The 56,441-nt window shown below is 60.9% G+C and carries 59 protein-coding genes (2 of these 59 cut by a window edge); 20 read left to right on the plus strand and 39 right to left on the minus strand.

Going from position 1 to position 56,441, the window contains the following annotated elements; all coding sequences use genetic code 11:
- The 7 genes from RA29_RS15770 to RA29_RS15800 form a co-directional block, all read right to left on the minus strand.
- A protein-coding gene (locus tag RA29_RS15770) for an MFS transporter (RefSeq protein ID WP_039687471.1) crosses the window boundary here: on the minus strand, nt 1-670 show its 5' portion. Its footprint begins 482 nt before the window's first position; only the first 670 of its 1,152 coding nucleotides appear in the window; its start codon is at nt 668-670; its stop codon lies beyond the left edge, outside the window.
- Nucleotides 671-763: 93 nt separating this feature from the next.
- Nucleotides 764-1,111: a hypothetical protein gene (locus RA29_RS15775; protein WP_039687473.1), complete on the minus strand. Its 348-nt coding sequence runs from the start codon at nt 1,109-1,111 to the stop codon at nt 764-766.
- Between the two features lie 127 nt (nt 1,112-1,238).
- The gene (gene lpdA / locus RA29_RS15780) at nt 1,239-2,636 is read right to left on the minus strand and encodes a dihydrolipoyl dehydrogenase (protein WP_039687916.1); all 1,398 of its coding nucleotides are present in this window, start codon (nt 2,634-2,636) and stop codon (nt 1,239-1,241) included.
- Nucleotides 2,637-2,798: 162 nt separating this feature from the next.
- A complete protein-coding gene (locus RA29_RS15785) occupies nt 2,799-3,377 on the minus strand; it encodes a DUF924 family protein (RefSeq protein ID WP_039687475.1) in 579 nt (192 codons plus the stop codon).
- Between the two features lie 90 nt (nt 3,378-3,467).
- Nucleotides 3,468-4,736, minus strand: a complete 1,269-nt coding sequence (locus RA29_RS15790) for an MFS transporter (RefSeq protein WP_039687477.1) — start codon at nt 4,734-4,736, stop codon at nt 3,468-3,470.
- Nucleotides 4,737-4,831: 95 nt separating this feature from the next.
- Complete coding sequence (gene queA, locus RA29_RS15795) at nt 4,832-5,884, minus strand: tRNA preQ1(34) S-adenosylmethionine ribosyltransferase-isomerase QueA (protein ID WP_039687479.1); 1,053 nt, start codon at nt 5,882-5,884, stop codon at nt 4,832-4,834.
- A 21-nt stretch (nt 5,885-5,905) separates the two neighbouring features.
- Nucleotides 5,906-9,319 (minus strand): hypothetical protein, encoded by a 3,414-nt coding sequence (locus tag RA29_RS15800; RefSeq protein ID WP_152613032.1) that lies wholly within the window; start codon nt 9,317-9,319, stop codon nt 5,906-5,908.
- 72 nt (nt 9,320-9,391) lie between these two features.
- On the opposite strand from RA29_RS15800, the gene bcp reads away from it, so the two are divergent.
- Nucleotides 9,392-9,853 carry a thioredoxin-dependent thiol peroxidase gene (gene bcp / locus RA29_RS15805; protein WP_039687481.1) on the plus strand — a complete coding sequence of 154 codons (462 nt, stop codon included), beginning with the start codon at nt 9,392-9,394 and terminating at the stop codon, nt 9,851-9,853.
- Nucleotides 9,854-10,350: 497 nt separating this feature from the next.
- Here the strand turns inward: bcp and RA29_RS15810 are convergent, their stop codons facing one another.
- Nucleotides 10,351-10,824 carry a YHS domain-containing (seleno)protein gene (locus tag RA29_RS15810; protein WP_039687483.1) on the minus strand — a complete coding sequence of 158 codons (474 nt, stop codon included), beginning with the start codon at nt 10,822-10,824 and terminating at the stop codon, nt 10,351-10,353.
- Nucleotides 10,825-11,357: 533 nt separating this feature from the next.
- On the opposite strand from RA29_RS15810, the gene RA29_RS23270 reads away from it, so the two are divergent.
- The 5 genes from RA29_RS23270 (at nt 11,358) to RA29_RS15830 (ending at nt 15,797) form a co-directional block, all read left to right on the plus strand.
- Nucleotides 11,358-11,501, plus strand: a complete 144-nt coding sequence (locus RA29_RS23270; RefSeq protein WP_193743542.1) for a hypothetical protein — start codon at nt 11,358-11,360, stop codon at nt 11,499-11,501.
- Nucleotides 11,498-12,307 carry a ferritin-like domain-containing protein gene (locus RA29_RS15815; RefSeq protein WP_039687485.1) on the plus strand — a complete coding sequence of 270 codons (810 nt, stop codon included), beginning with the start codon at nt 11,498-11,500 and terminating at the stop codon, nt 12,305-12,307. The genes RA29_RS23270 and RA29_RS15815 overlap by 4 nt, the downstream gene beginning before the upstream one ends.
- A gap of 183 nt (nt 12,308-12,490) precedes the next feature.
- The gene (locus RA29_RS15820) at nt 12,491-13,822 is read left to right on the plus strand and encodes a M23 family metallopeptidase (RefSeq protein ID WP_039687487.1); all 1,332 of its coding nucleotides are present in this window, start codon (nt 12,491-12,493) and stop codon (nt 13,820-13,822) included.
- Nucleotides 13,812-14,321: a polymer-forming cytoskeletal protein gene (locus tag RA29_RS15825; protein ID WP_039687489.1), complete on the plus strand. Its 510-nt coding sequence runs from the start codon at nt 13,812-13,814 to the stop codon at nt 14,319-14,321. Before RA29_RS15820 ends, RA29_RS15825 begins: the two co-directional genes overlap by 11 nt.
- Nucleotides 14,322-14,330: 9 nt before the next feature.
- Nucleotides 14,331-15,797 (plus strand): MFS transporter, encoded by a 1,467-nt coding sequence (locus RA29_RS15830; RefSeq protein ID WP_039687491.1) that lies wholly within the window; start codon nt 14,331-14,333, stop codon nt 15,795-15,797.
- 113 nt (nt 15,798-15,910) lie between these two features.
- On the opposite strand, the gene RA29_RS15835 is transcribed toward RA29_RS15830, so the two are convergent.
- Both RA29_RS15835 and RA29_RS15840 read right to left on the minus strand, forming a co-directional pair.
- Nucleotides 15,911-16,471: a peptidylprolyl isomerase gene (locus RA29_RS15835; protein WP_039687493.1), complete on the minus strand. Its 561-nt coding sequence runs from the start codon at nt 16,469-16,471 to the stop codon at nt 15,911-15,913.
- Nucleotides 16,461-16,970: a peptidylprolyl isomerase gene (locus RA29_RS15840; protein WP_039687495.1), complete on the minus strand. Its 510-nt coding sequence runs from the start codon at nt 16,968-16,970 to the stop codon at nt 16,461-16,463. The genes RA29_RS15835 and RA29_RS15840 overlap by 11 nt, the downstream gene beginning before the upstream one ends.
- Before the next feature lie 129 nt (nt 16,971-17,099).
- Between RA29_RS15840 and RA29_RS15845 the strand changes: the two genes are divergently transcribed.
- The 6 genes from RA29_RS15845 to RA29_RS15870 all read left to right on the plus strand — a co-directional run bounded on the left by RA29_RS15845 (nt 17,100) and on the right by RA29_RS15870 (nt 23,411).
- Nucleotides 17,100-18,287 carry a phosphoglycerate kinase gene (locus RA29_RS15845; RefSeq protein WP_039687919.1) on the plus strand — a complete coding sequence of 396 codons (1,188 nt, stop codon included), beginning with the start codon at nt 17,100-17,102 and terminating at the stop codon, nt 18,285-18,287.
- A 78-nt stretch (nt 18,288-18,365) separates the two neighbouring features.
- A complete protein-coding gene (locus tag RA29_RS15850; RefSeq protein ID WP_039687497.1) occupies nt 18,366-19,139 on the plus strand; it encodes an SDR family oxidoreductase in 774 nt (257 codons plus the stop codon).
- 154 nt (nt 19,140-19,293) lie between these two features.
- Nucleotides 19,294-19,593 (plus strand): septum formation initiator family protein, encoded by a 300-nt coding sequence (locus RA29_RS15855; RefSeq protein WP_039687499.1) that lies wholly within the window; start codon nt 19,294-19,296, stop codon nt 19,591-19,593.
- Nucleotides 19,594-19,719: 126 nt separating this feature from the next.
- Nucleotides 19,720-20,730: a pyruvate dehydrogenase (acetyl-transferring) E1 component subunit alpha gene (gene pdhA, locus RA29_RS15860; protein ID WP_039687501.1), complete on the plus strand. Its 1,011-nt coding sequence runs from the start codon at nt 19,720-19,722 to the stop codon at nt 20,728-20,730.
- 14 nt (nt 20,731-20,744) lie between these two features.
- The gene (locus RA29_RS15865) at nt 20,745-22,109 is read left to right on the plus strand and encodes a pyruvate dehydrogenase complex E1 component subunit beta (RefSeq protein WP_039687502.1); all 1,365 of its coding nucleotides are present in this window, start codon (nt 20,745-20,747) and stop codon (nt 22,107-22,109) included.
- Between the two features lie 12 nt (nt 22,110-22,121).
- On the plus strand, nt 22,122-23,411 hold the full coding sequence (locus RA29_RS15870) for a pyruvate dehydrogenase complex dihydrolipoamide acetyltransferase (protein WP_039687504.1): 1,290 nt from the start codon (nt 22,122-22,124) through the stop codon (nt 23,409-23,411).
- 53 nt (nt 23,412-23,464) lie between these two features.
- Here RA29_RS15870 and cysE read toward each other — a convergent pair whose 3' ends face one another.
- From cysE to fabD, 25 genes are all read right to left on the minus strand, one after another.
- Nucleotides 23,465-24,274: a serine O-acetyltransferase gene (gene cysE, locus RA29_RS15875; RefSeq protein WP_039687921.1), complete on the minus strand. Its 810-nt coding sequence runs from the start codon at nt 24,272-24,274 to the stop codon at nt 23,465-23,467.
- Between the two features lie 119 nt (nt 24,275-24,393).
- Nucleotides 24,394-28,350 (minus strand): glycoside hydrolase/phage tail family protein, encoded by a 3,957-nt coding sequence (locus RA29_RS15880; protein ID WP_039687506.1) that lies wholly within the window; start codon nt 28,348-28,350, stop codon nt 24,394-24,396.
- Nucleotides 28,350-28,799: an NlpC/P60 family protein gene (locus RA29_RS15885; RefSeq protein WP_039687508.1), complete on the minus strand. Its 450-nt coding sequence runs from the start codon at nt 28,797-28,799 to the stop codon at nt 28,350-28,352. The genes RA29_RS15880 and RA29_RS15885 overlap by 1 nt, the downstream gene beginning before the upstream one ends.
- Nucleotides 28,796-29,683, minus strand: a complete 888-nt coding sequence (locus tag RA29_RS15890) for a DUF2163 domain-containing protein (RefSeq protein ID WP_039687510.1) — start codon at nt 29,681-29,683, stop codon at nt 28,796-28,798. The genes RA29_RS15885 and RA29_RS15890 overlap by 4 nt, the downstream gene beginning before the upstream one ends.
- Entirely contained in the window at nt 29,683-30,315 is a 633-nt protein-coding gene (locus RA29_RS15895; protein WP_039687512.1) for a DUF2460 domain-containing protein, read from the minus strand. The genes RA29_RS15890 and RA29_RS15895 overlap by 1 nt, the downstream gene beginning before the upstream one ends.
- Nucleotides 30,316-30,338: 23 nt before the next feature.
- The gene (locus RA29_RS15900) at nt 30,339-31,007 is read right to left on the minus strand and encodes a phage tail tape measure protein (protein WP_039687514.1); all 669 of its coding nucleotides are present in this window, start codon (nt 31,005-31,007) and stop codon (nt 30,339-30,341) included.
- Nucleotides 31,004-31,210 carry a rcc01693 family protein gene (locus RA29_RS15905; RefSeq protein WP_039687516.1) on the minus strand — a complete coding sequence of 69 codons (207 nt, stop codon included), beginning with the start codon at nt 31,208-31,210 and terminating at the stop codon, nt 31,004-31,006. Before RA29_RS15905 ends, RA29_RS15900 begins: the two co-directional genes overlap by 4 nt.
- Entirely contained in the window at nt 31,207-31,524 is a 318-nt protein-coding gene (locus tag RA29_RS15910) for a gene transfer agent family protein (protein ID WP_039687518.1), read from the minus strand. Before RA29_RS15910 ends, RA29_RS15905 begins: the two co-directional genes overlap by 4 nt.
- Entirely contained in the window at nt 31,524-31,943 is a 420-nt protein-coding gene (locus RA29_RS15915; RefSeq protein ID WP_039687520.1) for a phage major tail protein, TP901-1 family, read from the minus strand. Before RA29_RS15915 ends, RA29_RS15910 begins: the two co-directional genes overlap by 1 nt.
- Nucleotides 31,944-31,970: 27 nt before the next feature.
- The gene (locus RA29_RS15920; protein WP_039687522.1) at nt 31,971-32,381 is read right to left on the minus strand and encodes a DUF3168 domain-containing protein; all 411 of its coding nucleotides are present in this window, start codon (nt 32,379-32,381) and stop codon (nt 31,971-31,973) included.
- Nucleotides 32,378-32,716, minus strand: a complete 339-nt coding sequence (locus tag RA29_RS15925) for a phage head closure protein (protein ID WP_039687524.1) — start codon at nt 32,714-32,716, stop codon at nt 32,378-32,380. Before RA29_RS15925 ends, RA29_RS15920 begins: the two co-directional genes overlap by 4 nt.
- On the minus strand, nt 32,713-33,309 hold the full coding sequence (locus tag RA29_RS15930; protein ID WP_039687526.1) for a head-tail connector protein: 597 nt from the start codon (nt 33,307-33,309) through the stop codon (nt 32,713-32,715). Before RA29_RS15930 ends, RA29_RS15925 begins: the two co-directional genes overlap by 4 nt.
- 165 nt (nt 33,310-33,474) lie before the next feature.
- The gene (locus RA29_RS15935) at nt 33,475-34,653 is read right to left on the minus strand and encodes a phage major capsid protein (protein WP_039687923.1); all 1,179 of its coding nucleotides are present in this window, start codon (nt 34,651-34,653) and stop codon (nt 33,475-33,477) included.
- Between the two features lie 42 nt (nt 34,654-34,695).
- Nucleotides 34,696-35,259 carry an HK97 family phage prohead protease gene (locus RA29_RS15940; protein ID WP_039687527.1) on the minus strand — a complete coding sequence of 188 codons (564 nt, stop codon included), beginning with the start codon at nt 35,257-35,259 and terminating at the stop codon, nt 34,696-34,698.
- A gap of 17 nt (nt 35,260-35,276) precedes the next feature.
- A complete protein-coding gene (locus RA29_RS15945) occupies nt 35,277-35,504 on the minus strand; it encodes a hypothetical protein (protein ID WP_039687529.1) in 228 nt (75 codons plus the stop codon).
- Entirely contained in the window at nt 35,497-36,681 is a 1,185-nt protein-coding gene (locus RA29_RS15950; protein ID WP_039687925.1) for a phage portal protein, read from the minus strand. Before RA29_RS15950 ends, RA29_RS15945 begins: the two co-directional genes overlap by 8 nt.
- Before the next feature lie 232 nt (nt 36,682-36,913).
- Nucleotides 36,914-38,140: a terminase family protein gene (locus RA29_RS15955; RefSeq protein ID WP_082029571.1), complete on the minus strand. Its 1,227-nt coding sequence runs from the start codon at nt 38,138-38,140 to the stop codon at nt 36,914-36,916.
- 52 nt (nt 38,141-38,192) lie between these two features.
- Nucleotides 38,193-38,537: a hypothetical protein gene (locus RA29_RS15960; protein WP_039687531.1), complete on the minus strand. Its 345-nt coding sequence runs from the start codon at nt 38,535-38,537 to the stop codon at nt 38,193-38,195.
- 357 nt (nt 38,538-38,894) lie between these two features.
- Nucleotides 38,895-40,061 (minus strand): endolytic transglycosylase MltG, encoded by a 1,167-nt coding sequence (gene mltG / locus RA29_RS15965; protein WP_039687533.1) that lies wholly within the window; start codon nt 40,059-40,061, stop codon nt 38,895-38,897.
- Entirely contained in the window at nt 40,061-41,320 is a 1,260-nt protein-coding gene (fabF, locus tag RA29_RS15970; protein ID WP_039687535.1) for a beta-ketoacyl-ACP synthase II, read from the minus strand. The genes mltG and fabF overlap by 1 nt, the downstream gene beginning before the upstream one ends.
- A 528-nt stretch (nt 41,321-41,848) precedes the next feature.
- Entirely contained in the window at nt 41,849-42,385 is a 537-nt protein-coding gene (locus tag RA29_RS15975; protein ID WP_039687537.1) for a GNAT family N-acetyltransferase, read from the minus strand.
- Between the two features lie 148 nt (nt 42,386-42,533).
- Nucleotides 42,534-42,767: an acyl carrier protein gene (locus RA29_RS15980; protein ID WP_039687539.1), complete on the minus strand. Its 234-nt coding sequence runs from the start codon at nt 42,765-42,767 to the stop codon at nt 42,534-42,536.
- A gap of 226 nt (nt 42,768-42,993) precedes the next feature.
- Nucleotides 42,994-43,731, minus strand: coding sequence for a 3-oxoacyl-[acyl-carrier-protein] reductase (gene fabG, locus RA29_RS15985; protein WP_039687541.1), 738 nt, complete (start codon nt 43,729-43,731; stop codon nt 42,994-42,996).
- A 14-nt stretch (nt 43,732-43,745) separates the two neighbouring features.
- Nucleotides 43,746-44,165, minus strand: coding sequence for a hypothetical protein (locus RA29_RS15990; protein ID WP_039687929.1), 420 nt, complete (start codon nt 44,163-44,165; stop codon nt 43,746-43,748).
- Nucleotides 44,166-44,253: 88 nt separating this feature from the next.
- On the minus strand, nt 44,254-45,183 hold the full coding sequence (fabD, locus tag RA29_RS15995) for an ACP S-malonyltransferase (RefSeq protein ID WP_039687543.1): 930 nt from the start codon (nt 45,181-45,183) through the stop codon (nt 44,254-44,256).
- Between the two features lie 175 nt (nt 45,184-45,358).
- On the opposite strand from fabD, the gene RA29_RS16000 reads away from it, so the two are divergent.
- Nucleotides 45,359-46,588, plus strand: coding sequence for a cytochrome b/b6 domain-containing protein (locus RA29_RS16000; RefSeq protein ID WP_039687545.1), 1,230 nt, complete (start codon nt 45,359-45,361; stop codon nt 46,586-46,588).
- A gap of 174 nt (nt 46,589-46,762) precedes the next feature.
- On the opposite strand, the gene RA29_RS16005 is transcribed toward RA29_RS16000, so the two are convergent.
- A complete protein-coding gene (locus tag RA29_RS16005) occupies nt 46,763-47,347 on the minus strand; it encodes a YceI family protein (protein WP_039687546.1) in 585 nt (194 codons plus the stop codon).
- A 133-nt stretch (nt 47,348-47,480) separates the two neighbouring features.
- Entirely contained in the window at nt 47,481-47,966 is a 486-nt protein-coding gene (locus RA29_RS16010; RefSeq protein WP_039687548.1) for a hypothetical protein, read from the minus strand.
- Nucleotides 47,967-48,206: 240 nt separating this feature from the next.
- Here RA29_RS16010 and rpsF point away from each other — a divergent pair, with 240 nt between their 5' ends.
- From rpsF to RA29_RS22020, 4 genes are all read left to right on the plus strand, one after another.
- Nucleotides 48,207-48,560 (plus strand): 30S ribosomal protein S6, encoded by a 354-nt coding sequence (rpsF, locus tag RA29_RS16015; protein WP_039687931.1) that lies wholly within the window; start codon nt 48,207-48,209, stop codon nt 48,558-48,560.
- A gap of 17 nt (nt 48,561-48,577) precedes the next feature.
- Complete coding sequence (gene rpsR, locus RA29_RS16020) at nt 48,578-48,805, plus strand: 30S ribosomal protein S18 (protein ID WP_005608650.1); 228 nt, start codon at nt 48,578-48,580, stop codon at nt 48,803-48,805.
- A gap of 12 nt (nt 48,806-48,817) precedes the next feature.
- Entirely contained in the window at nt 48,818-49,453 is a 636-nt protein-coding gene (gene rplI / locus RA29_RS16025) for a 50S ribosomal protein L9 (protein ID WP_039687554.1), read from the plus strand.
- A gap of 103 nt (nt 49,454-49,556) precedes the next feature.
- Nucleotides 49,557-50,120, plus strand: coding sequence for a DUF4329 domain-containing protein (locus RA29_RS22020; RefSeq protein ID WP_152613033.1), 564 nt, complete (start codon nt 49,557-49,559; stop codon nt 50,118-50,120).
- 1 nt (nt 50,121) lies between these two features.
- Here RA29_RS22020 and RA29_RS16035 read toward each other — a convergent pair whose 3' ends face one another.
- Both RA29_RS16035 and tig read right to left on the minus strand, forming a co-directional pair.
- The gene (locus tag RA29_RS16035; protein ID WP_039687934.1) at nt 50,122-50,541 is read right to left on the minus strand and encodes a RidA family protein; all 420 of its coding nucleotides are present in this window, start codon (nt 50,539-50,541) and stop codon (nt 50,122-50,124) included.
- Between the two features lie 173 nt (nt 50,542-50,714).
- Entirely contained in the window at nt 50,715-52,052 is a 1,338-nt protein-coding gene (tig, locus tag RA29_RS16040) for a trigger factor (protein WP_039687936.1), read from the minus strand.
- 264 nt (nt 52,053-52,316) lie between these two features.
- Between tig and RA29_RS16045 the strand changes: the two genes are divergently transcribed.
- The 3 genes in view from RA29_RS16045 to RA29_RS16055 are tightly spaced (at most 60 nt apart) and all read left to right on the plus strand, a layout consistent with a single transcriptional unit that may run on beyond the window.
- Nucleotides 52,317-52,700 (plus strand): response regulator, encoded by a 384-nt coding sequence (locus RA29_RS16045; RefSeq protein WP_039687556.1) that lies wholly within the window; start codon nt 52,317-52,319, stop codon nt 52,698-52,700.
- Nucleotides 52,701-52,750: 50 nt separating this feature from the next.
- Nucleotides 52,751-56,071: a chemotaxis protein CheB gene (locus RA29_RS16050; RefSeq protein WP_082029554.1), complete on the plus strand. Its 3,321-nt coding sequence runs from the start codon at nt 52,751-52,753 to the stop codon at nt 56,069-56,071.
- Between the two features lie 60 nt (nt 56,072-56,131).
- Nucleotides 56,132-56,441: the start of a PAS domain-containing sensor histidine kinase gene (locus RA29_RS16055; RefSeq protein ID WP_052249683.1), read on the plus strand. 926 nt of this gene lie beyond the right edge of the window; the window shows 310 of its 1,236 coding nt (coding positions 1-310); the start codon lies at nt 56,132-56,134; the stop codon falls past the right edge of the window.

Genomic DNA, 56,441 nt, shown 5'->3' on the forward strand with positions numbered 1-56,441 from the left:
ACGTGTAGAACATCCACCCTGCCCCCGGTGCGGCGATCCGGGGCGAGGCGTAGATCGCCCCATGATCTCGCAGAATCCCTCCAAGCGTCAGCCGCCCCTCAGGCGGAACCTCAAGCGGGCGCAGGAACAGGCCCAGGATCACTGCAAAAACCACCAGCCAAATGGCGTGCGCCACAAAGAGCGCTGGCAATCCCATCGCATCAACCAATGGCAGGCCCAGCACAACAAGCAGTGTAAAGGCCACGGAAAAGAACGTACTCCACAGCGTCAGCGTAAATCCGCGATGCCGCTCGGCGCTCAATTGCGCGATCAGCGTAGGCGCGGCAACCACCATCGCCAGATGTGACACGCCTTCAAGCGCGCGGCTCACCAACATCCACGGCAGGCTTGGCAACGTTGCCTGAAACAGCGACAGCGCGGCCCCAACCCACAGCGCCCAAAGCATCGCGCGGCGATAGCGGATGCGGGCCACAACCAGCCCCGCAACGACGCCCAGTACGATGCCAACGAACCCGACCAACGAAACGATGAACCCCAGCGCCGCACCCGCATCAGGATACACTGCGGGAAGCTGATCAAAAATCACGGAAATCTTGGCGTATTGCCCTGCCGCACCAAGCCCCGCGCCCCAAAGGGCAAAGACAAGCGGGAATGATGTGCGGTCGGTCATGGCCAACCCGCTACGCCCGTTCGCGGGGACCCGCAAGGGCCGGTTCTGTGCATTAGTGACCTCGGGATTGCGCGCGACGCAATGCCTTCTGCGTCAACCCGCTGCTTCGAAAATCTGCACGCTTGTCACCACGCCGTTCGCGCCTGTGACACGCACCAGCACATAGCCAATGTATTGGGACCGAATGCGCTGCACCGTGTGATAGCTTGGGTCGTACTGGCATCGCCCTGCAATCATCGCTCGGCGCTCTGGTGTGGTAAAGAACGGGTCGACATTGTCCGCCATATCGCGCAGCCCGAACTTGTGCACATTGGCCCTGTCCTGCTGAATGATCCCGCAAACATCGTTCACCGGCACACCACGCGAATTGTAGGTGTCATGCGGGCTGAGCATTGCGTAATACTCGAACTGGAACTGTTGCGCTGAAGCCGGCAAAACCATCAGCCAAACCCCGACTAAGCCAACACAAACACGCCTGAAACAAAGCATCCCGTCCCCCAGAATCAAAAAAACCGATGGCTGCAGAGTAGCAACCATCGGTTTGCGTCCATACGGAAAAGCGGACGGTCTACATATGGATCACGCGATCATAGGCGTCCAGCACACTTTCATGCATCATTTCCGACAACGTCGGATGCGGGAACACGGTGTGCATCAGGTCTTCTTCCGTCGTCTCCAGGGCTTGTCCCACGACATAGCCCTGGATCAGCTCGGTCACTTCCGCGCCGATCATATGCGCACCCAGCAACTCGCCCGTTTTCTCATCAAAGATCGTCTTGATCATGCCCTCGGGCTCACCCAAAGCGATGGCCTTGCCGTTGCCGATGAACGGGAACTTGCCCACCTTGATTTTATAGCCTGCTTCCTTGGCCTTCGCCTCTGTCAGACCAACGCTGGCCACCTGCGGATGGCAATAGGTGCATCCGGCAATCGAGTTCGGCTTGATCGGATGCACGTCGTTCTTGCCTGCGATCAGCTCGGCCACCATGACGCCCTCGTGGGACGCTTTGTGTGCCAGCCAAGGCGCGCCCGCGATATCACCGATGGCAAAGATGCCCTCGACCCCGGTGCGACAATACTCGTCCGTCACAACATGGGTCCGGTCCACCTTCACGCCCAGCTTCTCAAGGTTCAACCCCTCGACATTGCCAACGATGCCCACAGCGGAAATGACAGTATCGAAGTCATGCTTCTCGACCTTACCACCCACCTCAATATGAGCGGCAACTTTGCCCTTGGCGCGATCGAGCTGCTTCACCATCGCCTTCTGCATGATCTTCATGCCCTGCTTTTCAAAGGCTTTCTTGGCAAAGGCGCTGATCTCAGCATCCTCGACCGGCAGCACTCGGTCCATAACCTCAACCACGGTCGTGTCCGCGCCCAGCGTATTGTAGAAGCTGGCGAATTCGATACCGATGGCGCCCGATCCGATCACCAGCAGCTTTTTCGGCATCCGCTTCGGCGTCAGCGCCGCCTTGTAGGTCCAGACCAACTCGCCATCCGCCTCAAGCCCCGGCAATTCACGCGCCCGCGCGCCGGTGGCGAGGATGATGTTCTTGGCCATCAGCTCTTCGGTGCCTTTGTCGGTCTTCACCGACACCTTGCCCTTGGACGGGATCGTGCCCTCGCCCATGATAACGGTCACCTTGTTCTTCTTCAGCAGGTGCTGCACGCCGCCGGACAACTGCCCCGCCACCTTGCGCGAGCGATCCACGACAGCGTCCAGATCATAGTCGATGCCATCCGCCTTCAGGCCAAACTCCTTGGCCCGGTGCATCAGGTGGAACACTTCCGACGACCGCAGCATCGCCTTGGTCGGGATACAGCCCCAGTTCAGGCAAATCCCGCCCAGGTGCTCACGCTCCACAACGCAGGTGCTCAAGCCCAATTGCGCGGCCCGGATGGCGGCCACATAGCCCCCGGGGCCAGAGCCGATGATCACCACATCAAAGGATTTCGCTGCCATATCAAGCTCCTCGCCAAGCACTGCGTCAAAACTAGTTTACCGTTAAACTATTTCTGAGCAATAAACTATTTCTGAGCAAGCCACAACGAAAGCCGAGCGCGACAAATCGACTGACGCAGGGTAAAGCCCTGCGCCAGCAACGTTTCAACGCTCAGAAAATTATCAGGCTGCCTCGGCGGCCTGTAATCCGCGCACCACCGCGCCATAGCCGCCCGCATCCAGATGCGCTTTCTCCGCCGCAGTGGTGGCGCGCCCCAACATGACGTTCCGATGCGGAAAACGACCAAAGCGGCGGATCACCTCGCGATGCGCGCGCGCATGAAGCAGGAACTCAGCATCATTCATCCGCTCACAGATCAGCCGCACCGCGCGGTCCTGATCACAGGCATTCTCCGAATGCTCCAGCGGCATGTAGAAGAACTGGCGTGCCGGGGGATCGATGCGCATGTCCCAGCCCTTGGCGATGGCCGACTTGGCAGCGGCGAGCGCCGCCTTGTCGGTAGAAAATGATGCCGCATTATCGCGGAACATGTTGCGCGGGAACTGGTCGGTCAGGATGATATAGGCCAGCGCGCCAGACGGATAGGTCAGCCAAAGCGCGAACTTACCCTCGGTCGCCGCCTTCCAGGTCGGGCCAAAACGGTCCCGTATCTCCTGGTCAAATGCGGGATCGGATTTGAACCAATCCTCCGGACCGCACTCGTCCAGCCAGAACCTCAATATATCGTCCGGACCCACCATGGCTTTTCTCTCCCTGCCCATGTCCTGCCAAAAAAGCGTTACACAGTTTACGTTGGGTCCCAAATCACGAAATACAACAGGTGCGACATATTACGCGGCCCGGTTGTCGTCTTCGCCCTCCAGGTCCGTCTCGATGGCGTATTCTTGGGCAATCTCCATCGCCACCGGGGTGGTCGTGGCCTGCGACATGACCACATACGCGCCCGTCTCATCCACAGGCACAGTGGCCCGCTGCGTCGTCCGATAGGCGGCATAAGCCACAAGCGCGGCAAAGAGCACACCGGTGAACATGTAGAACCCTGACGGCCCCACACTCTCCATCAACGCGCCCACAATCAGCGGGCCAAAAACAGCACCCAACCCGTTAATAAATACCAACCCGCCCGAGGCCGCCGCCATATCGTCGTGATCCAGAAAGTCGTTCGTGTGCGCCAGCAGCAGCGAATAGAGCGGGTTCGACATGCCCCCCACCACAAAGGCCGACACAAGCAGCATCGCAAAGTTGCCGCCCAGGATCAGCCCAATCACCGACCCCACCCCGCCAACAGCAGCCACGATCAGGATCAGCACACGGCGGTCCATCCGATCCGAAATCCACCCGATGGGATATTGCAGCACCACCGCCCCGATAAAAAAGGTCGATACAAAGGCCGAGATTTGCGCCACACTCAGCCCCGCTGCCGTACCATAAACCGCCGCCATCCCAAACTGCGCGGCAAAGACACCACCCAGCAGGAACATGCCCACACAGCCCAGCGGCGAATAGCCGACCAGCTCGCGCAGCGTCATCGGCTTTGTCGTGTCAAAGGCGGGCACCGGGCTGATGGACAGCAGAATGGGCGTGATCGCCAGCGACACCAGCACTGAAGGAATAACAAACAGGATAAAGCCCGACGGATCAGCGGTCAGCAGCAGGTACTGGCTGATCACGATGCCCGTCGTCTGCACGATCATGTAAAGCGATAGCGCCTTGCCCCGGTTCGAGTTGTCAGCGGCATCGTTCAGCCAGCTCTCGGCCGTCACGTACACCGCAGAAAAGCAAAACCCGATCACGACCCGCCCCACGGTCCAGGCCCAAGGATCGGCAAAGGTTGGGTACAGGATCATCACGGCCGAGATCAACGAAGCCAAGGCCGCAAACACCCGCACATGCCCCACCCGCTGGATCATCCGCGGTGCCATGCGGCTGCCGCCAAGAAAGCCAAGGAAATAGGCCGACATCACAATCGACATCTCGGCGGTCGAGAACCCCTCAATTTCGCCCCGGATGCCCAGCAGCGTGCCCTGCATCCCGTTGCCAACCATCAACAGACCCATGCCAAACAAAAGCGCCCATGCGCTTGTCAGTACCTGGAACATCTCGCCAAACTCCTCGGAGGGGTGGGTTCATAATTCGCCCGTCTCAGGGGCCCCTGTCGCAGATATGTGCGACGTTCAAATGTCGGTTTCCGGTGTCACGTTTGCGGCAACAAAAGCGACGCATCACCGTAAGAGAAAAAGCGGTACTGGGATCGAACCGCGTGGTCGTAAATCGCCTTGATCCGGTCCTGCCCCATCAGCGCAGATACCAGCATCATCAGCGTCGACTTGGGTAGGTGAAAATTGGTCATCAGCCCGTCTGCCACGCGAAAGGTGAAACCGGGATAAATGAAAATGTCCGTCTCGCCCTCCCACGGGGCAATCCCGCCGTCGCGGGCCATCGTCTCGATCAGCCGCAGCGCGGTCGTCCCAACAGGAATCACCCGATTGCCGCGCGCCTTGGCCTCGGCAATATGCGTCGCTGCCTGTTCCGACACCTGCCCCCATTCGGCGTGCATCTTGTGCTGGGTGACATCATCGACCTTCACCGGCAAGAACGTCCCCGCCCCAACATGCAGGGTGACATAGGTGGTCTGAACACCCCGTTCCGCCAGCGCCGCCATCAGCGCCTCGTCAAAATGCAGCGACGCCGTAGGGGCAGCAACAGCACCCGAATTCCTGGCCCAGATCGTCTGGTAGTCGGTCTTGTCCTTGTCATCAGCGGCACGCTTTGCAGCGATATAGGGGGGCAGCGGCATCGCGCCCGCCTCGGCCAATGCGGCATCGAAATCATCGCCTGTCAGGTTGAACCGCAAATGCCCCTGCCCGTCAGCACTGCCCTCCAGCGTCGCTGACAAGTCATCGGAAAACCGCACAACCTCGCCCGGCTTCACCTTCTTCAAGGGCTTCACCAGCGCCGACCACGCGCCATCGGCGCGCGGCTCCAACAACGTTACCTCGATCCGGGCTTCGGTCAGACCCTGCGCACTTTCCCGCGCCCGTGTGCCGAACAGCCGCGCCGGGATCACCCGCGTGTCATTCAACACCAGCAGATCACCGGGGCGCAGCCAGGTCACAAGGTCCGTCACCCGCTGGTCATGGATCGCATCGCCGTCCGCCACCAACAGCCGTGCGGACGAGCGGGGCGAGGCTGGCCGCGTCGCGATCAGCGCTTCGGGCAGGTCGAAATCAAAGTCATCGAGTTTCATGCGCGCCCTCTATCCGCGCGCTCAGCGTTCATCAATACGTTGCTGACGTTCCTGCCGCCGCCGCTCTGCGTCACTTGGCCCGGGGTCCACGGGTGCAAAGGCTTCGGGCACGACCGGCGCAGGGGTTTCCCCCTCAACCCGTGGCAAATCGGGCGGTGGCGCTCGGAAAATCTCTCGAAACAGACCGGGCGTCAGCGCCGACAGCGGGTTCACCTGCACACGCGGATCTGCCGCCGGACCGCTCAGGGTATAGTTGAACCCGATCAGCCCCTCGCCTCTTCGGGTAAAGATGCTGCCGATCCCGTTGATCAGAAACAGGGGCGAGATCACGCCCTGCATGTTCAACCGCCCGCCCGCAACGTCATACACCCCGTCCATCGACAGCCCCATGGACGGCCCGGTGGCACTTGCCTGCGTCAGTGTCATGGTCGATGGGGTCAGGCGGAACGATGCGTTCACGTCGCGAAAATGGATGCCGCTGCCGCCCATCTGTTCCAGCAGTCCAACGACGCTCAACGCATTCAGAAGGGCCGCAATTGCCGGCGCATCCTGAACGCGGGTCTCCTGCACAGTCAATGTGCCGTCAAAGCCCGCCGCACCCACGGGCAACAGGGTCAGATCCAGCGTACCCCCGCGCGCTTGCCTGAGGATACGCGCCGACGCAGCAACACCGCCCGCATCGCTGGATGTGATGCGAATGGCGCTGCGCCCGTTCTGCGGCAGCACCTGCCCGCGAATGGGCGTGCCCCCGTTCACCCGCGCGGCAAAGGTGCCGTCCAGCCCGTTTGCCATGTTGAACTCACCCGACACGCCGATCAGCGCGATGGTGTCTGTGATCTGCAACCTGTCGAGGGTCAGGCTCAGCGGTCCGCCGCCCTGCTGCCCGCCGCTGCCCGCGCCCGAGCCACCAAAGTCGGCCTGGCGCAGATCAAGCGTCCCGCCCCGCACCACGACCGCAGGCGGCACGCCCCGGCCACGGCCTACCAGATCGACGGGGCCGTTCAGCCAGTTGCCCACGCGCACCGAACTGAAACTGGCGCGCTCCAGCCCCGCGCCCGGCGTTGCGGTAATGGCGCCCTCGGCCTGCAACCCTGGCGCATCCAGCACCAGCCGGTCCACGCGCGGCGCTGCGCCCAACGCGCCGGTCAGCGAAAGCGAGGCCGGTGTGCCCGCAGGCTTCGACCACCCCAACGGCGGCGACGACAGACGCACACCGCGCAGATTGGTGGACAACGCAAAGGACGGCACGCCACCACCCGCCGGCAACTCAATCTCGATATTCCCGCTGCCGCGTCCCGACACCAGACCCGCGGGCAGGCCCAGATCAAAGGCATCAATGGTGCGCTCGGACAGCTCAATCGTGCCACTGACGGTGCTTGGCTGCGGCCCCTGTCCCAAGGGCTGAGACCACGTCACGTCAAATGGCACACCATCCAAAGTGCCCGGCCCCGACACCGAAACCCCGCTTTGCGAGGCGACAACCTGCAACCGGTCCGACGCCAACCGCCGCCCCTCGATCAAGGCCGTGCTCAGCACATCGCGCGCCGTGCCAGTCGCGTCATATTGCACGTCGCGCGGCGTCAGCCCCTTTTTCATGGAAAAGGCCAGCGTCCCCTGCGCCGCCATCCGCCCGTCCGCAACAGTGGGCGACAGCCCCGCCCGCTCCATCACATTCAGGGGCGGCATGTCCAGCAGCGACAGCCCCGCCGTCACAGTCCCATCCGTTTCCAGCCGGACAATGGCGGGCACCTCCTCGCGCGCGCGGACGTCCGGAATGATAAAGGAAGACCCGCTGACATCAATCCGCCCCCCCTGCGGCGCTGGCACGTGCCCCTGATCGACCGACACCACGAACCGGCCATCCAACAGACTTGCACTGCCGCGGGCCTGCTCTACCGGGGGCAAGGTTTTAAGATACCGGACCTTCGCGTCCTCATAGGCAAAGCTCGTATAGGCCACGACAGGACCGCCGGGCGTGTCGCGCAGGGCCAGATCAAGGTCGCGCAACGCACCGTCCAGCAGGTTCTCCAGCACCCACGTGCGGGCCTTCGGCGCATAACGGTCCGGCCACAACTCCAGCAGACGCTCGGGCATCATGCCCGCCATCTGCGCGTCCAGCTCATAGCGCCACCCGTCCGGGTCCGCCATCAACGCGCCACGGGCGATCAGGTCCTGCCCCTTGTCCTGAAACAGCGCCTGCCCAATATCCAGCCGAAACGGATTCAGCCGCAGCCGGAAATCCGCCTGCGCCGCCTCCATCCGGATCGGCTCGGGATACAGATCATCGGGATTGGCGCTCAGGGACGTAGCGCGAAACTGGCCCACCAGATCATCCAGACCACCACGATCATCAATGCCCAGCACCGCCTGCCCGTCGATCTGCGCGGTGATCCAAGCGCTGTCGACGGACAACTCGTCAAACACGATGACGGTGCCCTCAGGATCATAGCTGAAATAGCTGCGGGCCGACCGGAAAGGCACAGGCCGGGTCGCATCAGTCGGCTGAATGACGCCCTCACCAATGTTCAAGGCCACATTGATCGGGGCCAGCGTGCCATCGACACCAAAGACACCGCGCACCGCGCCGGAAATGGGCGCGCGCAACACGTCCAACCACTCAAAGGCCGGAGCCAGAACGGCGATGTCACCGGCATCCACGTCATCGACCAACACACCAAATGTCGCGGCAGAGGCACCCACGCGGCTCTCGTAGTTCGCCTCCAGTGTGGCCACCCCCTGCCCGCCGCTCAACAAGGCCAGGTCAGAGGTCACGCGCACGACATCTCCAACACGGGTCAGACGCATCCGCCCGCCATCAACAGTCCACGCCCGTGCGGACCGCACGTCCTCCACCTCAAGGGTTAGGGCCTGCACATCGGCAACAGTCAGGGCGGCAAGACCCGGGATCGACACAAGGTCGTCGACACCCTCAATCAGCTTGGCAAAGGTGTCAGCCTGCCGCGACGGCGCGCCCAGATCCAGACCACCCGACAGGATGACAGACCCATCCACCTCGCGGCGCAGCTTGGCAAAAACGCCCGTCACACCAATCTCTGTCGGGCGAAACTTCCCCTGCACCAGATCGGTCAGGGACAAGCCGATCCGCATCTCGGAAAACCCGACAATCTCGACACCGGCGTCGTTCAAAACCTGCACATTGGTCATGCGCACGCGCGGCTTGGTGCTCTCCTCGACCACCAGATCCAGCGCATCAAAACGCAGGGACGCAGCCCCAAGCGCTTCGCCCGCGCGCAACTCGATCCGGTCGCGCAGCCAATCCGGAGCCACAACAGGCCGTCCGATCAACACATAAATCGCCGCCCCCATAACAGCCGCGAACATCAGGCTCAGCAACATGCTGCCGAACCCAAGGCGGCGCCACAGGCTCTTTTTCCGCTCGGATGGCGGATCGGTTGAGGGGTCGGCACTGCTCATGTCTTTATTCTTGTCCGCTCAGCCCTATCATGCCAGTCACATCTTTCCCATGAGTAACGAAAAGGCCAAAACATGCTCGACATCGCCTCGCCCGCTCCTGATTTCACGCTGCCCGACGCGGACGGCAATGACGTGACGCTCTCGGCGCTGCAAGGGGAACCGGTCGTGCTGTACTTCTATCCGCGCGACGACACGCCTGGCTGCACCAAGGAAGCCATCGCCTTCTCCGAAAACCTGGCCGAGTTCGAAGCGGCAGGCGCCAAGATCTTCGGCATCTCCAAGGACAGCGTCGCCAGCCACGCAAAGTTCGCCAAGAAACGTGACCTCACCGTGGGTCTTCTGTCCGACGAAAACGGGTCGGTCTGCGAAGACTACGGCGTGTGGAAGGAAAAGAACATGTACGGTAAGAAGTACATGGGCATCGAACGCACCACCTATTTGATCGATGCGGCAGGCAATGTCGCCATGACATGGCCCAAGGTCAAAGTGCCCGGCCATGCCGAGGCTGTGCTGGCGGCTGTGAAGGCGCTGTGATCCGAAGGGGGCCTGCCGATAGGTTCCTAAGTATCGGCAGGCCCTTTCGCGTAGAAGGGTGCTTTAGAACGTGGCGTATCAGCCGGACACCAAATGAGTACAGCGCTCGTCCTGAAACAAACGCGCCCTTATTGCAAACGCAAAGCCCCTCTTGTCACATACAGCCCGTGAAGGCAGGTTAACGGAAACCTAACACCGAATGGCGCGCCACGATTTTCGGGTTTTTTAAATGTCGGCAGTGCGGGACCAAGCTGCCTTTCGGTGACATTGGAACGTTAGCCAACGCCAACCACCCGATGCCGACCTTGGGTTTTCGGCTGACACTTCGGTTCAGTGGAGTTGCCGTAACTAAAGCTAACGTTGCTGCAATGGTTGTTTTCAGGACACATTCAACCTGAAAACGATACTGACCACTTTTCACTTATGTATTTGCCGTGCACCGCATTTTGCATGGGAGCGCAAATTATTCGCGCTCCCAAAAGGCTAAAACCGTATCGTTAAAGCTCCGCGGCAGGCTTGCTTTCAATTTTGGTCCATTTCGACTCTGCCGTGTCGATTGTGCCGACCTTGTCTTTCTTGAACAGTTTGTGGGCGCCGTCAGACGAATTCAGGTAAAGCGTTCCGTCGACGATCGCGAAGAGCTCGGGTTGGGTGGCGATTTTCTTGCCTTTGCTCGTACCCACGGTACACCAACCGCCAAATGCCGGCGCGAACTTTGCCGGTTCCGCTTTGAAGGCTTTCTTGTTTGCTTCTGACGAGAATTTGTAAACCGCACCTTCGTGCTCATACTTCCAGTCGGCACTGCCTTTCACCGGCTTCCCGTCTGTGTGGTAGGCCACGGGATCATACCCATTGATCGCAATCCCTTTGTCAGCGTCCGAGATAAACACTTCATCCGCTGCAAAGGCGCCGCTTGCCGCGAAAACGGTCGCGAAGAGTGCCGCAGGTCCCACTTTTTTCAGAAAAGTCATAGTCTTCCTCCAGTTGGTATCGGTCGGTTTGGTTCGGGTTGGCCCAATCAAAATGCAAATTGGTGATCTGACGGGCTCAATTCAAAATTGGGTTTTCGCAATCGTTCTCAAGTCTCTGCCAATCACGTCGACTTAACAGATTGAGCAGCTTTAGTTGATCAGTCCCGATGCGAAGCTGCTTTGATTTAAAAGAGAAATATGGAGCGCTCTCGCTGCCTCACGCGAGGTCTCCTGGACCTTTTCACTGCACATAAAAACTTCGTTTGTTTGCGTGACCAAGAATGTCTCAATCTTGGAAGGTTCCGCCTCAATCTAGGCGGCGGCATTGGCAAAAATGTGCTCCAACTCGCCATCCACTGGAAGCACGCCAGTGCAACACCAAACAACGCGCAGGCCCCATGGCGCAACCCGACAATGCTCACCGCCTCCCACACATTGGTCATCCAAGTTAACACAGCCCCAAAAATGGCATGCCAGAACCAGCCTGACCCGGACCGCAACGCGACGCCCCCCTTGTAGGGAACCGACGATCCATGGATACCTTTGATCCGTCGACGCACATCTCAAACGCGATGAGCGGCGCGCCGCTGACGGAATTGCCGGGATCAGGACATATGCCACACCGCGAATACACCTCCGCAAAGTCTCGGGCCAATCTGCCCATACTCGCCTCATGATACCCCTCGCCCAAATGGCCGAGGCGGTGCTGCGTACTGCTGACGGTCGGGAAAAGACGGCCCTCTCGCGCAAGCTCGCCGCCGAATGGAAAGCCGCCCGCGCCGACAGCCAGACGCCCGACATCGGCAGCGCAAACCCACCGCTCCACCCTGCGCGCCCCGCCAAGCCCGAACTGCTCAGCCCCCGCGACGTGCCACGCCGCCGCCCCGGCAGCCCCGAAGGGCGCATCGCCCTGCTGCACGCCGTCGCCCATATCGAACTGAACGCCGTCGACCTGCACTGGGACATCATCGCCCGCTTCACCCACGTGCCCATGCCCATGGGCTTCTACGACGACTGGGTCAAAGCGGCGGACGAAGAGTCGAAGCACTTCAACCTTATGTGCGACTGCCTCGAAGAGCTGGGCAGCCACTACGGTGCCCTGCCCGCCCACGCGGGCATGTGGCGCGCCGCCGAAGACACGGCAACCGATTTCATGGGCCGCCTCGCTGTCGTCCCCATGGTGCTCGAAGCGCGCGGGCTCGATGTCACCCCCGGCATGATCGAAGTGTTCCGCAAGGCCAAACTCGAAAGCGCCGTCGCTGCACTCGAAACAATCTACAGCGAAGAGGTCGCCCATGTCGCCTACGGCTCAAAATGGTTCCACTTCCTTTGCGGCCGCGACAACCTCGACCCCAAAGACGCTTTTCACGATCTGGTTCAACGCTACTTCCACAGCCCCCTCAAGCCCCCCTTTAACGAGGAGAAGCGTGCCGAGGCTGGGCTGCCTCCGGACTTCTACTGGCCCCTCGCCGTCGCCGACTGACCAGACACACCCGTATGTCATTATGGGCGGTTTTTCGCCAATCTGACACATTTCGGCACCGCTTTTTGCCGGATCGCGACGTCAGACTTGCCGCCAAAGCGGTGTGACTTTATGCACAGGCGTTAAGGTGTCGTGTTTGGGGATATTGACGCCGGGACTGGGATGGGACAAGGGACGAGGATTTTGCGGACACGCCTCGCGATCAAATGGCACGGCCTACTGGAACGTTATTTCCCGGAGCGGCGCGTGTTTCTGAAATCGGACAATGACACCCGATTCATCCGCCTCCGACCCGGCACCCAACTGATCGCATTTACGGGCAGCTCCTTCCTCGTGGCCTGGGCCATCATCGCCACCGCTATCCTGCTCATGGACAGCATCGGAGCGGGCAATTTCCGCGAACAGGCCAAGCGTGATCAACGTACATACCAGGCACGACTGAACGATCTTGCAGGCCAGCGCGACGCTCGCGCAGAGGAAGCGCTCGCCGCCCAAAACCGCTTTAACGCCGCCCTCGAACAGATCTCGGTCATGCAATCGGAACTCCTCGCATCCGAGACGCGCCGCCGCGAACTTGAGACCGGGATCGAAGTGATCCAGTCCACGCTGCGCGGCACGATGAAAGACCGCGAAGCCGCACGCACCCAGCTGGCAGAGCTTCAGGAACAGGTCGAAACCGGTGGGGCGGGCACGGCGCTGGCCGCAAATTCTGGTGGGGCACCCATAGATTTTGTAGCCCAGGCGCTCGCCAAAACCGCCGCCGAACGGGACCAGATCGAAAAGGACGCGCAGGACGCCCTGCTCGCCGCCGACGAGATGGCCACCGAGATTGCGCTCATGAAAGAGCAGAACGACCAGATCTTCCGCCAGCTCGAAGAGGCGATGACCGTCTCCGTCGCACCGCTGGACAAGATGTTCCGCGCCGCAGGCATGCCGACCGACCAGATCATCGAAGAGGTGCGGCGCGGCTACTCCGGCCAGGGTGGCCCGCTCACACCCCTGTCGTTCTCGACCCGCGGGGAAGAGCCCAGCCCCGACACACGCCGCGCCAACCGTCTGCTGAACCAGATGGACACGCTCAACCTCTACCGGATCGCTGCGGAAAAGGCGCCGTTTGCGACACCGGTCAAGGACTCCTTCCGCTTCACATCCGGCTTCGGCTTCCGCCGCGACCCCAAAACCGGCGGACGGCGGATGCACAACGGCGTCGATTTCGCCGCCGCGAACGGCACACCGCTTTACGCCACAGCCGACGGCGTCGTCACCCATGCAGGCTGGCAATCGGGCTACGGGCGACTTGTCAAAATTCAACATGAATTCGGGATTGAAACCCGCTACGCGCATCTCTCACGGCTTCGTGTGAAAGTTGGTCAAAAGGTCTCGCGCGGGGACCGGATAGGTGATATGGGAGCGTCCGGACGGGTCACTGGCGTGCATCTGCACTACGAAGTCCGCGTCGGCGGAAAAGCCGTCAACCCGATGATCTATATCAAGGCAGCCAACGATGTTTTCTAAGAGCAAAATCAACGAACCTGGCCCCAGTTCCGATGCGGCCAAACCCGCGGCACCGGCCGCCCCTGCCCCCGCAGCGCCCAAGCCGCAAAGCGAATTCAAGGCCAGCGCGCCCAAGGCGAAACCACCCGCCTCGCTGCTGTCGGCTGATCTGCACATCACCGGCAACATGAAAACCACCGGCGACATCCAGGTCGAAGGCACGGTCGAAGGCGACATTCGCGCCCACCTGCTGACCATCGGTGAAAGCGCCACGATCAAGGGCGAAGTCGTCGCAGACGATGTCGTGATCAACGGCCGCATCGTGGGCCGCGTGCGTGGCCTTAAAGTGCGCCTGACGTCGACAGCCCGTGTCGAAGGCGACATCATCCACAAGACCATCGCCATCGAGTCCGGTGCCCATTTCGAAGGCTCCGTGCAGCGTCAGGACGATCCGCTGAACGCCGGTGGCAACAAGCCCAAGCCGCAGCAACCGGCCCCCGCGCCTCAGCAAAACGGCTAAATTCTATACATGACAGATCAACGGGCGCCCCAGACCACTGCGGCGCCCGTTTTTCATGCGGGCTTCTGCGCGGAACGCAGCCGTCCCTACATCCTTGCCGCCGCTGTTCTCGCCACATCCATCGGATTGATAGACGGCCATGTTGTCGCCATCGCCTTGCCCGCCATGCGCGACAGTCTGGGCGCCGATCTGATGCAGGCGCAGTGGATTCACAACGCCTACATGCTCACCCTCTCGGCCGTTATCCTTGTGGGCGGGGCCATGGGCGACCGCTTCGGACTGGGCCGCGTCTTCGGCCTCGGCATCATACTCTTTGTCGTGGCCTCCATCTTCTGCGCCATTGCACCAAGCCCATGGTTCATGATCATCGCACGCGCGGTGCAGGGGATCGGGGCCGCCATCATGGTACCCGGTTCACTGGCGCTGATCGCCCGCGCCTACCCTAGGGACAGCCGGGGGCGCGCCATCGGTATCTGGGCCGCTGCCTCTGCGCTGACGACCGCAGCCGGACCCATTATCGGCGGGCTTGCCCTGACCATCGGCGGCCCCGAGATGTGGCGCTGGATTTTCGCGATCAACCTGCCGCTTGGCGGCGTCGCGCTCTACTTGCTCTGGCAGCATCTGGCCGAGGACCCGAAAAGGGACGAGGCCAACGTGGACATCAGCGGTGCCCTCACCGCCACCCTCGCCCTTCTCGCCATCGCCTGGGGCCTCACCTCGCTCGACCACGGCGGCAACGCCACACTCTGGCTCGCGGGTGGAGCCATGATGCTGCTGGTCTTCATCTGGACCCAAAGCCGCAGCACGCATCCCATGATGCCGCTCACGCTCTTTGCGTCCCGCCCATTCTCCGCTGCCAACGCGCTAAGCTTCACGCTCTATTCCGCGCTCTCGATCATGTTCTTCTTCATGCCCATGACCTTCATCACAGGCTGGGGCCTGAGCGAGATTGAAGCGTCCGCCGCCTTCGCACCGATGTCGATCTTCATATCTTTGCTCTCGGCCCGCGCGGGCAAACTCGCCGACCGCATCGGCCCCGCCCCACTGCTCATGGGCGGCTCGCTCGTCGTGGCCATGGGCTACGCCACCATGGCCCTCCTCGCGCCCGCGCAGAATTTCTGGGGCCACATCCTGCCTGCCATGTGCCTCGTCGGTCTCGGCATGGCCGCCGTTGCAGCACCGCTTTCTACCGCAGTAATGGCCGCCGTACATGAGACACAGTCCGGCATCGCGTCAGGCATCAACAACGCGGTAACCCGCATGGCCAGTCTGATCTCCGTCGCCGCCGTGGGCGGCATCATTGCGGCCCTCTATGCGGGCGCAGGCGGCACGGCGAGCTTCGGCGTAGCAAGCGATACGGCAGGCCACACCGCCGCCATGACAGCAGCCTTTTCGGGGCTCGCCTGGATCGCTACTACGCTCGCCCTGATCAGCGCCGCCTTGGGCTGGCTGACACGCAGCGTAACCAAACCTTAACCTTCGTAAATTTCCAGGTAAGGTGAGCGTCGTTGCGCAACCACCTGTCTTCGCAACAAAAAAGGGCGCGAAAATCCCGCGCCCCTCCAATTTGTCCCCGCGGGGACAGATTTTCACTCGGTCACAGTGACCTTCGTCATGACATCCGGCCGCCCTTCAATGGCACCAGATCGCGGATGCCCGCGCTTGATCTGATCCAGCACCTCAAGCCCCGATGTCACACGGCCAACCACGGTATATTGCCCGTCCAGAAACGGCCCCGGCTGGAACATGATAAAGAACTGGCTGTTGGCACTGTTCGGGCTCTGCGACCGCGCCATGCCGACGACGCCACGATCAAAAGTGATGTCCGAGAACTCCGCCGGAAGATCAGGTTGATCCGAACCACCGGTCCCCGCACGACGCCCGTTGTAGTCGGCGGTTGTATCGCCAAACTGCACGTCGCCCGTCTGCGCCATGAACCCGTCGATCACGCGGTGAAAGGCAACGCCATCATACTCGCCACCCTCGGCCAGCGCCATGATGCGCGCGACGTGTTGCGGCGCCGTATCCTCGAGCAGATCAATGGCGATGGTTCCATTAGCCTCCCCCGCCACTTCGATCTCAAGTCCCGACGCCAGGGCTGTCCCCGCGGGGACAGCGAGGGCTGCGGCAGCGATCAGGTTACGCCACATCAGCGGCCACCTTCACGCTGATCATGCGGTCGGGCTCGGCTGGCGGCTCGCCGCGGGTGATGGCATCCACGTGCTCCATCCCTTCGATGACCTGGCCGTAGACGGTGTATTGCCCGTTCAGGAAATCATTGTCCTTGAAGTTGATGAAGAACTGCGAGTTTGCGCTGTTCGGGTTCGCAGACCGGGCGGCACCCAGCGAGCCGCGGGCGTGCGGGATCTTGGAGAACTCGGCAGGCAGATCGGGTTTGTCCGAGCCACCGGTGCCCGCCATGCGGATGTTGAACCCGTCTTCCATGTCGCCGTGCTGCACGTCGCCCGTCTGCGCCATGAAGCCGTCGATCACGCGGTGGAACGCGACGTTGTCGTACTCGCCAGCGCGCGCCAGTTCCTTCATCCGTTCCACGTGCTGCGGGGCCACGTCGGGCAGCAGCTGTATGGTGACGGTGCCGCCCTTCAGCTCCATCAGGATCGTGTTTTCAGGGTCTTTGATCTCGGCCATGTCTGCCTCTTTCCATTCAGGTTGGGCACCTACCTAAGCCTGTGGACGCCGAGGGACAAGTCACCCGGTTGACCCAAGGGACATTTGCCGCGATGGAAGGGGCGACCGCTGAATGAAGGAGTGCGCGAGATGGGCTGGAAATCGCTGGATGACATGGACCTCAAGTCCAAGCGCGTGCTGACCCGTGTGGACATCAACGTCCCCATGGAGAACGGCCGCGTCACAGACGCCACAAGGATCGAACGGATCGTGCCCACCATCACCGACATCCGCGCCAAGGGCGGCAGCCCGGTGCTGCTCGCCCACTTCGGACGGCCAAAAGGCCAGCCCAATCCGGAGATGTCCTTGCAGCCGTTGGTGCCTGCACTGGAAGAGGCGTTTGGCTGCCCTGTCACCTTTGTCGAACGTCCCAGTCGGGACTGGATTGATCAGCAGTCAAGCGACGCGGTGATCCTTGTGGAGAACACCCGCTTCTCGGCAATGGAAGAGGCCAACGATCCGCAGATGGCGCAGTTCCTCGCGACGCTGGGCGATGTCTTTTGCAACGACGCCTTCTCGGCCGCGCACCGAGCGCATGCCTCAACCACCGGGGTTGCACATCTGTTGCCCAATTGCGCAGGTCGGTTGATGCAGACCGAGCTGGAGGCGCTGGAGGCTGCGCTGTCCACGCCCAAGCGCCCAGTGGGTGCCGTGGTTGGCGGGGCCAAGGTGTCGACCAAGCTGGACCTGCTGCAGAACCTTGTGAAGAAGATCGACGTGCTGATCATTGGCGGCGGCATGGCGAACACCTTCATTGCTGCGCAGGGCGCGGACCTTGGCGCGTCTCTGCAAGAAGCCGATCTGCATGACACCGCGCGGGACATCATGGCGGCTGCGAAAGAGGCCGGGTGCAAGGTGATCCTGCCCAGCGACGGGCGCGTCGCGCGGGAGTTCAAGGCGGGTGCGGCGCATGAAGTGATTGCCCTTGGGCAAGACACGGCGCTCGCTGACGATCAGATGGTGCTGGATGCAGGCGATGCGGCGGCAGAGGCCATCGCGCGGTGTTTTGACGATTTGGAAACCTTGATCTGGAACGGGCCGCTGGGCGCCTTTGAAATTGCGCCCTTCGACACGGCCACCATGGCGGCGGCCAAAGCGGCGGCAGAGCTGACCAAAGCGGGCAAGCTCGTCACCGTCGCGGGCGGCGGTGACACGGTTGCGGCTCTGAATCAGGCGGGTGTGGCCGAGGACTTTACGTACATCTCAACCGCCGGCGGCGCGTTTCTGGAATGGATGGAGGGCAAGGAGTTGCCCGGCGTCGCGGCATTGATGCAATAAGCGCGCATGCCGCTTGGCGGCGTGACACCCCGGCCCCATATGACCCCGTATTGAGGCAGTAAATACGGGGATCATCACATGGCCTGGACACTTATCACCGGCGCATCCGAGGGCTTGGGCGTGGAATTTGCGCGCATCGCGGCCAAAGAACAGCGCAACCTGATCCTGACGGCGCGGTCCGAGGACAAGCTGAACGCCGTTGCGGACGAGGTGCGCGCGCGGGGTGTCGAGGTGGTGGTCATCCCTGCCGATCTGTCGGACATGGACGAGGTTGAGCGGCTGTGGGCTGAGGCCACGGACGGGCGCGAGATTGACGTGCTCGTGAACAATGCGGGGCTTGGCTATAACGGGCCCTTTGACGAGGGTCAGGGATGGGCCCGCGAGTTGAACTCGATCAACGTGAACATGCTGGCGCTGACGCGGCTGATGAAGCTGGCGATCCCGCATATGAATGGGCTGCCCAAGGGGCGTATCCTGAACGTCGCGTCCGTGGCGAGCTTTACCCCCGGTCCGAACATGGCGGTGTATCATGCCACAAAGGCTTACGTCCTGTCGCTGTCCGAGGCGGTGGCCGAGGAATTGCGCGGCTCCAAGGTGACCGTCACAGCCCTTTGCCCCGGTGCGACCGCCACAAATTTCTTTGACGACGCGGATATGGACGGCGTGCGCCTGTTGAAGGTGACGAAGCCCATGAAAGCCAAGGATGTGGCCGAGCAAGGTTGGCTTCAGGCGCGGATTGGAAAGCGGATCGTGGTGCCGGGGGTGATGAACAAGGTCATGGCCTTTCTACCGCGTCTGAGCCCGCGCGGGATCAGCACCCGGATTGCGGCACAGGTGATGGGCAAACACTGACGGCCGGGGCGCATCAGGATGCGCCTTACGATAGTAAGGCGGACGTGTCGTCCGCCGATGACAGCCAATTGAAATAAAGGGGATTCACAGCGCGAATCACCTGTGTCATAGTGGTCAAAACCGCCCCGCAGAGGCGGATCAGAGGCAGAACAGTATGACCCGCACCGCACGTCCCGCTTTGGGCACATTTGTCTTTTTCTCGATCGCGTTTGCGCTTGGGACCTATTTTACCTTTGCCGCCGTGCAGGGTGATTTCGGTGTGTTCCGCCGGGCCGAGATCGAGGCCGAGGCGCGTGATCTGTCCCGCCAACTGGCCGAGGTGCAGGCGCAGGTGGCACAGATGGAAAACCTGACCAAGCGGCTGTCGGACGACTTTCTGGACCTGGATCTGCTGGATGAACAGGCGCGCAGCATCTTGGGAATGTTGCGCAGCGACGAGATCGTGATCCGCTGATCCCCCCGCAAAACATGGCTGTTATGCATCAGGTTGCCGTTGCGGCAAATTGACGGTCGCGCTTTGGAACCGAATCCTGTAGGGGATAGTTTAACGCTAAACTATTCTTTTCAGGGAGGTCGCCACATGGCTGCGCGCAAAGCCCAGACGAAACCGAATGTGTCCGCGGAGGAGCTCAAGGGCTATTACCGCGACATGCTGTTGATCCGCCGATTTGAGGAAAAGGCCGGTCAGCTGTATGGCATGGGTCTGATCGGCGGGTTCTGTCACCTGTATATCGGTCAGGAAGCGGTCGTTGTCGGGCTGGAGGCCGCCGCCGAGGACGGCGACAAGCGCATCACATCCTACCGCGATCACGGTCACATGCTGGCCTGTGGCATGGACCCCAACGGCGTGATGGCCGAGCTGACGGGCCGCGAGGGTGGCTATTCCAAGGGCAAGGGCGGCTCCATGCACATGTTCTCGAAAGAGAAGCATTTTTATGGCGGTCACGGGATTGTCGCGGCGCAGGTGCCGCTGGGTGCGGGCCTCGCTTTTGCCGACAAGTACAAGGACAACGGGCGCGTCACCTTTACCTATTTTGGCGATGGTGCTGCGAACCAGGGCCAGGTCTATGAGGCCTACAACATGGCCGAGCTGTGGGACCTGCCCGTCATTTTTGTCATTGAGAACAATCAGTACGCCATGGGCACATCGACCAAGCGGTCCACCAAGTCGCCCAGCTATTGGGAGCGTGGGGCCGCCTATGGCATTCCCGGTGAGGAAGTGGACGGCATGGATGTGCTGGCCGTGAAGGCCGCAGGCGAGAAGGCTGTCGCCCACTGCCGCTCGGGCAAGGGCCCGTATATCCTGGAGATCAAGACGTATCGCTATCGCGGCCACTCGATGTCCGACCCGGCCAAGTACCGGACCCGCGAGGAAGTGCAGAAGATGCGCGATGAGCGCGATCCAATTGAGGCCGTGCGCTCTATGCTGCTGACCGGCAAGCACGCCAGCGAAGATGACCTGAAGGCCATCGACAAAGAGATCAAGGAGATCGTGAACGCCTCTGCCGAGTTCGCGAAAGAAAGCCCCGAGCCTGCGCTCGAAGAGCTTTGGACTGACATCTACGCCGACGCGGCGCCGCAGAACGCCTGAAGGGAGACACTGACATGGCAACCGAAATTCTGATGCCCGCCCTGTCCCCCACGATGGAGGAAGGCACGCTGGCGAAGTGGCTGGTCAAGGAGGGGGATACCGTTTCCTCCGGCGACATCATGGCCGAGATTGAGACTGACAAGGCGACAATGGAGTTCGAGGCCGTCGATGAAGGCATCGTAGGCAAGATCCTGATCGCGGAAGGCACCGAAGGGGTGAAGGTGAACACCCCCATCGCTGTTCTCGTGGAAGAAGGCGAAGAGGTGGGTGACATGTCCACGGCCCCTGCCCCAGCAGCCGAAGCCCCCGCTGCAGAAGCCCCTGCGCCGACCGCTGCCGCCGCAGCGCCTGCCGCACCACAGGTTGAGCTGACGCCTGACTGGCCTGAAGGCGCGGCCATGAAGGAACAGACCGTCCGCGAGGCATTGCGCGACGCCATGGCCGAAGAGATGCGCGCCGACGACACCGTGTTCCTGATGGGTGAGGAAGTCGCCGAATACCAGGGCGCTTACAAAGTGTCCCAAGGTCTGCTGGACGAGTTCGGCGCCAAGCGCGTCATCGACACTCCGATCACCGAGCATGGCTTTGCCGGGATCGGTGTAGGTGCGGCGTTCGGCGGCCTGCGTCCCATCGTCGAGTTCATGACCTTCAACTTCGCCATGCAAGCGATCGACCAGATCATCAACTCTGCCGCCAAGACGCTGTATATGTCCGGCGGTCAGATGGGTGCGCCCATGGTCTTCCGCGGCCCCAATGGTGCAGCTGCCCGCGTGGGCGCCCAGCACTCGCAGGATTACGCGGCATGGTACATGCAGGTCCCGGGCCTCAAGGTGGTCATGCCATACTCGGCCTCCGACGCAAAAGGTCTGATGAAGACCGCCATACGCGACCCCAACCCGGTGATCTTCCTGGAAAACGAAATCCTCTATGGCCGCACCTTCGACGTGCCGGACATGGATGATTTCACCGTGCCCTTTGGAAAGGCCCGCGTTTGGCGCGAAGGCGAGGACGTCACGATTGTCTCTTTCGGCATCGGGATGCAATACGCGCTCGAAGCGGCAGACAAGCTGGCCGAAGACGGCATCAGCGCCGAGGTCATCGACCTGCGCACGCTGCGCCCGATGGACACTGGCACGATCCTCAACTCGGTCATGAAGACCAACCGCTGCGTGACCGTGGAAGAAGGCTGGCCCCAAGGGTCCGTCGGCAACTACATCAGTTCGGTCATCATGCAGCAGGCATTCGATTATCTGGATGCGCCAGTGATCAACTGCACAGGCAAGGATGTTCCGATGCCCTACGCCGCGAACCTCGAAAAGCACGCGCTCATCACCACGGCCGAGGTGATCGAAGCCGTTAAGCAAGTCACCTACCGTTAAGGAGCCGCAGACATGCCGACAGAAATTCTCATGCCCGCGCTGTCTCCGACGATGGAGGAAGGCACGCTTGCGAAGTGGCTTGTGAAAGAGGGAGATACGGTGTCGTCCGGCGATCTTCTGGCCGAAATCGAAACGGATAAGGCGACGATGGAGTTCGAAGCCGTCGATGAAGGCACCGTGGGCAAGATCCTGGTGCCCGAGGGGTCTGAAGGCGTCAAAGTAAACACGCCGATCGCCATGTTGCTGGAAGACGGTGAAAGCGCGGATGACATCGGCAGCGCACCAGCCGCGGCACCCGAACCCGAGGCGAAAGCCGACAGCGCACCTCCGCCATCCACCGAAACCACAGCACCGGCCCCAGCCGCCTCGTCCAAAGACGGCACCCGCATCTTCGCCTCTCCCCTGGCCCGCCGCATCGCCGCGCAAAAGGGTCTGGACCTGAGCGCGATCAAAGGCTCTGGCCCCCATGGTCGGATCGTCAAGGCAGATGTGGAAAAGGCCAAAGCAGCGCCTGCGAAAGCCGCAGAAGCAGCGGCGGCGTCCGCGCCGACACCCGCCGCCGCTCCGGCAGGTCCATCAGGCGACGCGATTGCCAAAATGTACGAAAGACGGGACTACGAAGAGATCAAGCTCGACGGAATGCGCAAGACCATTGCAGCGCGCCTGACAGAAGCCAAGCAAACCATTCCGCATTTCTACCTGCGTCGCGATATCAGGTTGGATGCCCTGCTTGAGTTCCGTGGGACCCTGAATGGTCAATTGGCGGAACGTGGCGTGAAACTTTCGGTGAACGACTTTATCATCAAAGCCTGTGCACTCGCTTTGCAACAAATTCCAGACGCAAACGCGGTCTGGGCGGGGGACAAAATCCTCAAACTGACCCCGTCGGATGTTGCCGTCGCCGTTGCGATCGAAGGAGGCCTGTTCACACCTGTCCTCCAGGACGCCCATCAGAAATCACTCTCTGCCCTGTCAGCCGAGATGAAGGATCTGGCGAGCCGTGCACGTGACCGGAAACTGGCGCCACACGAATATCAAGGCGGCAGTTTTGCGATTTCAAACCTTGGAATGTTCGGCATCGACAATTTCGACGCTGTCATCAACCCACCTCATGGCGCCATTCTTGCCGTTGGCGCTGGGGTGAAGAAACCAGTTGTTGGCAAAGATGGTGAACTTGAAGTTGCGACAGTGATGTCTGTCACTCTGTCTGTCGATCACCGCGTCATCGACGGCGCGCTCGGCGCTCAGCTACTGCAATCTATAGTGGAAAATCTGGAAAACCCGTTGGCCATGCTGGCCTAAAGCGGCATAAAAAGGCCGGAGCGACGCTCCGGCCTTTTTCTTACAGGTTTGATTTATTGATCTTTGCCCAACATGTGGTTCATTGAGACCGACGGTTGATCGCACCCTGCCTCACCCACAATACGGGCCGGAATACCAGCAACGGTTTTGCAGGGCGGTACCTCCTCCAGAACGACCGACCCCGCGGCAATTCTGCTGCAGTTGCCAACCTTGATGTTGCCAAGAACCTTTGCTCCCGCGCCGATCAGAACACCGTCGCCGATCTTGGGATGCCGATCTTCTTCCTCTTTACCGGTCCCGCCCAATGTCACCGAATGCAACATCGAAACATTGTCACCAACAACTGCCGTCTCGCCAATCACGATGGAGTGGGCATGGTCAATCATAATGCCTTTACCGATACGGGCGGCCGGGTGAATGTCGACACCAAAGATCTCCGAAACCCGCATCTGGAAGAAATAGGCAAGATCACGATGCCCTTCACTCCATAGGAAGTGACCAACACGATAGGCTTGCATCGCTTGATAGCCTTTGAAGTACAGGATCGGCTGCAGCAAACGGTGGCATGCAGGATCACGCTCGTAAACGGCCACAAGGTCTGCGCGGGCCGCCGCGACAAGGGCAGGCGATGTCTGATACGCTTCTTCGACGATCTCGCGGACGACCACCATCGACATCTCGTTTGATGCAAGTTTTGCGGCGATCCGGTACGACAGAGCCTTCTCTACCGACTTGTGATGCAAGATGCAGGCGTGCACAAAGCCGCCGATGAGAGGCTCATCAGAAACGGCCTGCCGCGCTTCTTCGGTGATCTGATCCCAAACGGGATCAATGGAAGAGACATTTGTTCGTAGGTCAGCCATGATGCGTCCTTTCATGCTCTCCCTAACCTACATAAGGGCAGTTCTCCAAACGCAAACCCGTGATGAGCGTCATTCCGGAATACGATTGATTGTGTATCCAGGACAACTTGGGCGACATGTCAGACGGTCGGCACCTCCCAGACAGCTGTTTTGAATGGCCCAGGCCCGAAGCGGGCTGAGTTTTGTGCGACCGCAATCGCAAATGAGCCGGACATACCATCCGCCTGTTGCATGGCCGTCGAATAGTACCAGTTCGGCGAGGGAACCACGGTTTCACGGACAACGGATTCCGCTTGGATTACCCGTACCGTGTAACTTTCCGTTTCCTCCGAAAGCGGCACATCAAACAGTTCCCAATCGTCGCCGTCAAGTCGCGTACGTCTGATCCACCTCGCATTCACACCGCCGGCATCATGCGACAATTTCAAGTGAACGGGCGAATAGGGGCGTAAGCCATTGCCGCTAAACGCATGCACCGTTTCGGTGTAAGACGGATCATCATAGCTGCGCCTCGACGGTCCGATACGGAATGTCTGCGATATGCGCCGCAGCACCCTCTGCAGTGTGATCTGCGACGGAACACCGTTCATCAAAACGAACCAAGAGCCGGTCGGCCACTCTTCGGGCATCAACGCATCGGTGCCAGCTTGCCCGCGTAACCTGTGTGACAACAGGTATTGGTTCGCGGCAATCAACTGAGCATCTCTAAACTGTATTAGCTCCCAATTATCTGGCGATCCATCTCCTATGGCTGCAAGGTTGCGACCGCTCAAGAATGCGGTGTCCGGAATGGACTGCAACGTACCGTGGATCATCTTCACCTCCAACGGCTCGCCATTGTCGATAAGGCCAGACCGTGCTCTCAGCAGCGGACTGTTGAGAAAACCGACACTTGCACGCGCGGCAATGATAGAATTCAGCTCAAAATCAGAGCCGTAGGATGATTGGTAGACTGCAACGCTGCCGGGCCACGGTGATCCGGTGACGGCAACATGCGGCGCATGTTCAACTTCATGACCGGTCAATAGCGGCAAGTCCATGAACACCGATGTAAGAGGCACGGGTGGAACGAATTCACGAACGCCCGCAAGCTCGTCAGAAAGCTCGGAAGGCGTGTAATTCTCAGGTTCGATGCGCACAGCTTCCAGCAACTGCATTTCGCTCTGTTCGACGCGGTCAACGCGGTAAAGCCCTGCACCTTCGGACTGGTCCGGAGCGACCTTGATCACATCTCCAGCACCGATCCCGATCAATGACGGTGGAAGTGCAAGCCTAACGCTCTCCCGCGCAATCCGCGCCTCTGTCAGCCAACGCTCTGCGACCTGCCGTCCCTCAGAGCGGGTAAGCGCCATCGGGATTTCACTCGTAGAAACCGCATGCGTCGCCTCGTCCGCAAGCACGGCTTCCTCGGAAAGCACGTGAAAGTCTCCGTCCGTTTGCACAAACCTCAACCTGACGCGCCCCGCCAAATCGGCTTCGGACTCGCGCGACTGTTCCAGACTTCCGTTCAGATCAGAGTTCAGAGCCAGCAAATCAGGCTCTAGAGCGATGGCATTCCGGCCAGTCCGTGTGATGAACTTTAAAATACCATCCCGCTCAACCGCATCGAATGCAAAGCGCAGCATCAAAGGCTGCAATGCACCACGCGCATCTGTGACGTCGCTGACAATGTAGCCGCGCACCAACCCATGTAACTCCGACGTGTCATAATGGGTTAGCCCGGATCTTTCGCAAATCTCGCTGACAACCGACGCAAGAGTGCGTCCAGAGGTGCGACCGTTGATCCAATGCCCGCGCGGATAGTTTTCACCATCGGACCATATCCGCAGTGAATTGGGAAAAAATGGATATGGACGTGCGTCCCACGCCCAGACAAAGGCACGTGACATATCAACCATTGGTCCGAAATACTCTTCCGACACAGGATTGTTTGCCGGCGCACGCCAGTGCGAATGCATCGCTCTCAGGTACTGTTTCTGGATAAGATCATCCCGCGCACCGTTCGAGTATTTCGGAAAACTGCTCTCGGACGATTTCTGGTCAAGGAACTTGTTTGGCTGGTTCGTCCCCTTGTCTATCGCGGCACAGCCAAGCTCTGTAAACCAGATCGGCTTTGATTGCGGCACCCAATCAGTCGAAGCTTCCGACCTTATCCCATTGACACGTTCATGGTGCTCATTGCTCCACCAGTTGCGCAAATCCTTGAACCGATAAACCCAAGGTTCATCATGTGCGCCATCCGTGATTGGAGTGCGGATCTGTGCAGCAGCGGCTGCGTCCGAGGCGTAGTACCAATCATATCCTTCACCGCCCTCGATATTGGCCCGCAAATAGTCGAGGTCGTATATGCTGCGCCACGCGGCATCCGCATGCTCGTCGCCATCACGCCAGTCAGAAATCGGCATGTAGTTGTCGATGCCAATGAAATCGATATTGTCATCAGCCCACAATGGATCAAGGTGGAAGTAACGGTCTCCGCTCCCATCCTGAGGCTGGTAGCCGAAGTATTCAGACCAGTCAGCAGCGTAACTGATCTTGATGCCAGGCCCAAGCAGCAACCGCACTTGCGCGGCAAGCGCTCTAAGCTTTTCAACAGCGTAAAACCGGTTCCCAGCCCCCCTTATCTGGGTGAGACCTCGCATCTCGGAGCTGATGCAAAATGCTTCGATGCCACCGGCGGCACGACATAGCGCTGCGTAATGCAGGATGAAACGTGACAGGGACCATTCCGCAGGGCCGGTATAGTGTATCTCGTTGTCGATGTAGAAATCACTGGCTTGAACGGTGCCAAAAAACGCATCAACTTCCGCCTCTGCACCCACGGTTCCGTCGGGCGAGCCGTCAACTCCGGGCGCGCGCGAAAGTGTTATCCGCCCACGCCACGGCAAATGCGGCTGATTTTCTTCTGGGTTGTACGGGTTCGGGAGCGGATTATCCTCGCGCTGATCCATCAAGATAAAGGGATAGAACATCACCTTCTTGCCAGCCGCGACGAGCGCATGAATGGCCTCGATCACAGATCTGTCCGATGGTGTACCACCATAAATCGGACGGCCATCGACTTGTGTGATCACATTGGCGGCGGTGCGCGGTACACCACTCACGGACCATGGCATGTTTTCGCCGTCAGCGCCCCAACTTTCAACCTTTGGCTGAATTTGGCATTGACCGCAGCGCAAGTCATTTCCGAACCACGACACAATCAGCGAAGCCGCTTCACAATTGGGCAGTTCATTTTGCAGCGCATCCATGGAAATGCGAAAATCTGTCAACCCCATCGGCGTGTTGATGTTTGCGCTCCACCGCCCGTTATTGGCATCCACATAGTTAACCGGGGTTGTCGCGAGTGCGTACTCACCTGTTCCAGGCATAAGCGCCACTGCCTCAATCGCGCGCGTCATTTCCTCGTCAGCGCCGTCCTGGTCGGCGGGCTCTGGTCGCACAACTTCAAAGGAAAACTGTGGAACACGATTTCCGAAGCGGCCCAGCTCAAGGCGTTCAATGACGACGTAGGCGGTGCCTCGGTACGCTGGAACCATACCTTGACCTTCGATCGCCTCGATCAACGGATCCGGTAGCTGATCAGCCGAGCCAGTGTAGAAACGCATGTTGAGGTCGTTCAGCGCGATCTCCTCACCATCTGCCCAAACACGTCCAATCCTGGTGATTTCGCCCTCACATAAAGCTATGGCCAAACTGATCGAGTATGAGTACTCGCGCCTTTCCGGCTCAGGCGGTGGTGCAGAAGGCGACCCTTTGCCGCCTCCCCCTCCACCACCACCAGTCACCGTGACCGTTTCCAGAAAATCCGAACTCCAGATAATCTGGCCACCCATCCGCATACGGCCATAGAGCTGAGACACCGGCATACCTTCGCCTGAGCCAGACAAGCGAAAACGGTCAACCTTGCCATGCTCAACAACTTCGGACCCCTGCCCCATAACCCTTTGGTCAATGATGCGCCCGAGGGTTGCGCCGACGGCACGTCCAATAGCTACCGAAGATAGGCCAAGAAAGGACCCGCCAATTGAGCCACCTATCGCCGCTCCAGCAGCAGAAAGTACAACGGTTGCCATCAGCCGGCCTCCACATCAGGAAATTGAAAGCGGGCCACGACCCGGCGCGCCCACGGGGCGCTCAGCGCGCTCTCGACGACGCCATGTCCGCTGTACGCATGGACAAAGCGGGGCGCGTCCCCCGCCTGCGACTGAATGCCAAGATGCTTCGCAACAGATCCATCTCTCATCCGAAACAGGATGACATCGCCCAAAGCCATATGGCCGACGTCTTTCGGCACCAAATGACGAAGTGCAGCATCCCAAAGCAGTTCCTGCCCTTGAGGTTCAGCCCAGTCCATGCTGTACGCAGGCGGCGCTTCAGGTTCCCGCCCGATCACCGAACGCCAAACACCTCGCACCAGCCCGAGACAATCCGTACCCGCACCACGCGCAGCCATCTGATGAATGTACGGCGTCCCAATCCAGCTGCGCGCTTCCTCAACGATCCGAAAGGCATCTACTCTCATCTCAAGCTCCCCCCGCCATTCACCCCACCAGAGGTCGGATAGGCCAGCATCCAGTCATCACTGGGAAGATCCGGGAAGCCTTGGAAGTTGATCAGATTGTTGAACTGCAGGCGACAGGTATCGAACCTCTTGTCACATCCCACAGTCAGGCGAACCTGATCCTCAGGCCCGATATCCGCGCGTATGGCTTCCCAAAGCTCAATCCGACGCACGCCACTTTCGAACACGTCACGCTTGATCATGCCCCACAAACCGGCTGCCGCGCCCGACAAGACGTCAAGGCGCCCGCGCATGAACCACTGCGGCTCAAAACCGGCTAGATCATCCCACTCAAACACCCTACCATTTATGACCCGATCCGCAGGGCCCTCGTGCCTGTACCCTGGCAAATCCAGGTTAAAGCGGCATGCACGGTCACCCAGCACAGCTGTACAGGGTTTTTGGTAAATACGACCCAAGGGCCGGTTGAGTGCTTCAGTCAGCCCCCGCAATTCGGCGTGAAAAGCGCCACCCGAGCGGCGAAGTTCACCGATGGTGCCGCGAAACTGCAACCAGCGCACATCAGGATCTGACCAGTTTACCAACCACGCCCGCACCTCGGCGTTGTCAAAGCGCCCGGCCTCAATTTCGTCCTCACGAACCGACGCATCCGTCAGCACGCCCAGCGCTTCCGTGTTGTCAACGCTCAGGCCCGTACTTTGCGCAAGTGCGGCCGCAGACAAGCCCGTGTCAGCCCGAAAAGTGACACCGTCAAAGGTCAATTCTGTATCGTGATCGGTGAAACCAAAGGTCTTGCCGTCCTTGCGCGAAATCGCCCAAGCACGGCACAGCGTTGTCACGCCCGTTGCCGCGTGCGCCAGAAATTCGTCGCTTTGCCCGCTCATCAGATACGCACCTCGATTATGGGAACATTGGGCACGGTACCGGCCTGGAAGCTGGCGACCGATGTCTGGATTTGGTCCGTGTCAAACCGCACCGGCACGTCAAACTCAAAACCCGCCGTGATCTCTTCATTCTCTTCGGGAGGGTGTTGGAAAGTGATCAGACCCGTGGTCAGATCAACCTCGTAGTCGACACCTTCCTGCATCTCATCACGCCCCAAACCGACGCGGACAGAACCAGCAACAGGTTTGGCAATGGGTCTTTCATAGGAAAATGACCCCGAGCGATATGTCTTGACCAACGGATAAACAGCGCGCACGCCATCTCCCGTTGCAATTGTCTGGTCCAGAAAATCTGGATCCGAGCTGGCGGCGCCCGACTTGAAGTCGGCCCAATCTTTCCAGCGGAACCCGTACATCTGCCCCATGCGCGCTTCAAAGAACGCAATCAGGGTTTCAACGTCATCCAGGGACCGCATACCAAGTCCGGCGTCATAGCGGCGCCGCGAATGGGCCCAGGGTGTGTTGCGCTCCTCATACCCGTTGGCAAGCGTTACAACCTCGGTCCGGCGTTCCGGCCCGCCGACGGACCCAAAGCTCAGAGAGGCGGGAAATCGTACCTCGTGGAAATTCATGGTGGTGGCTCCCCTTCAGTCTCTTAACGGTTGCGGTGCGCACGGCTGAGCGCGCGGTTCATCTGGGCGGCGATCTGGTTCTGCGATCGGGCAAAGCCCTGTACGTCGGGGGTGTTGATATTCATCACGACAGTTGGCCCGCCTTGCGCGGCACCTGCACCGCGCACACCAAGCTTGCCATCCGGCCCTCGAGCCAACGGCATGATGGCTTCCGGTCCCGCCTCTCCCATCACACCCATCCCGCCCCGCATTCCGAACGGGGTCGTGGAACTGACGACACCGCCAGATGCGAACGGCATCACCCGGCCCTGACTGAAGGGGGCACCATCCGCAAAGGGCAGAATGCTTCCGAAAACACTCTCGGCCCCGCGCGCAAGCAGTCCACCCACATGATCGGTGACCGGCTTCATCGCGGCATTGTACGTGGCGTTGATCATGGAGTTGGCCAAACCGTCCAACGCATCCGACAGGCTCATGCCGTCAAAGACCAACCCGTCAAACGCCTTTCGCAGCCCCCGCGACAAACCCTTTTCAAGCGTTGCCACATCCCTGTTGGTCGCGGCCAAACTCTCCCGCATCCGGCGCAACTCGCCGTCAAATCCGGTCACCATGTCCGCGGTGGCGCTCAGCGTGAATCGCAGGCTTTCGCTGCTTTCCTCAAGGTTCTCGATCTCGTCGTTGTACTCACTCATTCGGGATCCCCTTCCGACCTTTCATCCGGCCAGGCCGCCATCAACGCATCCAGGCCCTCGCTCAACAGCGGCGCGGCCTGGGCAGGTGTGCCCAGCATTATCTGCAATTCGGCAGGGGTCAGCGCCCAGAACGCCTCAGGCGTCAGGCGCAACCCCTGCATCCCGGCCCGCATCAAGGCGGGCCAGTCCAGGCTTCGGCTCATGCCTCCGGCACCACAAAGGCGCGGGCGATCAACTCAGCCGCAGCGCGTGCAGCACCCATCGGCCCTCCGGCAATCTCGGCATGATCCAGAGCATCCTCATCAAAGTCAGAGCCGCCACCCGTCAGACCAGCCTTGAGAACAGCAAGGACGTCGACACTGGAAAACCGGCCCTGTTCGAACCGCTCAACCAAAGCCACCAACGACGGCTCCGCTAGGGCAGCCTCAAGCCCTGCCAGCGCTCCAAGGGTCAGCCGCATGGTCTGCGGCTCGCCGTCAATGACCAGGGTGACCTCTCCCCTCCACGGATTGGTCATCAGGCCACAAGCGCCGTAAAGGCCAGCGCCCCGGCAGACGCCAGCGACACCTCGTAGGTGGCCTCGCCATTGTGGCTGCCGGAGTACTCCAGCGACGTCACCTGAAACGGCCCCTCGACGATGCCAAAGTCCGGAATGATCACTTGAAAATTCGGCGTCTCCCCGTCAAAGAAGATCTGGCGCGCACGTTCATCCGTGCCCTCGTCTTTGAACACCCCGGCACCGCTGATGCTGGCGGACCTTACCCCTGCACCGGCCAGCAACTCACGCCATCCACCCTGGCTCTCCAGGCTGGTGACATCCACCGTCTCGGCGTTGAAGCTGACGCGCGTGGCTCGCAGGCCCGCAATGGTTTCGAACTGCCCGTCCGAGGTCATGTCGACCTTCAGAAGCAGGTCCTTTCCGTTCTGAGCACCCATGGGTTTTCTCCGTTTGAATTGAACTGATTAGTTATCTTCGGTCCGCGCGCGGAACGTCAGGTCGATGCGGCGGCCGGTGCCCTTGTCGATCTTCACCGCACGGGCACGATCAAAGCGCAAGAACACTAGACGGCCGCGCGTCAGCGGCAGATCAGCATCATGCAGCACGTCACAGACAGCGCCCGCGACCTCCTTGGCTTTGAAGAACCCGGGCACCTCGGTCACCACCGACACGTCAAAACGGTGCTCGGCACCACTGCCGGTCTTGTCGTCTGCGGCCCGCACGGTCTCGGGACCGATGCTGACATAGATGCTGGGCAATGCCCCGCTGGGCAGCGCGTCATAAACGGCATCCCCCACCGCATCACTTACGGCAACATCGGCGGCGACTGCAGAAAACACCGCGCTCTGCAGCGCTGCGGAAACGGCATAGCTCATATCGCAATCTCCTCATCGGCCATGCAGATCAGATACCGGCCCTCCGGGTCGCGTTCCGCTACGCTGCGGATGTGAAACAGGCGATTGCCATCACGAAACCGCTGCTTCGCCATTGGCCGCTCCGGATGGCCTACGGGCGCACCGCGCACGACAATCGCGTAGGGCACGGCAGAGACTGCAGCACCAGTGGCAACGGTCTCGCGCCCCGTCCGCGCGGTCAGCTCCGCCCACAACACGCCAAGGGGCGACCAGCTTTCGGCAAAACCGCCCGCGCCGTCAGACACACGCGCCGGGCTCTCAAGGGTCAGGCGCCGGTTCAGGCGCGGCGTCTTCACCGGACACCCCCGCCCAAGCGGATGGGCCTATAACGCTCAATCAGGCTGGTCACGCCAAAGGGCATGCAGCCTTCGCTCAAGCTCGTCTCGTTCCGGAACTCATAGTAATGCGCGGCCAACAACATGACGGCCTGCGCCAGATCAGCGGGCACCTCGGACCAGACGGCCCCATAGCCTGCGGTGAAGGACACGCTCAACGCACCGGCTGCCGGAATGGTGGGCAAAGCTGCCCCCACAGATCGCAAGCTCGGACGATGCGCATCCCGTTCCAGCCATTGGGCATCGCCAGACACCGATGTCTCCACACCTGCCCGATCCACCAGCGCGACCGCGTTGACCGCAACAACCGGGGCCACGGGCAACGCCACCGCATCCGGCGCACTCAGGGACGTCACTGACAAAACAAAGTCACGGGCGATCAGCACCTTGCCCGTCCGCGCCTCGATCGCGGTCACAGCAGCCCGCAAAAAGCTGATCAGCACCGCGTCCTGCACGCTGTCATTGCCAAAGCCGCTGCCCAGACGCAGATGCGCCTTGAATTCTTCGACCGGCAGCGCGCCATCGGGCACCGTGGTCACCTCGTTCAACATCATGGAACATCTCCAGGAAAATTCTGCCCCTCGGCTCCAAAAGGTCCGGGCGCGCGCCAGTCCGCGTTGCTCGGACGGAGGGGAGCAGCTAGACAACACGGCGCACTTGATCAGCGCGCACCCGGGAACCGGGGGCAGTCATCCACCCCCGGCCATCCGCACCTGCCCTTAGGCGGTTGCGAATTTCAGCAGTTTGATCGCGGCAAAGTCGCTCACGTCACCACCCACGCGCTTGGTGGCATAGAACAGGACGTGGGGTTTGGCGCTGAAGGGATCACGCAGCACACGCAGGTCGGGGCGCTCGGCCACAGTGTAGCCTGCGTTGAAGTCACCAAACGCAATCGCATCGGCACCCGTACCCGCATCAGGCATGTCTTCGGCGATCAGAACCGGATAGCCCATCAGCGTCGCAGGCTGACCAGCGGCCAGACCGTCCGACCAAAGGAAGCGGCCATCATTGTCCTTCAGCTTGCGCACAAAGCCAGCGGTCTTCGAATTCATGACAAATGTCGCATTGGCACGGTACTCGGCACCCAGCGCATAGACGACATCAATGATCGCCTCGGCAGTCACGTCACCATCCACACCCGTGGGCACATAGCCAAGGTTGCCCCAGGCCCAAACATCATTGTCGACGGTCGTGTGGGTCAGGAACCCCTTGGGCTTGTCGTTGCCGTCACCATTGACGAATGCCGCCGCTTCGGCGCGAGCAAACTTGTCGGCGATACGACCGGCCAGCCAACCTTCGATGTCGAACGCGCTGTCATCCAGCAGACGCTGCGATGCTTTCGGCAGGGCCGACAGCTCGTGAAGCGAGATGGTGATACGGTCGATGGACGGTGTGTCGGTCTCGGCTTGCGTGCCGGTCTCGGTTGCCCAACCTGCGCCCACATCGGTGTGGTCCACGAGGACATCATAGGATGTCGCCTCGACATTCACCACGGACGCAATCGAACGGATTGAGGCAGTCGCGTTCAAAACCGATTTCACCGACTCCGATGTCGCCGGATCAACCAGGTACCCGCCGTCCGAGTTCACCGCCGTGGACAGCGATTTGCCCTCGAGCTCCAGGCCACGCAGGCCATCATCTTCGCCCGAACGCAGATAGGCGTTGAACGCCTTCTGATGGGGGGCATCCGTCTCAACCGCACCAGCCAGAGGGGTGCGTGCAGCCGTCATGTTTTTCCGATCCAGCATGGTTAGTCGCTCTTCCGTTTGTTGAAGTTTGGTTTGAATGTCGGCCTTGAAGCCTTTCAGTTCATTGACGAAACCACTCATGGCCTCGGCAACGTCCTGGACCGGGGACAAACCTTCCCCGGCCCGAGCCTTGATCTCGGTCTTGCTCATCAGCATGTCCTTGATGGTTGGTTGTGAAACGGCCCGGCGCGTTCAGCGCTGCGCCAACTCCGCGCGCGCAGCCCGCAAGGCCGCCGCCATGTCGCGCAAATGGACATCCGCGTCCGAGGGCACATCCTCGGACTTGGCCGCCACCCGCGCACTGGGCAGCATCGGGAAAGTGACCAAAGACACCTCCCAAAGCTCCAGTTCGGTCAAGAGCCGCTGGCCCTTGTCATTCTTCGTGGCCTTGACGGTGCGATATCCGATGCTGAGCCCATCAATGGCCCGCGCCCCAATCAGTTCCGCCGCCTCGCGGCCCTTGGCAATGGACGGCAACAACCGCCCCTTCACCCACAGCCCCTTGGCATCCTCACGCACCTCGTCCCACACCCCGATGGGATGAGCCGGATCATGCTGCCACAACATCTTCACGGACCGCCCCTCGGCAGCAATGGCCTTCAAGGACGCCGCATAGGCCCCCTTCGTCACCACATCGCCACCCTGGTCACAGGCGCCAAACAGGCTGGCATACCCTTCGATCACCGTGCCATCCTGCACCTCGACCCCCTCGCCAAAGCGCGCAAATTTCGTCTCCAGACCGGTTTCCACCTGCATCCACTCACTCCTTTTCATTAGTGGGGAATAGCCGCCATGATCGACTGAAACCCGGTCGCCAGAACGACCGCGACAACGCCATAAACGGTCAGCCACAACCGCTTCTCCAACCGCTCCATCAACGTCTCCAGACGCTGCAACCGGTCGGAAATATTGGCAAAATGGACCTCGGTCAGGCGCTCATGGGCCTCCAGCTTCAATCCCGGTCCACAGGCGAATTTCTCCCACAGCTTGGCATCATCCATCCGCATCGTCCTCGGACACCGCAGGCAAGCCCAGCAAACGCCGCTTCTCCGCCACGCTCAGGAAATCGGCCCCAGCCACCCGCGCCCACTGCGCATCACGTTCCGCAGCCAACGCAGGCACCTGATCCAGATCCGGGGCCAAGACCACATCCTCACCCGTATGCGCGCCCAACCACTCGGCCAGAGCCGCCGCCACGCGGGTCGCCAGCGGCAATACTGTCAGGCGGTAAAAAGCCCGGTTCGCCTCCTGATAATTGGCGTAAGTGGCATCACCCTGAATGCCCAACAGCATCGGCGGAACCCCAAAGGCCAACGCAATCTCCCGCGCCGCAGCCTCCTTGGTCTTCTGGAACTCCATGTCCGACGGCGAAAAGCCCATCGGTTTCCAGTCCAACCCACCTTCCAGCAGCATCGGGCGCCCCGCATTCCGCGCACCCGAATGGTTGGTCTCAATCTCACTCACCAACCGCTCATACTGATCGCCCGACAGCTGCGACTGCCCATCCGCCCCGCGATACACAATCGCCCCAGACGGCCGCGCCGCATTGTCCAAGAGCGACTTCGACCATCGCGACGCCGCCGTATGGACATCGAGCGCCATGGCCGCCGCCTGCATGGGCGAAAACCCGTAATGGTCGTCCTGCGGATGAAAGCTCTTGATATGACAGATCGGGCTCACCGCCCCACCCGCATCAAACCGATGCTTCGCCCCGCCAACCGCATATTCATAGGCCACAGGCCAGCCATCCGACCCCGGGACCACCGACATCCGATCCGACCGCAGGACATGCAATTCCAGCGGCGCGCCACTTTCCCCAGCGACCGCCTCAACATACGCGTTCCCGGACAACAGCAACTGCGCGTAAAGCGCTTCAAGCAACTCCGCACGCCCCTGCCCCGGATTGGGCCGCTTGATCAGCGACAGGATCGGATGCGTTTCAAACCGCTGCTCCATATCCTGCAACACCAGCGGCAACGCCGCCGCCGCCTCTGCAATCAGCTTGACGGACCGAAAGCCCACGGGGTTCCCGGAAAAACCGGCCCGCGTCAGCGACACCGCATCACGCGGCGACCACGCCACACGCCCCCCCGTCTGCCAGGCCACCACCTTGCCCGTCGCACTCGCCTTCTGTTCCGGCACATCCGCCTGCGCCCGGCTCCGAAAGAAATCAAACACACCTGTCTCCTTCACATGATCCCGAGAGAGGCCAATCCCCCGTCCGTCCAAAGAAAAAGGCGGCCCAAACCGGAACCGCCTCACCGACCGGGACACCGCCCCGATCCTTCATCTTGCCAAATAAACTCTCCCCGAAGGGCCGCTCTCCATCCAGCGCCGGAACCTATCGTTCCAGCCCTTCATTTCGCCAAATAAACCGCCCCCGGAGGGTCGGTTTCAAACCGCGCGCGGCTCACAAACTCCGCACCCCCGGTCGCCTGTACGCATTCGCAGGCTCAATCATCAACTCATGCAGCGCCCAGACCAGTGCATCGACCCGGTCAGGCGATCCCTCGCCCTCATACCCGGTCCGCGTCATCCGCGTCATCTGATCCTCAAGTTCACCAAGACCCAGAGCATGTGTCACCCGGTCCTGCTCATACAGCGCCGCAATCGGCTCCGCCCGCGCCACCTTCCCCTTAGAGGCATGCACCGTCTTCAGCGACACCAAGGGATCTACCTGCCGGATCACCTCGCTCACCAACTGCCCGCCCTGGTTCACCTCAGCCACCAACCGGTCGGCCTTGTACTTGTCCATCGCGTCAATCGCCGCCTTGGCCCACCCACTCGGCCCCACACCCTGCACGGTGCAATCGGCAATCACATGCGCCCGCCAATCCTGCGGCGGCCCATCCATCGACACCCCCGCGACGATGATGCCGCAGGCGTCAGAGGAGCGCCCGGCACTCACTGCAGGGTCCAGCCCTACCACCACCCGATCCAGCTTCGGTTTCCGTTTCCGCCGCACCGCATCCAACATCGCCGTGGACCAGAACGCCCCATCGACGTCCGTGAGCAGAATACCTTCCAACTCCTGCCGCCCCAACCGCGTCCCGGCATAGCGACGGCGCACCTCTTTCAGGAACGAACCCGCCAGATTGGCGGCATTCGCCTCGGTCGGCGCGTGGGTCATCACGGTGGACGACTGTGCCAGCAAATCCTTCAACACATCCACATTGCGTGGCGTGGTCGTCACGCAACAGCGCGGATCATCGCCCAGCCGCAATGCGAACTGCAGCATGTCCCAGGTCTCCTGACCTTTCTTCCACTTGGCAAGCTCATCGACCCAGGCGCAATCGAACTGCGGCCCCCTCAACCCTTCCGGGTCAAAGGCGGTATGAATGGTGGCGACAGCCCCGTTGGGCCATTCCAGCATCTTCCGGCCCGCATGAAACTTCGGGCGCCGATCCGTCGGGCTACACGCCACGATCCCGCTCTCGCCAAAGACCATCACCTCGCGGACCTGCTCGATGGTCTCGCCCACCAGCGCCACACGCCGGGCCTTTCCCTTGTCCAGCGGCATCGGCCCCTCGACCATCGACCGCACCCATTCGGCACCCGCACGGGTCTTGCCCGCACCACGCCCGCCCATGATGACCCAGGTCCGCCAATTACTCTCGGGCGGCAACTGGTGTTCCATGGCCCAGAACTCAAACAGAAAAGGGAGGGCGCCAATGGCGCCCTCTCCCAACTCATTCAGAAACCGCTCCTGTGCCTCCACAGGCGCGGAGGCGACCAAGCGCGCACCGTACCTCAGCTCGGGCAAAGTCAAGGTTGAGAGCGTATCCGTTTTGGGCAATGCCACTCCGGGCTTGTCGAAATTCGTCAAGCTTCTTCTCCATACCTTCCAGGTTGGCAACCGTGCGGGTCAGCGCCGCAAGCTGCTTATTCACCTCGGTTTCCTTCAAATCCTCCCCGGCTCCAGCCTCTTCTATGAAGGCTTTGAACTGCTTTCGCATCGTCTTCAGAGTGTCCTGCATCGAAGAGACAAGCTCCTCACTGCGGGCCTCTTCAGCCTCCGGGGTAATCAATGTCATATGTGTTATGACCTCTCATGCGTTGGGATTGTCTCCGCACGAGCGAAACGAAAAAGCGACCACCGGGTCACCCCGGGGCCGCTTGCCCACTTCTTCTAGCTTGTCACAAGTTATACGTGTGACCGTTCGCAGAGTCAAGCGAAATCCAGTTGAGGATCGCCCGCTAACCGTACGGTGCCATTAACAAAATCTTACTCGCATGGTTAAAATGTGGTTAACGCGACAGACAACCCACTGAGATCACTCAACAACCCTTGCGTGTCCCCGCGGGGACAAACGGGCGGAGGACACCTCCGCCTTACGGGTGATCCGCTCCGCGACCGTAGGGTGCGCATTCACTGCGCACCGCCACCCGCATCACCCACCATCATTCTGGTTGGCCCGCTCGGCCTCAATCTCGCGCCACCGCGCCACATTGCGATTGTGTTCATCCAGCGTCTCGGCAAAGGCGTGCCCGCCCGTCCCGTCTGCCACAAAGAACACATACGGCGTCTCATCCGGCTGCGCCGCCGCCATCAGGCTGGCGCGCCCCGGGTTGGCAATGGGTGTCGGCGGCAGCCCCTGAATGACATAGGTGTTCCACGGCGTCGCCGCCCGCAACTCCGACCGACGCAAACCACGCCCTAGCACCCCTTGCCCTTTCGTGATCCCATAAATCACTGTCGGGTCCGTCTGCAGCCGCATCCCCCGGTTCAACCGGTTGACAAAGACCGAAGCCACCTGCCCTCGCTCCTCGGCCACGCCGGTCTCCTTCTCGATGATCGACGCGAGGGTCAACAATTCCTCAGGGCTCTGCAGGGGAAGTCCGGGATCACGGGCCTCCCAGGCCGCGGACACCCACAATTCCTGCTGCTCGGCCATCTGCGCCAGCACACCCGAGCGATCATCGCCGCTGCGCACCTCATAGCTGTCAGGGGCCAGCGCCCCTTCGGGCGGGATGTCATCCACTTCGCCGTCCAGCACATCCATGTTGCGCAGCGCGTCCACGACCTGCCAGCTTGTCACCCCTTCGGCGAGCGCGATGCGATAGCGCGTGTCCTGCTCTGCCCGAACCTCGGTATATGCCTCCGGCGCTTCTTCCTCACCGGGTTCAAACTGGGCCCGTTCGACAAAACGATTTGTGGTGGGGTCCAGCTCGCGCACCTGCGCGCTCAACCGGTTCACCCCGATGCGGTAAACCACCTCGGTCCCGCAAGTGCTGGCGCCCCCGCGGGTCACAACATCGACGATCTCTTCCATCGACGCGCCGGGTTCAACCAGAAAGCTCCCGGCCTTCAGCTCTCCCGTCTTGCCTGCATAGTCCGCACCCGTCCGGAAAATCCAGCCATGGGCCACAGCCCCCTGCTCTTCCAGATCGCGGCTCACCCGGCGGAAGTTCGATCCGCGATCCACCTGCACGCAGATCGCCTCGGTCAGCGGCCCCGCGCCTTCATACTGGCCGCGTCCCCACAGGATCAGCCCGCCCAACACGAACAGGGCCACGATCAGGAATGTCAGCGCGTTCGAGGCGATGGATCGCCACATCAGCTGACCTTCCCGAAGATGACGCTCGCGTTCGTGCCGCCAAAGCCAAAGCTGTTGGACAGGGCCACGTCCACCTTGCGCTCCCGCTTGGCATTGGGCGCCAGGTCAACGGGCGTATCGACGGCCGGATTGTCCAGGTTGATCGTCGGCGGACAAACCTGATCCCGGATCGCCAGGATCGAGAAAATCGCCTCAATCGCGCCCGCAGCGCCCAGCAAGTGCCCCGTAGCCGACTTCGTCGAGGACATGGTCACATTCGCCGCATGATTGCCCAGCAAGCGCTCCACCGCGCCCAACTCGATCGTGTCGGCCATGGTCGAGGTGCCATGCGCGTTGATATAGTCGATGTCCGACGGCTCCAGCCCCGCATTGCGCAGCGCGGCCCGCATGGACCGCTCACCGCCCTCGCCATCCTCGGACGGCGCGGTGATGTGGTAGGCGTCACCAGACAGGCCATAACCCCGAACCTCGGCATAAATCTTGGCACCCCGCGCGACAGCGTGCTCATATTCCTCAAGCACCACAATGCCCGCACCCTCGCCCATGACAAACCCATCCCGGTCCTCATCATAGGGGCGGCTCGCCGATTGCGGATCGTCCGCACGTTTGGTGGACAGCGCCTTGCACGCATTGAAGCCAGCAATCCCGATCTTGCAAATCGCCGCCTCTGCCCCGCCCGCAATCATCACGTCCGCGTCGCCATGCTGGATCAAGCGGCTCGCGTCGCCAATGGCATGTGCACCCGTGGAACAGGCCGTCACCACCGAATGGTTCGGCCCCTTGAACCCGTACTTGATGCTCACCTGGCCCGAGATCAGGTTGATCAGCGCGCCCGGCACAAAGAAAGGCGACACACGGCGCGGCCCTTTCTCTTCCATCATCACAGCCGTGTTGGCGATGGAGTTCAAACCACCGATCCCAGAGCCGATCAGCACGCCCGTCCGCTCCAGGCTCTCGGTGTCCTCGGGCATCCAGCCTGCATCCTCGACCGCCTGCTGTGCGGCAGCCATACCAAACATGATAAAGGTATCAACCTTGCGCTGCTCCTTGGGCGCCATGTAGGTGTCGCCATTGAACGTCCCGTCCGAGCCGTCCCCGCGGGGCACTTCACAAGCGTATGTCGTAGTCAGACCCTCTGGATCAAACTGCGTGATCGGGCCCGCGCCCGATTGGCCGTCCAGAATACGGCTCCAGCTCGCCTCGACCCCGTCCGCCAACGGCGTCACCAGTCCAAGACCTGTCACGACAACTCTGCGCATCTGCTCATGCCCCTCTCTTTTCTGGCTCGCCTCTTACCGCGCCCGCTGGCCCCTGTTCAAGTCCCGAGGGAGGACGGCGCGCGTACTCGATGGTGTGCCTGATGGCTTTGATGACTGGCACCCAGATACTCCATCGGGTGGTTAGCAGCTTTGCAAGCAAAGCTACCCCTGCCACTGGCCGCGTCTGCCTGCTCAGCCGGAAACCGGTTCTCTTAGCTACTCCACGGTGTGGCCGACAGCTTTGCAAGCAAAGCAGTCCTTGCCACTGGCCGCGTCTGCCTGCGCAGCCGCGACCGCTTTCGCTTCGGAGCCGCCTTTGCTGCGTCGGATAAGACGGATGAGCGGATACGAGCCAAGTTAAATCGCCGGGGGCCCCGCGTGCGGGGAGACGGCTATTTAACTTGGGGCGGATCGGATTACCCGTCATGTCCAGAGCATCAAAGGAGGATCAAACGCGAAAGATATTCGCTTTGGTGAGTCTGCAGCGCCAAATAAAAAATGTCGTGCGCCGAAAGGCGCTCAATTGGATCACGCCTGAGGCGGAGACTTCCGCAGCTTCAACTGGATCGGCCCATCGTCATCGTCTGCCTCGCGCATATCCACGTAGCCCAACTGCTCTGCAATCCGCGCCGAAGCCTCATGGTCCGGGTCCATCATGCAAACGACGGGCCCCGTGACGACGCGATCAAACCAATCGTGGGCCGCCTGCGCGGCCTCAAGTCCAAGTCCTCTGCCCTGCGCTTCGGGGGCAAGCACCCAGCCCGCCTCGGGGATGGAATCGAAATCCTCGCCCAAGCCCCGCGCGCCGTAGAAAAAGCCGACCTGCCCGACAAGGCGTTGGGTCGCGTGCTCTTCAATGCCCCATTGACCAAAGCCCGTCATCTGCCAATGGCCCGCGTTCACCAGAAAGGCCCGCCAGCTTTCGCTGCGTGCGCGCGGCTTGCCACCGATATAGATCGCCACCTCGGGCATCGCCCAAATCTCGGCAAAGCGATCAAACTCGCCCGGCCGCATTGCGCGCAAGGTCACGCGCGCCGTGTTGATGGTCGGCACATGTCTGCCCATGTCTGTTGTCCTGCCCGAACATGTTTTTGTTTTTTCCGATCTTGTCCCCACGGGGACGTCAAAGGCAAGGGGACATTGCAGGCACATAAAAAAACGGCGTCCTTTCGCATGAAAGAACGCCGCCGGATCAGGCAAGGGCCTGAATGACTTACGAGGCTTTCGTGATGAAGCCCACTGCGTCGCCGAAGGTCTGGATGGTTTCGGCCGCGTCGTCGGGGATCTCGATGCCGAACTCTTCTTCGAAGGCCATCACCAGTTCCACGGTGTCCAGGCTGTCGGCGCCCAGATCGTCGATGAAGGAAGCGTTTTCGCTGACCTTGTCTTCGTCAACGCCCAGGTGTTCCACAACGATCTTTTTCACGCGATCGGCGATGTCGCTCATATGACTGTCCTCATTCTGTCCGGGGCAAATATTCCCGCCCCCAAGTGGTGTCCCCGCGCAAACGGGGCTCTGGTCTTGCCCCCTTGGGGCGGTGAGACAATGGGCCGAATGGTGGCCCGCTGCCGGAATCTGCGCCGCCTATAGCACATCCCGGAAAGATGGCAATACGCAGCGTGGTGGGCCAGGATCTACTGGTCCNNGGACCAGTAGATCCTGGCCCTCGCGCCTACAACATGGCCATGCCGCCATTGACGTGCAAGGTCGTGCCCGTGACATAGGCCGCCTCTGGGCTGGCCAGATACAGCGTGGCGGCGGCAATTTCATGCGCCTCGCCCATGCGACCGGCAGGAATTTGCCCCATGATTCCAGTCTTTTGATCGTCGGTCAGCTTGTCGGTCATGGCCGTAGCAATAAAGCCCGGTGCAATGGCGTTCACCGTGATCCCGCGGCTCGCCACTTCGTAGGCGAGCGATTTCGACATGCCCACCATGCCCGCCTTCGATGCCGCATAGTTGGCCTGACCCGGGTTGCCGGTCGCGCCAACTACGGACGAGATATTGACGATCCGCCCCCAGCGCGCTTTCATCATGCCGCGCATCACACCTTTGCAGAGCTTGAAGGTCGAGGTGAGGTTCACGTTGATCACCGATTGCCATTCGTCGTCCGACATACGCATGAAGATGTTGTCGCGCGTGATACCAGCGTTGTTGACCAGGACGTCCACCGCACCCATCGTCTCGATCGCCTTCTTGGGCAGGGCATCGACCGCATCGGGATCGCTGAGATTGCAGGGCAGAACATGTGCCCGCTCGCCCAACTCTCCTGCCAATGCCTCAAGCGGGTCGGTGCGGGTGCCGCTTAGGCCAACGGTGGCACCTGCGCCGTGCAGCGTGCGCGCGATCTCGGCTCCGATGCCGCCCGATGCGCCGGTGATCAGCGCTGATTTTCCTGTCAGATCAAACATTTCTGTCCCTTGGTCTATAATTGCTCAAACGCTTGCGGTGTGCGTTCACCCAAAGCGTAACGCATCACATCCACAGTGTCGAAGACGAGCGAAATCGCCATGACGGCGACAACCACCAGAATGATGCGTTTCGGCCATGGCGGCACCGTGTCCTGTGCCCGCAGGCGTATCAAGTAATATGCAATCGGAAACCAGAACAGCATATGCGGCAGCCCCAGAAGCTTCACATAGCCCAGCTGTTCATACATCAGGTTCGTCAGGAACGCCGAGGCGAAGCTGCCGACAACTGTGATCACTGCCGCAAGTCGTGTCGCTTTCCAGATCAACAGGCTGATCGGCAGGATGAATGCCCCGAAAAACAGGATGTTGAGCCAAATGCCGATCCAGGCCGGTTGCAGTGCGATGGCTTCGCTGAGGGTGAGCGTGTCTTGCATGATGATGTCCCGCGTTGTGATGCAGCTGATCAAAGCGCTCAAGGCTGCATTTCAACTCACGTTGTTGGCACCGGGAAATCCCGCGCGATCAGCCGACGGCCGCCTTCACATCGTCGGGCGTGCCCACGGCACGGGTCGCAATCGAGCGGTCGATCCGGCGGATCATGCCCGAAAGCGCCTTGCCTGCGCCAATCTCCCATATCTCGGTGACACCCTCGGCGGCCATGTACATCACGCTTTCGCGCCAGCGGACGGAGCCGGTGACCTGATCGACCAGGTGGTTGCGTACGAGTGTGCCGCTTTGGCAGCTATGGGCGGTGACGTTCGGAATGACCGGCACTGCGGGTGTTTCAATGTCGACGTGGCTGAGCGCTTCGGCCATGGCTGCGGCGGCGGGTTCCATCAGGCTGCAATGGAAGGGGGCGGAGACGGGCAGCATCACCGCCCGCTTTGCACCCCGGGTCTTGGCGATCTCTACGGCCCGCTCAACGGCACCTTTGTGGCCCGACACGACAACTTGGCCGGGGTCGTTGTCATTGGCGGCTTGGCAAACTTCGCCATCGGCCGCCTCTTTCGCGACTTCAGCGGCGGTCTCAAAGTCAAGGCCCAGAAGTGCGGCCATGGCACCAATGCCCACAGGCACCGCCTCTTGCATGGCCTTGCCGCGTGTGCGCAGCAGGCGGGCAGTGTCGGCCACGCTGAGCGCGCCCGCTGCACAGAGCGCAGAGTATTCGCCCAGAGAATGACCGGCCACGAAGCTGGCCTTGTCGATGGTGATTCCTTCGGCCTCAAGCGCGCGCATGGCCGCGATAGATGTTGCCATCAGCGCGGGCTGCGCGTTTTGCGTCAGCGTCAGCGTGTCCTGATCGCCCTCCCAGATCAGCGCACTTAGCTTTTCGCCCAGCGCCTCATCCACCTCATCGAATACTGCTTGGGCTGCGGGATAGGCCTCGGCCAGTGCTTTGCCCATACCCACGGTCTGGGCACCCTGCCCTGGAAATACGAATGCCACGCTCATGGCCTGCCCCCTTTTTGGTCTTTTGGTCCTGCACGGGGTGTAATGGGACGGCACGGGCCAGACAAGAGAGTGTCGCACGGCATCTGTGCGCCAATTGCAGGTTGCCGCGACGGACATGCGCATAACATTAAACGCAAAGGTGTTATACCTGCACACCACGCTTTGGAGACCTCTGATGGCCCTCGCCAACACCGCTGACCGCTATGGCAGCCTGACCAAGACCTTTCACTGGCTGACCGCCCTTCTGATCATCACACTGATCCCACTGGGGGTGGTGGCCAACAACATGGCCTACGATATCAAGACAGGGGCAGAGACATCCGACGCCTTTGTTGCACAGACCGCGTGGCTGTTTTCACTGCACAAGACGATGGGCGTTGCCGTGTTCTTCGTGGCGCTGGCCCGGATAGCCTGGGCGCTGAGCCAGCCGAAGCCCGGCCTGATGCACCCCGATCGCAAGGTCGAAAGCCTTGCCGCCGAGACCGTGCATTGGCTGCTGTATGGATCGCTTGTGGTGGTGCCGCTGTCGGGCTGGATTCATCATGCCGCCGCCGTCGGTTTTGCCCCGATCTGGTGGCCCTTTGGCCAGAACCTGCCGCTGGTGCCCAAGTCCGAGGCGCTGGCAGGCGCCATGGCAGGCGCGCACTGGGTGCTGACCAAGGTGCTCGCCGCGGCGCTGATCCTCCATATCGCAGGTGCTTTAAAGCACCATATCATCGACAAGGACGCCACGCTGAAACGGATGTGGTTCGGGCCTTCGGACGTACCGACAACAGCGCATGGACACAAGCACGCGGCCCCCGTTACCGCTGCCCTCGCCCTCTGGGCGCTGGCCCTGTCGGGCGGCGCCGCGCTTGGTGTCTATGCGCCGCACAGCGATGTTGTCTCCGCCGCCGAACTGGAGGTGGTGCAATCGGATTGGCAAGTGCAGGACGGCACCCTGGCCATCACGGTCACGCAGCTTGGCTCGGAGGTCGAAGGGCAGTTCGCCGATTGGACGGCCGCCATCAGCTTTGACGAAACTGTCGAAAACGGCACCGCCGGCACCGTCGAAGTGACCGTGTCGATCGGGTCGCTGACGCTGGGGTCGGTCATGGATCAGGCGATGGGCCCGGATTTCTTCAACGCGCAGGAGTTTCCAACGGCAACTTACGTGGCCGACATCGTGCCGGTCGTGGATGGATACGAAGCCCAAGGCACGCTGACCATCAAGGGTCAGTCTATGCCGGTGACCCTGCCCTTCGGCCTGTCCATCGACGGTGACACCGCGTCGATGGCCGGGGGGCTGACGCTGAACCGTCTTGATTTCAATGTCGGAGAAACAATGGCCGATGAAAGCTCGCTGGCCTTTGCGGTGGGTGTGGACGTGGACCTGACCGCAACCCGCGCGCCCACCAGCGAGTGACGCAACATGCGTTTCTTCTGACCGAAAATACCACCGCCGGAGGCACATCCAGGAGGGTCTGAAAAGGCCCTCCTGAATAAAATCATGTCGCGCCAACGGCGCGCCCATCCGGCAGCAGCAACCAAAAAAGGCCGCGCAATGATGCGCGGCCTTCTCTGTTCCGTGAGTGGGTTTTTAGCTGGCTTCGGCCTGCAGCGCTTCGATGGAGATCTGGACCTCAACCTCATCGCTCACGGCTGGGGCAAAGGCGCCGACGCCGAAATCGGACCGAAGGATCGTGGTCGTCGCGTCAAAGCCTGCGGTGGGCGTGCCCTGTTGAGGGCCAAACGGATATGGGCCGGTCTGGTTCAGCGTAGCGTCCAGAACAACCGACTGCGTGATGTCGTTCATCGTCAGATCACCGGTGATCAGCGCAGTATCTTCGCCCGTCACTTCGATGCTGGTCGAGGTGAAGGTGATCAGGTCCTCGTCCGTTGCCCCAAAGAAGTCGTCAGACATGAAGTGTTCTTCACGCGCCTCCCAGCCGGTGAACATCGACTTCGTGGGCATCGACACGTTCACGCTGGAATTGGCGGGGTTGTCCTTGTCGAACATGATCTCGCCTTCAAAGCCGGAGAACATGCCGAATGTGGTCGAAAAACCAAGGTGGCTGTAGGAGAAGATGACCTGGCTGTGGCTGGCATCCAGCGTATAGCGTTCAGCGGCGGCAGCGAGCGACGCCGAAGCGGCAAGGGCCGAGGCGAGGAGAAGGGGTTTCATGGCAGGGGCTCCACAAGAGTTGCAATACCACGATAAGATGTCGCACCCGCCCCTGTAAGCAACTGCACATCCCTCAACATATTGTGCGCATGGCTGAACATCGCCGATCCGCATAAAGCGCGAGGCTCAGGTGTTACAGTTTCCCGGCATCCTGCAAGGCGTGGCAGAGGCTGCTGCGGACCCGTGCATCGGCTAGGGAGACATCGGCCAGCATGTCCCCGTTGGCGGCCTTGAGCACGACGCGGTCGCCAAGCATCTCGGCCTTGCCCAGATCGCGGATGGCGATGCGGCGCACCAGCTTGCGGTCCCGCACGTTGCGGGCAATCACGCGCACTTCGCGGCGCACAGTGTCGATTTCAACATCCGGGGATTCCTGCACCCGGCGGTCCTGCAGGATCATGAAACCAGCAAGGCTCAGGAACAGGGAGACGGCGAGTTTCATCACCAAAAGGTCAGGCCCGGCATGCGCGGTGGGTTCCAACCAGACGCCGATGGCAGCCAACACGAGGACGACACCCGCCGTGCGCATGGCGAAACGCGCCACGGTGGCTGTGTCCATCCGGGCGCTTGGTGCGTTGCAGTCGTTGGTGTCGGTGGTAGCGTCGAACGTGGCAGTCATGGCAGTGATCCTCCAGGTTGGTTAATCGCCTTGGTGTCTGCAAAACGTGACCAAAATACGACCTGTACGTGAAAAGGCCGTGATAGGCGCACGGGGCCAATCCACCCTTGCGTTGCAAGCCCAGCGGTGTATACGGGCGCATCCCTGCAAATCCGTTTTGCCGCGCAGTCTCTCGTGACCGACCCGCAGGGCTTTGATGGCCGGTCTATGAAATGCGCCTTGATAGAAGTGGAGAAGTCCATGCCTCTTTATGAGCATGTGATGATTGCCCGTCAGGACCTGTCGAACACGCAGGCCGAGGGTCTCATCGAACATTTTGGCACCGTCCTGTCGGACAATGGCGGCACCCTCGTGGACAACGAGTACTGGGGTGTGAAGACCATGGCCTACAAGATCAACAAGAACCGCAAGGGCCACTACGCCTATATGCGCACCAACGCCCCCGCTGCCGCCGTGCAGGAGATGGAGCGCCTGATGCGCCTGCATGACGACGTCATGCGCGTTCTGACGATCAAGGTGGACGAGCACGCCGAAGGCCCCTCGATCCAGATGCAGAAACGTGACGAACGCGACAGCCGTCGCGAGCGCCGCTAAGGAGAGGGAGCTAAACCATGGCTGCAAAACCATTTTTCCGCCGTCGCAAAGTGTGCCCCTTCTCGGGCGAGAACGCACCCAAGATCGACTACAAGGACACGCGCCTGCTGCAACGCTATATCTCTGAGCGTGGCAAGATCGTGCCTTCGCGCATCACTGCCGTATCGGCCAAGAAGCAACGCGAGCTGGCCCGTGCCATCAAGCGCGCCCGTTTCCTGGCGCTGCTGCCCTACGCCGTGAAATAAGGAGCGACTGACATGCAAGTTATCCTTCTCGAACGTGTGGCCAAGCTGGGCCAGATGGGCGACGTCGTGGACGTCAAGCCTGGCTACGCCCGGAACTACCTGCTGCTGCAGAAAAAAGCGCTGGTCGCCTCTGAGGCGAACATCGCCGATTTTGAAGCGCAGAAAGCACAGCTGGAGGCCCGCAACCTGGAAACCAAGAAAGAGGCCGAGGCCCTCGGTGAAAAGCTGGACGGCCAGCAGTTCGTCGTGATTCGCCAAGCCTCCGATGGTGGGAACCTCTATGGCTCCGTCACGCCCCGTGACGCAGCCGACGTGGCAACCGCCGAAGGCTTCAGTGTCGATCGTAAGCAGATCGTGATCCCGAACCCGATCAAGGAACTGGGTCTGCACGACGTGCACGTGACCCTGCACCCTGAAGTGGACGTGGTCATCAAGCTGAACGTGGCCCGCTCGGAAGAAGAAGCCGAGCTGCAAGCCTCGGGCAAGTCGATCCAAGAGCTGGCCGCCGAAGAGGAAGCCGCTGCAGAGTTCGAAATCCAGGAGCTGTTCGACGATATCGGTGCCGCCGCATCCGACGACGAAGAGCTGGCTGAGACCGCTGGCATTGCCACCGAAGAGGCACCGGCAGAAGACGAGCCCAAAGCCTGACCTTAGGCCCAACCGACCGAATAGAAACCGCGCCCATTCGGGCGCGGTTTTTCTTTGCCGATGCGGTTTGACCTTTGTGGGTCCTGTCGCCAGTCTGCGCCGCATGACACGATATCTTGGCCTGTGCCTCTTTCTGACTGCCGCCTGCGATGCCCTGCCTTCGCATTTGAATGTGGCCGACATCGTGATGGCCCCCCGCCCCATTCCGCAGACTGCTGCCGAAGTCGCCTTTGCCACTGATCTCTTCAACGACTTACAGGTGCGGTCGATTGATGAAGGCCGGGAGTATTGCGGCCTGATCGGGGTTGATGCGTCTGGCGACTACGTGGCGACGACGGCGCGGCGCGGGACGGCGATCAGTTGTTTGCCACCCCAAGGTGCGGGAAGCGATGTGACAGTTCTGGCGTCGTATCACACCCATGCGGCCTACGATCCGGACTACCTGACCGAAATCCCGTCCTTCGATGACATGCGCACGGACATTGAGGACGGCACCGATGGATACATCGCTACGCCGGGCGGGCGGCTATGGTACATTGATGCCCGCGCACAGGAGGCGCGGCTGATTTGCGGGGCGGGCTGTCTGGTGAGTGATGTCCGGTTCGAGGAAGACCCGAACTTTCCAGTCCGCAATCGCTATACGCTACAGGATCTTAGCGCATTTTGACCTAGCCTGCGCTCTCCGCTGGCAGATGCACCACCATCTCGACTTCGATCTTGAGCCCCGGCATTGCGAGGGCGGCCACACCGATACCCGTGACGCTCGGTCGGGCGCCTTGCAGGAACGCCGTGAGCGGTGGCATGGCGACTGACATCGCTTCGTCATCGAGGTCCGTCATGTATATACGCATTTGCACGATGTCCTGCGGTTTCGCCGAGAGGGCCGCCAGCGCATGCTTCAGGTTTTCGATGACCTTTGCCACCTGCCCGTCAAGCGATGACGGTGCATCGCTTCCGTCTGTAGACAGGGCGACCTGACCGGACACAAAGGCAAGCCTGCCCGGACCGGCGATCGAGATTTGCGAATAGCCGAGGTCACTGGGATCCGGCAGGGTGTCGGGGTTCAAGCGGGTGAGCGTTGCGGCCATGTCTTGTCCTTTCATGACGACGATAGGCAACAGATAGGGTCGTGTGCCCCGCCACAACAGGTGGACCGCCGGGGCCCGCGCGTGACCGCCGACCGGTGCGCACCCCGCCAAAAGAAAAGGGCCGCACCGATCACGGTGCGACCCTCCTATTGTGTAACGTCTGACAGGTTGGCTTAGCTGTCTTCTTCTTCTAGCGCTTCGACGGCCTTTTGCAGGTCGTCCTTGCTGACTTCCTTGTCGCTGACAGTGGCGTTCTCGACGATGTGATCAACCACCTTGTCCTCGAACAGCGGAGCACGCAGTTGCTGCTGCATCTGGGCGTTTTGCTGAACGAATTCAAAGAACTGGCGTTCCTGGCCAGGATACTGGCGCGCCTGCTGCATGATCGCCTGGCTCATCTCGGCGTCGGTCACTTCGACCTCGGCCTTCTGACCCAGCTCGGCCAGCAACAGTCCCAGGCGCACGCGGCGCTCTGCCAGGGTGTTGTGCTCGTCCGTGGGCTCGACTTCAGGATGATCGTGGCCTTCGACCTCGGGGTTTTCCTCGTGCCAGAGCTGGTGGGCGATCTGCTTGGCTTCGGCTTCCACCAGCGAGGGCGGCAGGTCAAACTTCACAAGGTCGTCCAACTGGTCCAGCAGCGCGCGCTTCATCACGGCGCGGGCGGCACCGGCATATTCGCTTTCCAGCTGCTCGGAGATGCGGGACTTCAGACCGGCCAGATCTTCGGCCCCGTATTTCTTGGCCAGCTCGTCGTCGATCTCGGCGGCGACGGGTTCCTTGACCTCTTTGATGGTGCAATCAAAGACGGCTTCTTTCCCTTTCAGGTTTTCAGCCTGATAGTCTTCGGGGAATGTGACGGTCACGGCCTTTTCTTCGCCCGCCTTCGCACCGACCAACTGATCTTCGAAGCCGGGGATGAAGGAATTCGACCCCAGCACCAGCGGGTAGTCTTCGGCGGAGCCGCCTTCGAACGCTTCGCCGTCGACTTTGCCCACAAAGTCCATGACGACCTGATCGCCGTCCTTGGCCTTGGAGCCTTTCTTGCGGGCCTTGAAGTCCTGCGCGTTCTCGGCCAGCGAGCCCAGTGTTTCGTCAACCGCGGCGTCGTCGGCTTTCACAACCAAACGCTCCAGCGACACCTTGCCCAGATCAACCTCGGGTATCTCGGGCAGTGCCTCATAGGACATCTCGACATGCACGTCGTCGCCTTCTTTCCAGTCCTCGTTGGTCATCTTGACCTCGGGCTGCATGGCGGGGCGGTCGCCGCTGTCTTCGAAATGCTTGTTCATGGCGCCGTCGATGCTTTCCTGCATCGCTTCGCCCATCAGGCGCTGGCCGAACTGCTTTTTCAGCAGGGCCATGGGCACCTTGCCCTTGCGAAAGCCCTTCATCTCGACATCGGGCTGCGCCTCGGTCAGCTTTTCGTTGACCTTGTCGTCCAGCTCGGCGGCGGTCACGGTGATGGCGTAACCGCGTTTCAGCCCTTCGTTCAGCGTCTCGGTGACCTGCATGTGTGCTCCCATAGCATTAAAGCCCCCTGACCGGGGGCTGTTCGTAAATTCGCGCCCTTCTATGCAGCGTGAGGCCTGTGTGCAAGGGCCTTGGCGCGCCGGTTCGCGCAAATTTACAATGGCGGCGAATGACCCCCTTCAGATGGGACGCAGAAACTGTCGCAGGGCCTTTTGTGCAAAGGGATGGTGGGTCAGACATTTATTTGTTATGCTAAGTATGTCGCACTAGTTGAATGGTGCGCGCTGTCGGTCAGGACACACCCAATGCAACATCAAAAGAAAGTTCTGCTGATCGAGGATGATCAGTTCAGTCGCTTCATGATGAAGGAAGTGATCGACATGCTTGGCGTCCATGTGGACATTGCCGAGAATGGCAAACAGGGCTGCGACACACTGGATGAAAACCCCGAAGATTACGGGCTGGTTCTAATGGATCTGCACATGCCGGAGATGTCCGGGATTGATGCGGCCAAGTATATCCGCACACAGGTTCCGCCGAACGCCGTTCCTATCATCGCCGTGACGGCCGACATCGACTACCATGATGACGGCGTGGTGGAGAAGCTGGGCATGAACGGCTACGCCAGCAAACCGGTGTCGCCCGGGCACCTGATGGAACTGATAGATCAGTATTGCCAGGTCCACTGACCCCATCCATAGAGACGAGCGCATCGCCGCGAAGAATACCCGAGGACTGAATGAGCGCGGATACGCCTGAACAGAAGACCACCACTCCCTCAAACGATACCACCGAAGCGCGAACAAAAGAACCCTTGCGTGTGATTGGCATCGCTGCATCGGCAGGCGGGCTGGAAGCGGTATCGCTGTTGGTTCAAAACCTGCCGCAAGAGGCCAACGCGGTCTATGTCATCGCGCAGCACATGTCGCCCACGCACAAAAGCGTGCTGTCAACGCTGATTTCCCGCGAAACCAGCCTGCCCGTGCTGGAGCTGAGCGCCGAAACCGAACCGGAGCGTGGGTCGATTTACGTGACCCCGCCAAACACCGATGTGGTTCTGGGAAGCGGCATTCTGCGCTTGCGCAACCCGTCCGGTCACGTGGCGTCCCCCAAGCCTTCAGCCGACCGCCTGTTCAAGAGCCTCGCCAACGAACAGGGTGAAAACTGCATGGGCATCGTGCTGTCCGGCACCGGATCCGATGGCAGCTACGGGGTGCAGGCCATCCGCGAGGTGGGCGGCATCACCATCGCGCAGGACCCGGCGAGCGCGAAATATGACGGCATGCCAACCTCGGCCATCGAGACGGGCTGCATCGACCTGACCCTGTCGCCGGAACAGATCGGCACGCATCTTGAAAAGATCCTGGCGCAGCCCCGCAACCTCGACGGATTGCGCAGCCTTCAGGACGAACCGAAGCCCCTGGGCGAGCTCTTTGGCATCCTGCTGGCCCGCACTCAGGTGGATTTCGCCGACTACAAGGAAAACACACTGAACCGCCGCATCGCGCGGCGCATGACGGCGCTCGGCATCCAGAATTACGACGACTATGTCGACTATTGCCGCACCAACATGCCCGAGGTCGACGCGCTGCACCGCGATCTCCTGATCTCGGTCACGCGCTTTTTCCGCGATCCGGACCAGTTCGACAAACTCCACCGCGAGGTCGAAGCCCAGTTGGCCGGACGTGATGACGGACCGATCCGGGTCTGGGTCGTTGGCTGCGCGACCGGCGAAGAGGCCTATACCATCGCCATCATTCTGGCCGAGGTTCTCGGCGGTGTTGATATGCTCGCCCGCCGAAACGTGCAGATCTTTGCCACCGACATCGACCAGAACGCCATTGATGTCGCGCGCCGTGGGATCTACCCCATCGCCGCGGCCTCGGACATTCCGGTCAAGCTGCTGAGCAAGTATTTCAGCGTCGGCAACACAGAAATCACCGTACGCCCCGAGCTGCGGTCCGCCACCCTGTTTTCACACCACAACGTTTTCCAGGATCCCCCGTTCATCAACGTGGACCTGGTCAGCATTCGCAACCTGCTGATCTATTTCAACCTTGCCTTGCAGGAGCGCGTGCTCAGCCGGTTGCACTACGCCATGGCGGCAGGCGGCCTTTTGTTTGTTGGCACCTCCGAAACAGTAGGCGAGATGGGGGTATTCTTTGAAGGCCGTCAGGGGGCCGAAAAGGTCTTTATCAAGCGGCGTGGCATTTCCGGTGAGTTGTCCATCGATTCCACGGTGCGGGGATACCGGGGCGGCATGCGCGCCTATCCCGCCGGAGACAAAGCGCAGGCCAAGACGGTGCAAGGCGAACGTCGCGACCTGTCGCTGGCCCGCGCTGTGGCCCCCGATGGCATGATCTGCACGCAGAACGGCAACATCATCGAGGTGTTGGGCGATCTGAGCCCGTTCATGGAAATTCGGGCGGGCGCCTCGACATCGCTGAATGTGCGGATGCTGATCGACCCGCTGCGGACTGAGGCGATGAGTCTCATGGCAGTTGCCATACGCAACAGCGCCAGACGCACGGGCAGATGGCACAAGGTGTCGTTGCCGGTCGGCAACCATGTGCAATTGCAGGTCTTTCCCTTCATCAGCCAGCGCGGTGGCGAGCCGCAATGCCTGATCGCTGTCAACTCCAAGTTCGAAGAGGTGGGCGAAGCGTCCATTGAGGACATCGCGAAGCTTGATCATCGCGCCTACGTCGAGAAGATGGAGCTTGAGATCAAGTCCACGCAGGAGGCCCTGCAACAGACCATCGAAGAGCTGCAAACCGCGAACGAAGAGCTTCAATCTTCGAACGAGGAACTTCAGTCCACCAACGAAGAGTTCCAGGCCACCAACGAGGAGTTGGAAACCTCCAACGAGGAGTTGCAGTCCACGAACGAGGAATTGCTGACCGTCAACGAGGAATTGCAGATCAGTTCGGCGGAGCGTCAGGCGCTGGCGTCCGAGTTGGAAGCGACCATGACGTCGGCCCCCTACTCCGTCGCCCTTGCCGATCAGGCCCTGATGGTTCGGCGCATGTCACACGTGGCCATGGACTTTTTCGGGGTGGGAGAGATCCCGCCCACAGGCATCCACCTGAGCCAATGCAACCTGCCTGCGGGCTTTCCCGCGCTGGCACCGATTGCGAACACCGTCCTGCGTGTTCAAGAGCCCCGGCGCGTGCCCGTCCTGTCGCATGGGCGCTACTACACGATGCTGATGTCGCCCGTGCACGACGTGCATCGCAAGCTGATTGGCTTGTCGATCACCGTCACCAAAGACATCAGTGATCCAATGAACCTGATTGTCGATATGATGAGCCGTGCCAGCAATATCGCGCATTGGTCGCACAACCTCGATACCGGTGAATTGACGTGGTCGAAGGACATGTTCGCCATGCATGGCCGCTCGGATTCGGGCGATATGCCCACATGGGAAGAGACGATCGACATGATCCACCCGGCCGACCGGGGGTCCTATCGCGCGATGATCGATGCGCTTCTGGCAGACGGAACGTTCAAGACATACGAGGCGCGCATCTTCGGCCCGGAGGGCCGCATCGTGAAGACCAAGGGCAGCATAACGCTGATCCGCGATTCCGAAGGCGAGCCGGTACAGATGGTTGGCGTAACCTGGAATGATGCTGTTGGTCTGGCCCGCGACATTCAGCTGTCCAGCCTGGAAGCCGTGCAGGATGACCTTGGCATCGGCTTTTATTCCTTTGACATCGAAAACAATACTGGCCTCTGGAGCAAGGCGATGTTCGAAATCCTGGATTTCGACACCGAACGCCATACACCATCGGTCGAGGCGCTGTTGACCCGGGTTGTCGAAGAAGAGCGCGCTGCACTTGCTGACGATTTCCAGGCCGTACTGGAACGCGGCACACCGTTTGATCGCACCGTGACCCTGGTGGGCGATACGGGTGTGCGCTTAGCCTGCACGTGTCTGGGGCGGGCACGGTCGTCTGATACGGGCCGCATCAGCCATGTCTTCGGCAGTTTGCGGGTTCTTGGCGCCCACGAGGTTTCGGAAAAACACGACGCCGAACAGGTTCAATCGGCGGGTTAACCCTCCGTTCACCAACTCTGCTCAATATCGGCTGGATCGGAATTGAGCGGAACATACCACATGAACATGATGACCACGGCGCGTCTTGTAAAAAACCGGTACTCGCAGGATGTCGATCGGGCGCTGGAGCTGCTGCCTGCCGATGCGGACGTGGACCGCGATACGCTCAGCGCCGCCTTCCTCGCCTCGCCCTATGCGACGCTTCTGATCGATCAGGAGGGGCGCGTGCTGGTCTGCAACAGGCGCGCGGAACGCATGTATTTCCGCTCGAAAGCGGCTGAGCCGGATGGTCTGCGCGGGATTGGGCTTCACAAGCTGACCAAGCTGACCCACGAAGAAACGATGGAAGCGCTGAAAAAAGGGGCCGCAC

It is taken from the genome of Tateyamaria sp. ANG-S1, from assembly GCF_000814025.1.
Classification (GTDB): Bacteria; Pseudomonadota; Alphaproteobacteria; order Rhodobacterales; family Rhodobacteraceae; genus Tateyamaria.

Coding starts and splice junctions, on each gene's coding strand:
- RA29_RS16010 (WP_039687548.1), bottom strand. CDS start 47,966: ATGACTGCCACGTTCGACGCTACCACCGACACCAACGACTGCAACGCA.
- RA29_RS15915 (WP_039687520.1), bottom strand. CDS start 31,943: ATGGGTGCTCAGAACGGAAAGGACCTGCTTCTGAAGGTCGACATGACC.
- RA29_RS15945 (WP_039687529.1), bottom strand. CDS start 35,504: ATGGATGATGCCAAGCTGTGGGAGAAATTCGCCTGTGGACCGGGATTG.
- RA29_RS15800 (WP_152613032.1), bottom strand. CDS start 9,319: ATGAGCAGTGCCGACCCCTCAACCGATCCGCCATCCGAGCGGAAAAAG.
- RA29_RS15920 (WP_039687522.1), bottom strand. CDS start 32,381: ATGAGCTATGCCGTTTCCGCAGCGCTGCAGAGCGCGGTGTTTTCTGCA.
- RA29_RS15835 (WP_039687493.1), bottom strand. CDS start 16,471: ATGTGGCGTAACCTGATCGCTGCCGCAGCCCTCGCTGTCCCCGCGGGG.
- RA29_RS16005 (WP_039687546.1), bottom strand. CDS start 47,347: ATGAAACCCCTTCTCCTCGCCTCGGCCCTTGCCGCTTCGGCGTCGCTC.
- RA29_RS15880 (WP_039687506.1), bottom strand. CDS start 28,350: ATGGCAACCGTTGTACTTTCTGCTGCTGGAGCGGCGATAGGTGGCTCA.
- RA29_RS15895 (WP_039687512.1), bottom strand. CDS start 30,315: ATGAATTTCCACGAGGTACGATTTCCCGCCTCTCTGAGCTTTGGGTCC.
- rplI (WP_039687554.1), top strand. CDS start 48,818: ATGCAAGTTATCCTTCTCGAACGTGTGGCCAAGCTGGGCCAGATGGGC.
- RA29_RS15865 (WP_039687502.1), top strand. CDS start 20,745: ATGGCAACCGAAATTCTGATGCCCGCCCTGTCCCCCACGATGGAGGAA.
- RA29_RS15810 (WP_039687483.1), bottom strand. CDS start 10,824: ATGACTTTTCTGAAAAAAGTGGGACCTGCGGCACTCTTCGCGACCGTT.
- pdhA (WP_039687501.1), top strand. CDS start 19,720: ATGGCTGCGCGCAAAGCCCAGACGAAACCGAATGTGTCCGCGGAGGAG.
- RA29_RS15840 (WP_039687495.1), bottom strand. CDS start 16,970: ATGGCCGAGATCAAAGACCCTGAAAACACGATCCTGATGGAGCTGAAG.
- fabD (WP_039687543.1), bottom strand. CDS start 45,183: ATGAGCGTGGCATTCGTATTTCCAGGGCAGGGTGCCCAGACCGTGGGT.
- RA29_RS15885 (WP_039687508.1), bottom strand. CDS start 28,799: ATGAGAGTAGATGCCTTTCGGATCGTTGAGGAAGCGCGCAGCTGGATT.
- fabG (WP_039687541.1), bottom strand. CDS start 43,731: ATGTTTGATCTGACAGGAAAATCAGCGCTGATCACCGGCGCATCGGGC.
- RA29_RS15845 (WP_039687919.1), top strand. CDS start 17,100: ATGGGCTGGAAATCGCTGGATGACATGGACCTCAAGTCCAAGCGCGTG.
- RA29_RS15830 (WP_039687491.1), top strand. CDS start 14,331: ATGACAGATCAACGGGCGCCCCAGACCACTGCGGCGCCCGTTTTTCAT.
- fabF (WP_039687535.1), bottom strand. CDS start 41,320: ATGCGCAGAGTTGTCGTGACAGGTCTTGGACTGGTGACGCCGTTGGCG.
- RA29_RS15790 (WP_039687477.1), bottom strand. CDS start 4,736: ATGTTCCAGGTACTGACAAGCGCATGGGCGCTTTTGTTTGGCATGGGT.
- RA29_RS15975 (WP_039687537.1), bottom strand. CDS start 42,385: ATGGGCAGACATGTGCCGACCATCAACACGGCGCGCGTGACCTTGCGC.
- RA29_RS16045 (WP_039687556.1), top strand. CDS start 52,317: ATGCAACATCAAAAGAAAGTTCTGCTGATCGAGGATGATCAGTTCAGT.
- RA29_RS15850 (WP_039687497.1), top strand. CDS start 18,366: ATGGCCTGGACACTTATCACCGGCGCATCCGAGGGCTTGGGCGTGGAA.
- RA29_RS15890 (WP_039687510.1), bottom strand. CDS start 29,683: ATGAGCGGGCAAAGCGACGAATTTCTGGCGCACGCGGCAACGGGCGTG.
- RA29_RS15910 (WP_039687518.1), bottom strand. CDS start 31,524: ATGACCAATCCGTGGAGGGGAGAGGTCACCCTGGTCATTGACGGCGAG.
- rpsR (WP_005608650.1), top strand. CDS start 48,578: ATGGCTGCAAAACCATTTTTCCGCCGTCGCAAAGTGTGCCCCTTCTCG.
- RA29_RS15940 (WP_039687527.1), bottom strand. CDS start 35,259: ATGCAGGTGGAAACCGGTCTGGAGACGAAATTTGCGCGCTTTGGCGAG.
- RA29_RS23270 (WP_193743542.1), top strand. CDS start 11,358: ATGGATACCTTTGATCCGTCGACGCACATCTCAAACGCGATGAGCGGC.
- RA29_RS15855 (WP_039687499.1), top strand. CDS start 19,294: ATGACCCGCACCGCACGTCCCGCTTTGGGCACATTTGTCTTTTTCTCG.
- mltG (WP_039687533.1), bottom strand. CDS start 40,061: ATGTGGCGATCCATCGCCTCGAACGCGCTGACATTCCTGATCGTGGCC.
- RA29_RS15825 (WP_039687489.1), top strand. CDS start 13,812: ATGTTTTCTAAGAGCAAAATCAACGAACCTGGCCCCAGTTCCGATGCG.
- RA29_RS16000 (WP_039687545.1), top strand. CDS start 45,359: ATGGCCCTCGCCAACACCGCTGACCGCTATGGCAGCCTGACCAAGACC.
- RA29_RS16035 (WP_039687934.1), bottom strand. CDS start 50,541: ATGGCCGCAACGCTCACCCGCTTGAACCCCGACACCCTGCCGGATCCC.
- rpsF (WP_039687931.1), top strand. CDS start 48,207: ATGCCTCTTTATGAGCATGTGATGATTGCCCGTCAGGACCTGTCGAAC.
- RA29_RS15955 (WP_082029571.1), bottom strand. CDS start 38,140: ATGGAACACCAGTTGCCGCCCGAGAGTAATTGGCGGACCTGGGTCATC.
- tig (WP_039687936.1), bottom strand. CDS start 52,052: ATGCAGGTCACCGAGACGCTGAACGAAGGGCTGAAACGCGGTTACGCC.
- RA29_RS15990 (WP_039687929.1), bottom strand. CDS start 44,165: ATGCAAGACACGCTCACCCTCAGCGAAGCCATCGCACTGCAACCGGCC.
- bcp (WP_039687481.1), top strand. CDS start 9,392: ATGCTCGACATCGCCTCGCCCGCTCCTGATTTCACGCTGCCCGACGCG.
- lpdA (WP_039687916.1), bottom strand. CDS start 2,636: ATGGCAGCGAAATCCTTTGATGTGGTGATCATCGGCTCTGGCCCCGGG.
- cysE (WP_039687921.1), bottom strand. CDS start 24,274: ATGGCTGACCTACGAACAAATGTCTCTTCCATTGATCCCGTTTGGGAT.
- RA29_RS15870 (WP_039687504.1), top strand. CDS start 22,122: ATGCCGACAGAAATTCTCATGCCCGCGCTGTCTCCGACGATGGAGGAA.
- RA29_RS22020 (WP_152613033.1), top strand. CDS start 49,557: ATGACACGATATCTTGGCCTGTGCCTCTTTCTGACTGCCGCCTGCGAT.
- RA29_RS15900 (WP_039687514.1), bottom strand. CDS start 31,007: ATGAGTGAGTACAACGACGAGATCGAGAACCTTGAGGAAAGCAGCGAA.
- RA29_RS15930 (WP_039687526.1), bottom strand. CDS start 33,309: ATGATGTTGAACGAGGTGACCACGGTGCCCGATGGCGCGCTGCCGGTC.
- RA29_RS15815 (WP_039687485.1), top strand. CDS start 11,498: ATGATACCCCTCGCCCAAATGGCCGAGGCGGTGCTGCGTACTGCTGAC.
- RA29_RS15785 (WP_039687475.1), bottom strand. CDS start 3,377: ATGGTGGGTCCGGACGATATATTGAGGTTCTGGCTGGACGAGTGCGGT.
- RA29_RS15905 (WP_039687516.1), bottom strand. CDS start 31,210: ATGAGCCGAAGCCTGGACTGGCCCGCCTTGATGCGGGCCGGGATGCAG.
- queA (WP_039687479.1), bottom strand. CDS start 5,884: ATGAAACTCGATGACTTTGATTTCGACCTGCCCGAAGCGCTGATCGCG.
- RA29_RS15775 (WP_039687473.1), bottom strand. CDS start 1,111: ATGGTTTTGCCGGCTTCAGCGCAACAGTTCCAGTTCGAGTATTACGCA.
- RA29_RS16050 (WP_082029554.1), top strand. CDS start 52,751: ATGAGCGCGGATACGCCTGAACAGAAGACCACCACTCCCTCAAACGAT.
- RA29_RS15935 (WP_039687923.1), bottom strand. CDS start 34,653: ATGAGCAAGACCGAGATCAAGGCTCGGGCCGGGGAAGGTTTGTCCCCG.
- RA29_RS15980 (WP_039687539.1), bottom strand. CDS start 42,767: ATGAGCGACATCGCCGATCGCGTGAAAAAGATCGTTGTGGAACACCTG.
- RA29_RS15960 (WP_039687531.1), bottom strand. CDS start 38,537: ATGACATTGATTACCCCGGAGGCTGAAGAGGCCCGCAGTGAGGAGCTT.